Annotated in this window: 45 protein-coding genes, 3 tRNA genes and 3 pseudogenes (1 of these 51 running past the window's edge); 23 read left to right on the plus strand and 28 right to left on the minus strand. The window is 69.9% G+C overall.

The annotated features are described in order from the left end of the window. Nucleotides 1-81: 81 nt before the first annotated feature. The 7 genes from ACI2L1_RS28115 to ACI2L1_RS28145 all read right to left on the minus strand — a co-directional run bounded on the left by ACI2L1_RS28115 (nt 82) and on the right by ACI2L1_RS28145 (nt 8,420). The gene (locus ACI2L1_RS28115) at nt 82-816 is read right to left on the minus strand and encodes a transposase (RefSeq protein ID WP_404742167.1); all 735 of its coding nucleotides are present in this window, start codon (nt 814-816) and stop codon (nt 82-84) included. Between the two features lie 160 nt (nt 817-976). Further along, nucleotides 977-3,541: an FtsX-like permease family protein gene (locus ACI2L1_RS28120; RefSeq protein WP_404742168.1), complete on the minus strand. Its 2,565-nt coding sequence runs from the start codon at nt 3,539-3,541 to the stop codon at nt 977-979. After that, nucleotides 3,538-4,320 carry an ABC transporter ATP-binding protein gene (locus ACI2L1_RS28125; RefSeq protein WP_404742169.1) on the minus strand — a complete coding sequence of 261 codons (783 nt, stop codon included), beginning with the start codon at nt 4,318-4,320 and terminating at the stop codon, nt 3,538-3,540. The genes ACI2L1_RS28120 and ACI2L1_RS28125 overlap by 4 nt, the downstream gene beginning before the upstream one ends. A 54-nt stretch (nt 4,321-4,374) precedes the next feature. Continuing rightward, nucleotides 4,375-4,809: a hypothetical protein gene (locus ACI2L1_RS28130; RefSeq protein WP_404742170.1), complete on the minus strand. Its 435-nt coding sequence runs from the start codon at nt 4,807-4,809 to the stop codon at nt 4,375-4,377. A gap of 229 nt (nt 4,810-5,038) precedes the next feature. Beyond that, nucleotides 5,039-5,737, minus strand: coding sequence for a response regulator (locus ACI2L1_RS28135; RefSeq protein WP_404742171.1), 699 nt, complete (start codon nt 5,735-5,737; stop codon nt 5,039-5,041). Next, entirely contained in the window at nt 5,734-6,930 is a 1,197-nt protein-coding gene (locus ACI2L1_RS28140; protein ID WP_404742172.1) for a sensor histidine kinase, read from the minus strand. The genes ACI2L1_RS28135 and ACI2L1_RS28140 overlap by 4 nt, the downstream gene beginning before the upstream one ends. Before the next feature lie 554 nt (nt 6,931-7,484). Further along, the gene (locus tag ACI2L1_RS28145) at nt 7,485-8,420 is read right to left on the minus strand and encodes a LysR family transcriptional regulator (RefSeq protein WP_404742259.1); all 936 of its coding nucleotides are present in this window, start codon (nt 8,418-8,420) and stop codon (nt 7,485-7,487) included. 109 nt (nt 8,421-8,529) lie between these two features. Here ACI2L1_RS28145 and ACI2L1_RS28150 point away from each other — a divergent pair, with 109 nt between their 5' ends. The 3 genes from ACI2L1_RS28150 (at nt 8,530) to ACI2L1_RS28160 (ending at nt 11,056) form a co-directional block, all read left to right on the plus strand. Further along, nucleotides 8,530-9,510, plus strand: coding sequence for an FAD-dependent oxidoreductase (locus ACI2L1_RS28150; protein ID WP_404742173.1), 981 nt, complete (start codon nt 8,530-8,532; stop codon nt 9,508-9,510). Nucleotides 9,511-9,609: 99 nt separating this feature from the next. Then, complete coding sequence (locus ACI2L1_RS28155; protein ID WP_404742174.1) at nt 9,610-10,710, plus strand: WD40 repeat domain-containing protein; 1,101 nt, start codon at nt 9,610-9,612, stop codon at nt 10,708-10,710. 151 nt (nt 10,711-10,861) lie between these two features. Then, the gene (locus ACI2L1_RS28160; protein WP_404742175.1) at nt 10,862-11,056 is read left to right on the plus strand and encodes a hypothetical protein; all 195 of its coding nucleotides are present in this window, start codon (nt 10,862-10,864) and stop codon (nt 11,054-11,056) included. 816 nt (nt 11,057-11,872) lie between these two features. Here the strand turns inward: ACI2L1_RS28160 and ACI2L1_RS28165 are convergent. From ACI2L1_RS28165 to ACI2L1_RS28190, 6 genes are all read right to left on the minus strand, one after another. Further along, entirely contained in the window at nt 11,873-12,541 is a 669-nt protein-coding gene (locus ACI2L1_RS28165; protein ID WP_404742176.1) for a response regulator, read from the minus strand. Continuing rightward, a complete protein-coding gene (locus tag ACI2L1_RS28170) occupies nt 12,538-13,824 on the minus strand; it encodes a sensor histidine kinase (protein ID WP_404742177.1) in 1,287 nt (428 codons plus the stop codon). Before ACI2L1_RS28170 ends, ACI2L1_RS28165 begins: the two co-directional genes overlap by 4 nt. A 28-nt stretch (nt 13,825-13,852) precedes the next feature. After that, nucleotides 13,853-14,692 (minus strand): ABC transporter permease, encoded by an 840-nt coding sequence (locus ACI2L1_RS28175; RefSeq protein WP_404742178.1) that lies wholly within the window; start codon nt 14,690-14,692, stop codon nt 13,853-13,855. After that, nucleotides 14,689-15,630: an ATP-binding cassette domain-containing protein gene (locus tag ACI2L1_RS28180; RefSeq protein ID WP_404742179.1), complete on the minus strand. Its 942-nt coding sequence runs from the start codon at nt 15,628-15,630 to the stop codon at nt 14,689-14,691. Before ACI2L1_RS28180 ends, ACI2L1_RS28175 begins: the two co-directional genes overlap by 4 nt. A 135-nt stretch (nt 15,631-15,765) precedes the next feature. Continuing rightward, nucleotides 15,766-16,782, minus strand: a complete 1,017-nt coding sequence (locus ACI2L1_RS28185; RefSeq protein WP_404742180.1) for a M48 family metalloprotease — start codon at nt 16,780-16,782, stop codon at nt 15,766-15,768. Between the two features lie 4 nt (nt 16,783-16,786). Then, nucleotides 16,787-17,200, minus strand: coding sequence for a BlaI/MecI/CopY family transcriptional regulator (locus tag ACI2L1_RS28190; RefSeq protein ID WP_404742181.1), 414 nt, complete (start codon nt 17,198-17,200; stop codon nt 16,787-16,789). Nucleotides 17,201-17,377: 177 nt separating this feature from the next. Between ACI2L1_RS28190 and ACI2L1_RS28195 the strand changes: the two genes are divergently transcribed. The 7 genes and pseudogenes from ACI2L1_RS28195 to ACI2L1_RS28225 all read left to right on the plus strand — a co-directional run. After that, nucleotides 17,378-18,775, plus strand: a complete 1,398-nt coding sequence (locus ACI2L1_RS28195; RefSeq protein WP_404742182.1) for a glycosyltransferase — start codon at nt 17,378-17,380, stop codon at nt 18,773-18,775. Continuing rightward, complete coding sequence (locus tag ACI2L1_RS28200; protein WP_404742183.1) at nt 18,772-19,494, plus strand: polysaccharide deacetylase family protein; 723 nt, start codon at nt 18,772-18,774, stop codon at nt 19,492-19,494. The genes ACI2L1_RS28195 and ACI2L1_RS28200 overlap by 4 nt, the downstream gene beginning before the upstream one ends. Nucleotides 19,495-19,563: 69 nt before the next feature. Continuing rightward, nucleotides 19,564-20,178, plus strand: a pseudogene (locus tag ACI2L1_RS28205) (transposase family protein); the annotation flags it as partial. A gap of 44 nt (nt 20,179-20,222) precedes the next feature. Continuing rightward, nucleotides 20,223-21,176 carry a transposase gene (locus tag ACI2L1_RS28210; protein ID WP_404742184.1) on the plus strand — a complete coding sequence of 318 codons (954 nt, stop codon included), beginning with the start codon at nt 20,223-20,225 and terminating at the stop codon, nt 21,174-21,176. A gap of 114 nt (nt 21,177-21,290) precedes the next feature. Next, nucleotides 21,291-22,232, plus strand: a complete 942-nt coding sequence (locus ACI2L1_RS28215; protein WP_404742185.1) for a hypothetical protein — start codon at nt 21,291-21,293, stop codon at nt 22,230-22,232. A 518-nt stretch (nt 22,233-22,750) separates the two neighbouring features. Further along, entirely contained in the window at nt 22,751-24,733 is a 1,983-nt protein-coding gene (locus ACI2L1_RS28220) for an APC family permease (RefSeq protein WP_404742186.1), read from the plus strand. 127 nt (nt 24,734-24,860) lie between these two features. Then, a pseudogene (locus ACI2L1_RS28225) lies at nt 24,861-25,073 on the plus strand (DUF4118 domain-containing protein); the annotation flags it as partial. Between the two features lie 255 nt (nt 25,074-25,328). On the opposite strand, the gene ACI2L1_RS28230 reads toward ACI2L1_RS28225, so the two are convergent. Further along, on the minus strand, nt 25,329-25,523 hold the full coding sequence (locus tag ACI2L1_RS28230; RefSeq protein ID WP_404742262.1) for a hypothetical protein: 195 nt from the start codon (nt 25,521-25,523) through the stop codon (nt 25,329-25,331). Between the two features lie 24 nt (nt 25,524-25,547). On the opposite strand from ACI2L1_RS28230, the pseudogene ACI2L1_RS28235 reads away from it, so the two are divergent. From ACI2L1_RS28235 to ACI2L1_RS28245, 3 genes and pseudogenes are all read left to right on the plus strand, one after another. Then, a pseudogene (locus ACI2L1_RS28235) lies at nt 25,548-25,637 on the plus strand (hypothetical protein); the annotation flags it as partial. A 115-nt stretch (nt 25,638-25,752) separates the two neighbouring features. Beyond that, nucleotides 25,753-26,160 carry a sensor histidine kinase gene (locus ACI2L1_RS28240; protein ID WP_404742260.1) on the plus strand — a complete coding sequence of 136 codons (408 nt, stop codon included), beginning with the start codon at nt 25,753-25,755 and terminating at the stop codon, nt 26,158-26,160. After that, nucleotides 26,157-26,843: a response regulator gene (locus ACI2L1_RS28245; protein ID WP_404742261.1), complete on the plus strand. Its 687-nt coding sequence runs from the start codon at nt 26,157-26,159 to the stop codon at nt 26,841-26,843. The genes ACI2L1_RS28240 and ACI2L1_RS28245 overlap by 4 nt, the downstream gene beginning before the upstream one ends. 1,025 nt (nt 26,844-27,868) lie before the next feature. On the opposite strand, the gene ACI2L1_RS28250 is transcribed toward ACI2L1_RS28245, so the two are convergent. Both ACI2L1_RS28250 and ACI2L1_RS28255 read right to left on the minus strand, forming a co-directional pair. Continuing rightward, entirely contained in the window at nt 27,869-28,801 is a 933-nt protein-coding gene (locus ACI2L1_RS28250) for a M48 family metalloprotease (RefSeq protein ID WP_404742187.1), read from the minus strand. Continuing rightward, entirely contained in the window at nt 28,798-29,175 is a 378-nt protein-coding gene (locus ACI2L1_RS28255; protein WP_398431695.1) for a BlaI/MecI/CopY family transcriptional regulator, read from the minus strand. The genes ACI2L1_RS28250 and ACI2L1_RS28255 overlap by 4 nt, the downstream gene beginning before the upstream one ends. Before the next feature lie 117 nt (nt 29,176-29,292). Here ACI2L1_RS28255 and ACI2L1_RS28260 point away from each other — a divergent pair, with 117 nt between their 5' ends. From ACI2L1_RS28260 to ACI2L1_RS28280, 5 genes are read left to right on the plus strand one after another with little or no spacing between them, the layout of a single operon-like run. After that, complete coding sequence (locus ACI2L1_RS28260; RefSeq protein WP_404742188.1) at nt 29,293-29,961, plus strand: DedA family protein; 669 nt, start codon at nt 29,293-29,295, stop codon at nt 29,959-29,961. After that, a complete protein-coding gene (locus ACI2L1_RS28265; protein WP_404742189.1) occupies nt 29,958-30,563 on the plus strand; it encodes a phosphatase PAP2 family protein in 606 nt (201 codons plus the stop codon). Before ACI2L1_RS28260 ends, ACI2L1_RS28265 begins: the two co-directional genes overlap by 4 nt. After that, nucleotides 30,560-31,288, plus strand: a complete 729-nt coding sequence (locus tag ACI2L1_RS28270) for a phosphatase PAP2 family protein (protein ID WP_404742190.1) — start codon at nt 30,560-30,562, stop codon at nt 31,286-31,288. Before ACI2L1_RS28265 ends, ACI2L1_RS28270 begins: the two co-directional genes overlap by 4 nt. Continuing rightward, the gene (locus tag ACI2L1_RS28275) at nt 31,242-31,904 is read left to right on the plus strand and encodes a response regulator transcription factor (protein ID WP_404742191.1); all 663 of its coding nucleotides are present in this window, start codon (nt 31,242-31,244) and stop codon (nt 31,902-31,904) included. Before ACI2L1_RS28270 ends, ACI2L1_RS28275 begins: the two co-directional genes overlap by 47 nt. Beyond that, a complete protein-coding gene (locus ACI2L1_RS28280) occupies nt 31,901-33,277 on the plus strand; it encodes a sensor histidine kinase (protein ID WP_404742192.1) in 1,377 nt (458 codons plus the stop codon). The genes ACI2L1_RS28275 and ACI2L1_RS28280 overlap by 4 nt, the downstream gene beginning before the upstream one ends. Before the next feature lie 6 nt (nt 33,278-33,283). On the opposite strand, the gene ACI2L1_RS28285 is transcribed toward ACI2L1_RS28280, so the two are convergent. The 5 genes from ACI2L1_RS28285 to ACI2L1_RS28305 form a co-directional block, all read right to left on the minus strand. Beyond that, entirely contained in the window at nt 33,284-34,162 is an 879-nt protein-coding gene (locus ACI2L1_RS28285; protein ID WP_404742193.1) for a hypothetical protein, read from the minus strand. Nucleotides 34,163-34,313: 151 nt separating this feature from the next. Next, nucleotides 34,314-35,153 (minus strand): hypothetical protein, encoded by an 840-nt coding sequence (locus tag ACI2L1_RS28290; protein ID WP_404742194.1) that lies wholly within the window; start codon nt 35,151-35,153, stop codon nt 34,314-34,316. 107 nt (nt 35,154-35,260) lie between these two features. Then, the gene (locus ACI2L1_RS28295; protein ID WP_404742195.1) at nt 35,261-35,965 is read right to left on the minus strand and encodes a response regulator; all 705 of its coding nucleotides are present in this window, start codon (nt 35,963-35,965) and stop codon (nt 35,261-35,263) included. A 20-nt stretch (nt 35,966-35,985) separates the two neighbouring features. Then, nucleotides 35,986-37,380: an ATP-binding protein gene (locus ACI2L1_RS28300; RefSeq protein WP_404742196.1), complete on the minus strand. Its 1,395-nt coding sequence runs from the start codon at nt 37,378-37,380 to the stop codon at nt 35,986-35,988. Nucleotides 37,381-37,423: 43 nt separating this feature from the next. After that, the gene (locus tag ACI2L1_RS28305; RefSeq protein WP_404742197.1) at nt 37,424-38,131 is read right to left on the minus strand and encodes a response regulator transcription factor; all 708 of its coding nucleotides are present in this window, start codon (nt 38,129-38,131) and stop codon (nt 37,424-37,426) included. A gap of 394 nt (nt 38,132-38,525) precedes the next feature. Between ACI2L1_RS28305 and ACI2L1_RS28310 the strand changes: the two genes are divergently transcribed. After that, nucleotides 38,526-39,050, plus strand: a complete 525-nt coding sequence (locus ACI2L1_RS28310; protein ID WP_404742198.1) for a hypothetical protein — start codon at nt 38,526-38,528, stop codon at nt 39,048-39,050. Nucleotides 39,051-39,258: 208 nt separating this feature from the next. Here ACI2L1_RS28310 and ACI2L1_RS28315 read toward each other — a convergent pair whose 3' ends face one another. Continuing rightward, nucleotides 39,259-39,948, minus strand: coding sequence for a sensor histidine kinase (locus tag ACI2L1_RS28315; protein WP_404742199.1), 690 nt, complete (start codon nt 39,946-39,948; stop codon nt 39,259-39,261). Nucleotides 39,949-40,312: 364 nt separating this feature from the next. Here ACI2L1_RS28315 and ACI2L1_RS28320 point away from each other — a divergent pair, with 364 nt between their 5' ends. Continuing rightward, nucleotides 40,313-41,104 carry a hypothetical protein gene (locus ACI2L1_RS28320; protein ID WP_404742200.1) on the plus strand — a complete coding sequence of 264 codons (792 nt, stop codon included), beginning with the start codon at nt 40,313-40,315 and terminating at the stop codon, nt 41,102-41,104. A gap of 735 nt (nt 41,105-41,839) precedes the next feature. Here the strand turns inward: ACI2L1_RS28320 and ACI2L1_RS28325 are convergent. Genes ACI2L1_RS28325 through ACI2L1_RS28335 form a run of 3 tightly spaced genes read right to left on the minus strand, consistent with a single transcriptional unit; the run spans nt 41,840 to nt 49,126 of the window. Continuing rightward, complete coding sequence (locus ACI2L1_RS28325) at nt 41,840-42,145, minus strand: hypothetical protein (RefSeq protein ID WP_404742201.1); 306 nt, start codon at nt 42,143-42,145, stop codon at nt 41,840-41,842. Nucleotides 42,146-42,151: 6 nt separating this feature from the next. Further along, entirely contained in the window at nt 42,152-42,598 is a 447-nt protein-coding gene (locus ACI2L1_RS28330) for a hypothetical protein (protein WP_404742202.1), read from the minus strand. A gap of 3 nt (nt 42,599-42,601) precedes the next feature. Further along, a complete protein-coding gene (locus tag ACI2L1_RS28335) occupies nt 42,602-49,126 on the minus strand; it encodes an RHS repeat-associated core domain-containing protein (RefSeq protein WP_404742203.1) in 6,525 nt (2,174 codons plus the stop codon). A 311-nt stretch (nt 49,127-49,437) separates the two neighbouring features. Between ACI2L1_RS28335 and ACI2L1_RS28340 the strand changes: the two genes are divergently transcribed. Beyond that, the gene (locus tag ACI2L1_RS28340) at nt 49,438-54,513 is read left to right on the plus strand and encodes a beta strand repeat-containing protein (RefSeq protein ID WP_404742204.1); all 5,076 of its coding nucleotides are present in this window, start codon (nt 49,438-49,440) and stop codon (nt 54,511-54,513) included. 933 nt (nt 54,514-55,446) lie between these two features. Here ACI2L1_RS28340 and ACI2L1_RS28345 read toward each other — a convergent pair. The 3 genes from ACI2L1_RS28345 to ACI2L1_RS28355 form a co-directional block, all read right to left on the minus strand. Then, nucleotides 55,447-55,520: transfer RNA gene (locus ACI2L1_RS28345), tRNA-Ile, on the minus strand. Between the two features lie 168 nt (nt 55,521-55,688). After that, nucleotides 55,689-55,761, minus strand: a tRNA-Asn gene (locus tag ACI2L1_RS28350). Nucleotides 55,762-55,767: 6 nt separating this feature from the next. Then, a tRNA-Asn gene (locus ACI2L1_RS28355) sits at nt 55,768-55,840 on the minus strand. A gap of 158 nt (nt 55,841-55,998) precedes the next feature. Between ACI2L1_RS28355 and ACI2L1_RS28360 the strand changes: the two genes are divergently transcribed. Together ACI2L1_RS28360 and ACI2L1_RS28365 are read left to right on the plus strand one after the other, a co-directional pair. Continuing rightward, nucleotides 55,999-56,304 (plus strand): YtxH domain-containing protein, encoded by a 306-nt coding sequence (locus ACI2L1_RS28360; protein WP_404742205.1) that lies wholly within the window; start codon nt 55,999-56,001, stop codon nt 56,302-56,304. A gap of 98 nt (nt 56,305-56,402) precedes the next feature. Further along, nucleotides 56,403-57,671: the 5' portion of an FGGY-family carbohydrate kinase gene (locus tag ACI2L1_RS28365; RefSeq protein ID WP_404742206.1), read on the plus strand. Its footprint extends 168 nt past the window's final position; only the first 1,269 of its 1,437 coding nucleotides appear in the window; it begins with the start codon at nt 56,403-56,405; the stop codon falls past the right edge of the window.

Below are 57,671 nucleotides of genomic sequence, written 5' to 3' on the forward strand. Positions count from 1 at the left end.
CAGGTCTCTCGAGGTCTCCACGGACAGACCAACGAAGAATCCGCAATCAGGTCACTGAACTGGGAAAACACTTCGGGTAGTTCAGTCAACAGGTAACAGGTCGAATTCGGCCCGGCCATACAGCTGCCTCTTGATCTTCTTGATGCGGTTCACGGCGCCCTCGGTGCCGCCCGAACTCCAGCGGAGCGTGAGCCCGGCGGTGACGGCGTCCAGGTCGCCGGTCAGTCCGCGGGCGAAGCCGGCCAGGCCGGGCAGGTCCGCCACGAGGGCCTCGTCGATCCAGGCGGGCAGGAGGACGCCGGTCTGCTGGGTGAGCATGTCACCGAAGTCGCGGACGAGGCGGTGCGCGGCGGCCAGTTCGGGGCAGCCGTCCAGGAGCACTTCGAGCTGCTGGCGTTCATCCTCGGTGAGCGAACTCGGGCGGCGGGTGAGCCAGCCGGTGACCTGCCGTGTGCTGGGTGGTGCCGGGGGCGGCTGCGGGGTGCAGCAAGGCTGGTGCAGGCGGTGCCGCGCCCAATCGCGCAGCGTGGAGTAGCTGCCCTGCCAGCCGCGGTCGGCGAGTTCGCGGTGCGGGGCCGTGAGGGAGATGCGGCCGCGGGTCTCGGCGATGCGCCGGGGCAGGCAGGCGGGGTGGACGTCCAGGTTGCTGCCGAGCCGGTGGCGTCCCGGGGACACCTGGTGCCAGTGCTCGGCGCGGGCGTACCGCTGCACCGTGTGACGGCCCCGGCCCAGATGGCGGGCGATGGCCCGGATCGTCTTCTTAAACGGCTCCAGCCTGGGCGAATGCCGTCGCGTCGTCCGACGCGGAGCGGGCACGGTCGAACACTGTGCCTCGCGCACCAGTAGAGGATGAGCCCTCCACCGGGGCCCTCCGGGCCTCGCGTCGGTCGCATCCACCTTGAATTCGGCGAACTCGCCGATCAGGAGGCCGTCGCCCGGCGAGTGGGCGCGCCCGGTACGGCGCGCCCACCTCGGCTCACTCGGCGGTGCCCAGTGCCGCGACCGGGCTGACCCGGGCCGCGCGGCGGGCGGGCAGCAGGCCGGCGAGCGCGGTGATGCCCACCAGCCCCGCGAAGACCGCCAGCAGTTGCCCGACGGGCAGCAGCAGCGGCGCGCCGAGGTTCAGTACCCGGACCGTCAGCCAGGCGTAGGGCACGCCGAGGGCCAGTCCGAGGACGCCGCCGAGGACCCCGTACAGGCCGGCCTCGATGCCGATCATGAAGCGCAGCCTGGAGCGGCTGAGTCCCAGCGCCCGCAGTAGTCCCGACTCGCGGGTGCGTTCCAGCACGGTGAGACCGGTCGTGGTGCCGACGCCGACGACGGCGATGAGCACGGTGAGCCCGAGCAGACCGAGCGCCGAAGTGGCCGCCACCTCAAGATCGGCGCTGCTGTTGTCGCGTTCCTCCGCGAGGATGCTCAGCTGGGCGTCGGTGTTCGGGCCGACGGTCTTCTCGATCGCCCTCGCCGCCGCGTTGCGGGCCGTCTGCCCACCCTCGGCGGCGTTCGCCAGGATGCCGGTCGGCCGCGACGAGGCGCCGATTTTCTCCAGGTCGGCGGGGGTGGCGATCAGGTCGGCGTGCAGGGGCGCTTCGGTGGGCAGCGTGGCGGCGACGGTTTCGCGGATGGTGCCCTTCGTGGGCGTGGTGATCGTGAAGCTGTCGCCGGCCGTCACGCCGAGCAGCTGGGCGAGCCGGGCGTTGACGATCACTCGGCCCGGACCGAGATCGCTCAGCTTGCCGGTGTCCGTGTACAGCTGCCGTGAGGTGGGCAAGGCGGCCAGGTCCAGGTCGGTGGCACTCACGTCGGACCCGCCGATGGAGACGTCGGTCATGCGGTAGTCGATCACGTTGGCCAGCTGCGGCAGGGCCTTGGTCCGGCGTACGACGTCTGCGCCGAGGCCATCGCTGTCGCGCAGGTCGAAGTCCGCCGGGGCCGTGAGTGCGAGGCCCCGATCCGCCCAGCCCTGCAGGCTCGCGACGCCGACGAGGGTGCCGGAGACGAGTGTGACGCCGAGCGCGACGACGACCGACACGGCTGCGGCGCGGCGCGGGGTGCCGCCGACGCCGCCGACGGCGAGGGTGCCGGTGGGCCCGAGCCTGCGCAGTGGCAACCTGACGGCGGCCAGCACCAGGCGTACGAGCAGCGGGCCGAGGGCGATCAGCGCGAGGAAGGCCAGCGCACCGGACGCGACAGTCCCCATCAGGCTCGCGGACGCGTCGTAGTTCGCGTTGCCCGGTTCGGGCATGTCGATGAGGATCAGGCCGACCAGGAGGAGGGCGGCTGCGGCGAGGAACAGGCCGGAGCCGAGGCGGATCAGACCGATGCCGCGTTCCCCCGACACGGTGCCGGCGCTGCGCAACGCCTGCAGAGGGGAGACGCCGGCGGCGGACAACGCAGGGGTGAGCACCGCGCCCAGTGTCACCAGCACGGCGCCGAGTACCACCGCCAGGGCCGCGGGAACGGGCACCCCGGGAGCCTGGAGGGTCTGGCCTGCGGCGCCCGCGATCACCGGGGCGGCGTGTCCGGCGCCGAGCGCCAGCAGGACGCCGGCCGTACCGGAGGCCAGGCCCACCAGCGCGCCCTCGACGGCGAGTGCCCGGACGAGTTGGCCTCGTTGGGCCCCGATGGTGCGCAGGAGCGCCAGTTGGCCCAGCCGCTGCGCGAAGACGATGCGGAACGTCGACGTCGAGACGAGGGTGGCGGCGACCACGGCAATCGCCAGGAACATCGCGATGAGCTGGAAGATGTCCGCGTACTGCTTCGCCGCGTTCTTCGCCTCCATGGCCCGCACGGTGTCGCCGGGGGTGAACTCGACAGCCGCGCCGGCAGCCCGCTGGAGCACCGGAGACAGCCGCTCGGACAGAGCTCGGACGGACACCCCGGGTTCCGCGCGGATGTCCAGCTGCGGATATCCCTTTGTGCCGCCCAGCGAATTGATGGTGGCGGCGGGGGCGTAACCAGTGGTCCCCCGGTCGGAGTTCGCCTGTACAACGGCCGTGACGGTCACGGTGACCGTCTTCGTCCCGCCGTCCTCGCCCGCCGGGAAGAGCATGCCGACACGGTCGCCGGGCTCGATCTCGAACTGCTGCGAGGCCTGGCGGTTCACGGCCACCTCCCGGGGACCGTCCGGGTAACTGCCCGCCACTACCTGAACCCGTGACAGCCGCCCGGTGCCCGGGTCGCCCTGAAGGTTCAGATAGTGCCTTGAGACGTCGGCGAGCGATACCCCGATCTCCGTCCGGGCTGCGGCCTCGGCCACGCCGGACACTGCCCGGACGGCCTTGATCTGCGCGTCGGTGATGGCCGGCGCGTCCCCGCCCGCGTCCGCCGTGACGATCAGGCTGGTCGCCGCGGGGGTCCCGCTGAAGCGGTCGAGGGCGGTTCGTTCGGTGATCTGCTGGGCCATCACGGTGCCGAACACGACGAACGCGGCGACGACCACCGCCAGACCCGTCATGACGAGCCGGCCGGGCCGGACCAGCACGCCGGCAAGCTGGGTGCGCAGCACGGCGGCGTTGCCGATGCCCGGTCCGCGGCTCATCGGGTACCCGCCATGCTCCGCAGCGCGTCGGTTACCGACGTCAGGGTCGGGGAGTCCAGGTCGCCGACGATCCGGCCGTCGGCCAGGACGACGACGCGGTCGGCGTAGGCGGCGGCGCCCGCGTCGTGGGTCACCATGACGACCGTCTGCCCGAGGTCGCGTACCGAGTCGTGCAGGAAGCCGAGCACCTCTGCGCCGGAGCGCGAGTCCAGGCTGCCGGTGGGCTCGTCGGCGAAGACCACAGCGGGCCGCGACGCCAACGCCCGGGCCAGCGCTATCCGTTGCTGTTGGCCACCGGACAGCTCACTGGGCCGGTGGGCCAGCCGGTCGCCGATGCCCAGCACGCCGCAGAGGTGGTCGAGCAGCTCTTGGTCGACGGGCCGGCCGGCCAGGTCGAGCGGCAGCGTGATGTTTTGCAACGCGGTCAGTTGCGGAAGCAGGTTGAACGACTGGAAGACGAAGCCGATCTTGTCGCGCCGTACGGCGGTCAGTGCGCGGTCGGACAGGCCGGTGAGATCGGTACCGTCGAGCAGCACTTTCCCGGAGGTCGCGGTGTCGAGGCCGGCCAGGCAGTGCATGAGGGTGGACTTGCCGGAACCCGACGGGCCCATGATGGCGGTGAACTGCGCGCGGCCGAAGCCGACGGTGACCCCGTCCAGGGCTCGTACTCCGGTGTCGCCCTGGCCGAAGACCTTGACGAGGTCCTCCGCTCGGACGACGGCATTGCCGTCGTCCCGGGAAATGCTTTCATTGTCGTGCGCATCGGCACGGGCACTCATTGTCTGTTTCCCCTCAACGACTTTGCGGCTTACAGCTCTACGACGTGGAACGCGTCAGGCCGCGAGGGGCGGGAAAACGAGGGTGCGCTTGACCGCGGTGCAGTGCGAATTCGCCTGCGCCGACACATCGGCCAGGCCCGCCTTGGTCGGCGCCTCGCCCTTTCCCGTCAGGTGGGCGGCGATCGAGCTCTCGTACCGGGCGATCTGGTACCCGAGGTAGCCGTCCTTCATCTGCGCCTTGCGCAGGTCGTGCATCTTTTCCATCCACTTCATGACGGTGGACTTGTCCTGGGCCTGCGCCTCGTCGATGATCCTCTGGGCCAGCGCGCAGTCGGCAGCGGAAGCCTGGCTCGGCGCATTGCGCTGATGCCACCAGTAGGCACCGCCGGTTCCTACCGCCGCAAGAATCACGATCGCCACGATCCCGAATACCAGTGCCTTTACCCTCGGGCTTCCGATCTTGCCGGTCTGCGTTTCAGATGTAGCCATTTGAGGCCTCCAGAGAATTGTCAAGACACGTTCGTTCGTGTCATCAACGATTCTTGCCGGGCAGGCTTTTCGGCACATCGGATCGGGATACGACCTCCGGGGCCGGGCACGTACGACCCGGGTCGTACGCCGGGCGGGATCCGGGTCCTACGCCGGTATGGGACCGGGCCGCAGGCAGGGCAGGGAGGTGCGGGTAGGCGGTGCGGTAAGGGTCAGCCGGACGACGGGGTCAGCCGGACGACGGCCGGACCAGACCGACCTCGTACGCCAGCACGACGGCCTGCACCCGGTCGCGCAACTCCAGCTTGGTCAGAATCCGCCCGAGGTGCGTCTTCACGGTCGTTTCGGCGACGTAAAGGCGGGCGGCGACCTCGGAGTTGGACAGCCCCTGGGCGACCAGTTCCAGTACGTCCCGCTCCCGCTCGGTCAGGACGGCGAGCCGGTCGTCCTCGTGCTGCGGTGCGGAGTTGAGCTGTCCGGCGAACCGGTCGAGGAGCCGGCGGGTCACGCGGGGCGCCACGACGGAGTCGCCCGCCGCCACCACGCGGATCGCGGCGAGGAATTCCTCGGGCGGCACGTTCTTGATGAGGAAGCCACTCGCGCCGGCCTGCAGCGCGGCGAACGCGTCCTCGTCGGTGTCGAACGTGGTGAGCACAAGGATTTTGGGCGGGTCCGGGCGCGTGACGAGTTGCTGGGTGGCCTCCACCCCGTCCATGACCGGCATACGGATGTCCATGACGACGACATCGGCCGGAGTTCTGTCCAGCAGCGAGAGAGCCTCTGCCCCGTCCCCGGCCTCGCCGACGACGTCGATGTCGGACTGCGCGTCCAGCACCATGGCGAATCCGGCGCGCACCAGCGGCTGATCGTCCACGACGACCACCCGGATCGGCCTCTTCGTACCGCTCGAACCGTTCATGCCACTCATGCAGCTGTCCTCACCGGAAGCTCGACCCTGACCTGCCACCCCGGGCCGAGCCGGGGGCCGGCGGTGAACCGTCCGCCATGCACCTCGACCCGCTCCCGCATGCCCACGAGCCCGTTGCCGCCCGACCCGGGTACGACCGGAGTGGAGCCGGCCAGCTTGCCGGCCCCGTCGTCGACCACCTCCAGCACGGCGGTGCCGTCGTCGAACCGCAGCGTGACGGAGACCTGAGCCGAGGGGCCGGCGTGCCGCAGCGCGTTCGTCATGCCCTCCTGGGCGATCCTGAAAAGGGTCAACTCGTCGGCGGCCGAGAGCCCCTGGCGCTCGCCCTCGATACGCAGCTCCACCTGGAGTCCGGCGACGCGGGCCCGCTCCACCAGCGGTTCGAGATGGGCCAGGCCGACCCGGCGACGATCACTGTCGTCCTCGGCGTCGGACCCCTTGGTGCCCCGCAGCACCTCGACGATGCGGCGCATGTCCTCCAGCGCGTCCCGGCCGATGCCCGCGATCGTCTGCATCGCCGTGCGGGCCCTGTCCTGATCCGCCACGATCGCGTAACTGGCCCCGTCGGCCTGCACGATCATCACGGCCAGGCTGTGCGCCACCACGTCGTGCAACTCACGCGCGATCTCCGCGCGTTCCTCGGCGGCGGCGATCTGGGCGAGGTGGGCACGCTCCCGCTCCGCGGTGGCCGCGCGTTCCTCAAGGACACCGACGTACAGCCGGCGGGTCCGCAACACGTACGAGGTCATCCACACCGCCACGCATGCGCCCGCGGCCGCCAGGGCCTCGTTGAGACCGTCCCGGCCGGCCTCAGAGGTGACATCGGCCGTGCCACCGAACACCAGCATGATGCCCAGAACGGAGATGCCACCGGCGGCGTACGCCTTCCATATCTGCTCGGTATGGCTCACCACGGTCACCATCGCGATCAGGACGGCCATGTCGTACATGGCCCCTTCGCTTGCCAATGGCTCGGGTAGAACCGACAGCCGATACTGCACCAGCGCGAGGGCGGAAACGACCGCCATCACCGTCATGGGCCAGCGCCGGCGAAACGCCACGGCCGCCGCCATCGAGAAGCCTATGGGCATGTCGTAGGCCCCGTAGGACAGCGTCGAATAGGCCACCACCAGCGCGAGGACCAGATCGTAGACCGTGTGCACCCACGGCACTGACCACATCTGGCGCCTCATGGCGGTCAGCGTACACGTCCCGGTCATACGAACTGATGGAGCTCGCGCCGGGTGCGAGCGTGGTGGAAGTGGGCTGTGGGTACGGGGCTTCCGGGCCGTGCAGGGTTCTCATTCATGCTCGGGTCGGGCGTTGGATCGCATCAGCAGATGGTTGTGGCGTCCGCGCATACCCGGAGAGATCCGGGCCGCATCCGTACGCCGGCAGCCGCGGCGACCGCGGCGAAGCGGCTGCGGGAGTACGACGCCAGCACCGCTTTCATGGTCGTCCACATGGAGAACTGGAACGGCCGAATCCCGGAGGAGCGACGGTCGCACACGGCCCCATGCCCACACAACCGGCAGATGAGACGACGAACCAGCCCCGGGGACGGTCGGCGCGACGCCCCCCCTGTCCGTCCCCTGGATCTTGGTAGCGAGCGACACGAGACGCGCCGTACGAACCCCCGCGCAGCGGATTCCGTTTCCAATGCACGGAGGCTCCGCCCCACTTCGCCGGGCAAAAGCATCTATGGCTATTGGGGGTAAGGAGGTAGGGGGCCACGGCGTCGAACTGTCTACGCTGGGTCATGAACGTGCTGATCGGGCGGTCGCCGACGTCCGTCGGCCGACGGCCCGGCCAGGGCGTCGACGAGGCTGAGGAGCCCTCGCAGTGCTGGCGTGGCGCTTGCCGCCTGGTGGGCCAGGGCGAGGTCCACGGTGGGCATGGGTGCGGTCACGCGCTTGAGCCGCACCCCTGGTATACGCAGCGCACGGGCACGCCCCTCGGGCACCGGGGCGATGCCGACGCCCGCGGCGACGCTGAGGAGGAGTTGCTCGTCGTCGGGTTCTTCCCGCACGATGCGTGGCCCGCCGTCGGGCCACAGCTGCCGGGAGATCAGGTCGTGCATTCCGGGGGCGTTCTCGCGCGGCCAGAGAATCACGAGTTCGGCGGCGATGCGCCCGCGGGTGACCCTGCGTTCGCGGGCAAGAGGATGATCCGCGGGGACGGCCACGAGGAGTTCCTCGCGGGCGATGTGCCGGCACTCCAGGCCCACGTCGTCCAGCGGAGGCCGTACGAAGGCGGCATCCAGCCTCCCGGCCAGCAGCTCGGTGATGTTGTGCGCCGTCCATCCCGTCCGTACGACGAGATCCACGTCTGGATGGAGGGTACGGAACGCGGTGAGGAGGGCGTCGACGGGGCCGCCGCGGGCGGAGCGGGTGAGGGCCAGGCGCAGTTGCCCCTGCCGTCCGCCGACGGCCGCGCGGATCCGTTCCCGCGCCGCGTCCGCGCGGGCCAGCAGTTCGCCGGCTTCGCGGGCGACGACCTCACCGACGGCGGTCAACCGGCAGCCCCGGCTGTTGCGTTCGAGCAGCGGAGTGCCGATGTCCCGTTCCAGCGCCCTGATCTGCTGGCTCAGGGCAGGCTGGGCGATGTGCAACCGGTGCGCGGCCCGCGTGAAGTTCAACTCCTCGGCCAGCACGAGGAAATACCGCAGCCGCCGCAAGTCCATCCTCAACTATAAGCACTTCTTATGGCATTGCACATGACTGGTCTTGGACAGGTCGTCAACTCCCCGCCGACAGTGGGAAGCACACGGTTCGGCGATCAAGGGGGGAAGCATGGGCGACAGGTTCGACGCGGTCGTCGTCGGCGCCGGAGTCATCGGGCTCACCACCGCACTGCGCCTGCAGCAGGCCGGCGCCCGCGTCGCCGTGGTCGCGGCCGAGTCGTCGATCGTGACGACGTCCTCCGTCGCGGCGGCGGTCTGGTATCCGACCCGCACCCGGTTCGAGGCGCGCGTACTGGACTGGGCCACCCACACCTACGACGAGTTCGCCCGCCAGGCGGCGAAGGGGGTGCCCGGCGTGGTCATGCGCCCCACCCGGATGCTGCTGCGCGGCAAGGCCCACGACGTCCCCTGGTGGGCCGCGGCCGTCCCCGACCTCCGCGCCCTGCGAAGGGACGAGGTACGGGCCCCCTACACCGGGGGCTGGGCGTTCACCGTTCCGTCCGTGGAGATGTCCCGCTACCTGCCTTGGCTCCAGCAGAGCTTGGCCGCGGCGGGCGGCACGCTGATCCATCGCCGTATCGACGCCCTGGAACAGGCGGGCGTATGGGCTCCCACGGTGGTGAACGCCTCCGGCCTGGGCGCCCGCGCCCTGTGCGGCGACACCGAAGTGCGGCCGGTGCGGGGGCAGTTGGTTCTCGTGGCCAACCCCGGTCTGCACACGTCCGTGCGCGACGCGGACAACGCCGACGGCTACACCTACGTCCACCCCCGCAGCACGGACATCGTCCTCGGCGGCACCTTCGAGATCGGCGAGTGGGACACCACGCCGTCCCCGGCCACCGCGGCCGCGATCCTGCGCCGCTGCACCGAACTGCTGCCGGAACTGGCCGGCCTACCGGTCCTCGGTCACCGGGTGGGCCTGCGGCCGTATCGAGAAGGCGGCGTCCGCCTGGAGGCCGACCCGCACCCTCACGGCCGGGTGCGGCGGCTGGTGCACAACTACGGCCACGGAGGCGCCGGAGTCACCCTCGCCTGGGGCTGCGCGGACCACGCAACCGCCCTTGTCGGCGGGGCCGTTCGGCCGGGATGAGCCCCTGCCGCTCGCAACTCCCCTTCGTGCGGCTCCACACGTACCCCTGTACCGCTCCCGTTCGTACTGCTCCCGTTCTCGAGGATTGGGTGTGCGCTGATGGATTCCGTCGAACCCGCGGAGATCAACACTTCCACCACGGCGGCGGGTGGGACGCAACCGCAACCCGGCCGGCCGCCGGTGAAGCCCCCCGCCGAGGTGCGACGCCGCACGCTGCTGCTCGCCGCCCTCGGAGCGACCGCCGTAGCCGTCCCGCTCGCAGTGATCGAGTCCAGAGCTGACGACGCCGCCAACCCCCGCAAGGCCACGCTCACCGTCCCCGACGGCCACGCCGACAGCGTGGCGTTCAGTCCGGACGGCAAGACGCTGGCCGCAGGACTGTCCGGAGCCCGGGGCACCGGCAGCACGCTGCGGTTGTGGGACGTGGCGGAGGGCACCGCCACCACCCCCTGGGCCGACCACGTCGAAGACCTGACAAAGGTGGCCTTCAGCCCGGACGGCAAGACGCTGGCCATGACCGGCGCCCTCGCCGTGTACCTGTGGAACATGGCGGATCGCACCAGCATCGCCCTCCCCCATCCCCAGCCCACCCTGGACCTGGCGTGCGCCCCGGACGGCAGGACCCTGGCCACCGGCGGCCGCGACGGCGTGGCCCGGCTGTGGGACCTGCCCACCCGCGCCCTCACCCATGCTCTGACGGCCCCGGGCACGGCCGCTGTCAACGCGGTGGCGTTCAGCCCGGACGGCCTGACCCTGGTCACCGGCAGCGCGGACCTCACCGAAAGCCCGGTGCGGCTGTGGGACTTGCTCACTCGGACCGTCGACGCCACCCTCGAAGCCCCGCGCAGGCACGGCTTCACATCGGTCGCGTTCGGGCGGGTCGGCTACATCATGGCCACGGGCAGCGCCGACAACATCGTGCGGGTGTGGGACTACGGGACAGGCACCGTCACCGCCGCGCTCACCGGCCACACCGGCGCGGTGACGACAGTGGCGTTCAGCCCGGACGGAGACACCCTGGCCACCGGCAGCGAGGACAGGACCGTGCGGCTGTGGGACTCGAGCACACTCGACCTCGTCCCCATCGACACCCTCACCGGCCACACCGACAAGGTGACAACGGTGGCCTTCAGCCCGGACAGCAAGACCCTGGCCTCAGGGAGCCTCGACGGCACGGTGCGGCTGTGGCGGACCCGATGACCCCGACTTCGGTCACGCACAGCCGGTTCAACGCGGCGCGGGTGCCGTCCGGGCAGACTCTGCGATCGCTCGCGGCCTGACGCCGCGCTGCTCAGAAGTTGACTTCAACTCCCTCTGAAACAAACCCAGTTGACCATTGGCGGACGCAGTCATGGCTGTGAGAGATGCGAAGCCCGCGCCCGGAACCGTGTTGCGTGGCAGAGGCGGAAGCGCGCACCTGCTGAGCGAGGCCGTTGTGCTGGACCGGGCAGGGATCCGGCTGGTCATTCCCCTCGACGCGATCGAGACCGACCACTCCGGAACCGAACTCGCGGGCAGCGGATTCGGGCCGTTGAGCGGGAGTTGACACTCTCACACCTCAAGGAGAACGTTTCCGCAGGTCAGAGCATGTTTACGGTGGGGCGGGTGGGACTCGAACCCACGGCCGGCGGATTATGAGTCCTTTGAGGATCTTGGCGGCCCTTGTCGATCCTTGTGTCCAACCTGCGTCCAGAACGCGTCCCCCGATGGGCACGCACACCCGGTTCAAGGACCCTCTCCCCAGTCGAGGAGAGAGGTCTCAAGACCATGCGCAGCGGATTTCCTTTCCAACGCGCAGAGGCTCTGCTCCGCGCGCCGGGGCTGAGTCTCCACGGCAATGGTCACAGGTCAAAGGTTTACGCGCAGCGTGCCAAGTTCCACTGTTGCCAACCGCTAGGCCACCCGCTTCAGCCCTTGAGGGCCGGACAAAAAGTCAGTGCTGATCCGCCGTCAGAGGGTCCACACATCGAGGCGTCGCCGACACCCGTTCCAGGGTGTCGCGCTGGTCGGCGTACACGGACGGCACCATGGCCGGTCTGCGCTGGTGCCTCGCGCAGGCCTCCGAGGCTTCGACCCACCCCAAAAAATGTGCCCCCCGTCACCACCCTGCGAGGGCGCAGCTACCGCCTGGAACTCTGGCGGGCCCGCCACGCGTTCCCGCATGCCCACCAGGCGTGTCCCTGTCGTGGACACCCGCGGCAAACCCTCAGTGCACGATCCGGTAGCGGTGTTCGGGCCGGCCGGTGGTGCCGTAGCGAAGTTCGGCCTGTTCAGCGGCGTCCGAACACTGATACCAGGGATCTCCCGGCGGTGACTTCACGGCCGGGAACGCGGCCCGACCGGCCGATCACTGTTCCCCGGTTCAGTCCACGCTGGGCCGGGCGAGGCCGTGGTCGTAAGCGAAGATCACGGCCTGGATGCGGTCGCGGGCTCCGATCTTGGCCAGGACGCGGCCGACGTGGGTCTTGACGGTGGACTCGGACAGGACGAACCGGATGGCGATCTCGCCGTTGGTCCAGCCCTTGCCGACGGCGACGAGGATCTCGCGTTCGCGGTCGGTGAGGGAACTCAGCCGCGGATCCTCGGCGGAGTCGCTTCTGTGGGCGGGGACGTACTGGGCGTACTCGTCCAGGAGGCGGCGGGTGAGCGCGGGTGCGATGACCGCGTCGCCGTCGGCGACGGCGCGGATGCCGGCGAGGAGTTCCTCGGGGCGCGCGTCCTTGAGGAGAAAGCCGCTGGCGCCGGCGCGGAGAGCGGCGTGGACGTATTCGTCCAGGTCGAAGGTGGTGAGTACCAGGACGCGCGAGCGTCCGCCGGCGGCGGCGATACGGCGGGTGGCCTCGATGCCGTCCATGCCGGGCATGCGGACATCCATCAGGACGACGTCCGGGCGCAGTTCGGCTGTCTTGCGGACGGCATCGGCACCGTGGGCGGCCTCACCGACGACGTCGGTCTCGGGGACGGAGTCCAGGAGCAGGTGGAAGCCGTAGCGTTGCAGCGGTTGGTCGTCCACGATGAGGACGGTGGTCACCGGGCACCACCTTGGGGTGTGAGGTCGAGGACGGCTTCGACGCTCCATCCTCCGCCGCCCGTCGGCCCCGCGCTGACGGTTCCGCCGTACAGAGCCGCTCTCTCCCGCATGCCCACCAGGCCGTGTCCTTCCTCGTTCGGTGGTCCGGACGGTGTGGCCGGGCCGGTGTCCTGGACCCGGATGGTCAGCCGACTGTCCTCGACGAGGATCGCCAGGTGCACCCGGGTGCCGTTGTCTGCGTGCTTCAGTGTGTTGGTGAGTGCTTCCTGGACGATGCGGTACACCGTCAGCTGTACCCCGCCGTCCAGGGCGTCCGCGTCGCCGGAGGTCCGGTAGATGACCTCCAGTCCGGCGGCGCGCACCTTGGCGCACAGCGCGCCGATGTCCACGATGCCGGGCTGCGGGCTGAGCTCGGCCCCGCCCGGGGGACCCTCCACGGTCTCGCGCAGCACGCCGAGCACGCGCCGTAGCTCGCCGAGGGCCTGACGGCCGGTGTCGCCGATGAGCTGAAGAGCTTCCTTGCCCCGTGCGGGGGCGATGTCGGTGGCATACGCGCCGGCGTCGGCGAGCGTGATGATGACGGACAGGTTGTGGCCGACGATGTCGTGCATCTCGCGGGCGACCCGGGTGCGTTCGGTGGCCGTGGCCAGCCTGTTGCGCTGGTCGCGCTCGATCTCCAGCCGGGCGGCCCGTTCCCTCAGCCCGGCGAGCTGGGCCCGGCGGATCCTTACCATCAGGCCGAGCGCGACGGCCGCGGTCGCCGTGCTCAGCAGGAAGAACAGCGCGTCCCAGACGGACACCGCCGACGACACGCGTACAGCGACCAGCCCCATGGAGCCCGCCATGGCGGCACAGGCCCACGGCAGCTGCCGCAGCCTCCCGTGCAGGGCCAGGCTGTACAGCGCGACGAAGAGGGCTACATCCGCGCGCAGTGCGGCGCCCAGGGACCATTGGAGGACGAAGACCGCCGTGATGGCGGCGAAGGCCGCCCCGGGTCTGCGCCGCCGCCACAGCAGGGGCAGCACCAGGCCGGCCTGTACCGCCAGCATGCCCGCGACGGGCAGCTGGGTGAAGGCAAGCCGCAACCTGCGCGGACCGTCACCGTCACCGTCGCCCGCACCGTCGTGGAACAGGTCGGGCACGCAGAACATCAGGAAGACCAGGACCACGACCGCGGTGTCCAGCACCCACGGATGTGTCCGGTCGGCCTGCCGCAGCCGCTGGCCGCCTCGGGTCAGACGGGCGACCAGCGGTCCCATCCCGCTGATGTCATCGGTGGTCACGGCTGTCACGCTGCCATGGTGCGGCCGGTCAGACGTCGCTGCGCGCGAGCCGGTAGGCCGCACCCGCCAGCGCCAGTGCCGTCCAGCCGAGGAAGACCAGCAGCCCGGCACCCGGTGACAGGGTCGTGGAGTCGTGGGTCAGGGCGAACATCGCCTCCCCCGCGTTGGAGGGCAGGTAGGGGCTGATGTCGTGCTGCCAGGAGCTCGGCAGCAGGGAGATCAGCCCCGGGATCAGCATCAGGGTGGCCACCAGCACCGAGATCCCGCCGGCCACCGACCGCAGCAGTGCGCCCAGGGCGGTGCCGATCACCCCGACCAGGCCGAGGTAGAGCCCGGCGCCCAGCAGGCTTCGTACGACTCCGGCGTGCGTCAGGCTCATCGCGGCGGGTGTTCCGGAGACGATGCCGCTGCCGAAGCCGAAAGCGACGAACGCGCCGAGCGTGCCGACCACCAGCGCGACCAGCCCGAACACCGCCGCCTTGGACCACAGCACGGGCAGCCGGCGGGGGACCGCCGCGAGCGTCGAGCGGATCATGCCGGTCGAGTACTCACCCGCCGTGACCAGCACGCCGAGCACACCCAGGGCCAGCTGGGCGAAGTTCGTACCGAACAGGGACAGGCTGACAGCCGTCGCATCGGCGAAGTCCCGGTCTGTGTGGCCGGAGTTGATCCCCGACTTGTAGTGGCTCGCGGAGATCAGGCCAAAGGCCACCAGGAACAGCAGACCGAGGCCCAGGGTGATCCACGTCGAGCGCAGGGACCACAGCTTGGCCCACTCCGAGGACAGCACGCGCCGTCCGGTCACCCGGTAGACAGGGCGAGCGGGGGCGGTCCGGGGTTCCTCGGCAGTTGCGGTGAGGGTGCTCATGCGGACGACCTCTCAATGGTCTCGATCCCGGTCGTGGAGCCGTGGTACTCCACGGCGTCCCTGGTCAGGTCCATGAACGCCTCCTCCAGCGACACCGTCCGTGCGCTCAACTCGAACAGCGGGATCCCGTGCTCGGCCGCTTTCAGCCCGATCTGGCGGGCGGTCACTCCGGTCACCTGCAGTTCCTCGGAACCGACGCGCCCGGTGATGTCGACGCCCGGCCCCGCCAGTACGTCCCGAAGCCGCGCCGGGTCCTGCGTCGCGACGTTCACCGAGTCCCCTCCCGCCTCGCGGATCAGGTCGGCCACGGTCGTGTCGGCCAGCAGCCGCCCGCGCCCCACGATGATCAGGTGGTCCGCGACCAGGGCCATCTCGCTCATCAGGTGGGAGGACACGAACACCGTCCGTCCCTCGTCAGCGAGCGTCTTCAGCAGGTTGCGGATCCAGAGCACACCCTCGGGATCCAGGCCGTTGACCGGCTCGTCCAGCATCACCGTCTGCGGATCGCCCAGCAGCGCCGCCGCGATGCCCAGCCGCTGGCCCATGCCGAGAGAGAAGGCGCCGGCTCGCTTCTTCGCCACGCTGCCGAGTCCGGCGAGGTCGATGACCTCGTCGACCCGGCGGCGCGGAATGCCGTGGGTCAGTGCGAGGGCCCTGAGGTGGTTGTACGCCGAGCGGCCCGGGTGGATCGACTTCGCCTCCAGAAGGGCGCCGACCTCCTGGAGCGGTGCCTGGTGGCGGGCGTAGTGGTGGCCGTTCACGGTGACGGAGCCGCTCGTCGGGGCGTCGAGGCCGACGATCATGCGCATGGTCGTGGACTTGCCCGCGCCGTTGGGCCCCAGGAAGCCGGTCACCGTGCCGGGCTTCACCAGGAAGTCCAGCCCGTCGACGGCCGTCTTCTCCCCGTATTTCTTGGTCAACTGCCGTGCGTCGATCATTCGCGTTCTTTCTGTCGGCTGCGGCGTCCGTCGCTTCCGACGCCTCACCGGCAACGCTAAGCGCCGAATTACCCCGATCCGGTGGTACCGGGAGGCTGAACCGCGCCGCGGGCGTAGTACCGCGGTACTACGCGTCTACCTGCGGTGCCTTCCGTGTTCGCCGGCGCCCCGGCGGTCGCAGCAGGCGTCCGGCCGCTGCGGGGAGCGGGCCGCCCGCTCCGCGCCCGGCGCCTCGGCGTCCGCCGCGCACTGGGCCCGTTCCGCGCTGTAGACCAGGCTCTCGCTGTCCGACGCGGCGTTGGCCAAACTCGCACAGCACAGGGCGAGCAGGAGGGCGCCCGCCGCGAAGGGCAGGGTGCGGCGCGGGGGAGGCGGGGCCAGCAGGGCCCGCACCCGCTGGGGCACCGCCCCGCCGGTCGCGGCCAGGGCGGCGGGACCTGGCATGCCGGCCGAGGCGAGAGCCGCCCGCCCGACGGCGCGGGCCACGACCGTACGGCTGCCGATCCGGGCCGCGGCCTCCTCGTCGGCCCATCGCTCCAGTAGGAACCCGCCGGCCTCGGCCAGCGGTCGCAGCAGCGGGTTGACGGCTGCCGTGAGTCGCCACACGGTCTGGAAGAGGTGGTGGCGGCCTCGGAGATGGGCCCGTTCGTGCGCCAGGAGGGCCTCGCGCTCCGCGTCACCGAGGCAGCGCAGCATCCCCCGGGACACCACGATCCGTCCCGGGGCACCGGGCAGCGCGAACGCCTGCGGGGCCTCGTCGTCGAGCACCACCAGTTCGGTGTCTCCGGGCATCCGGCCGCATTCCCGCCGGGCCCACAGGACGTGGCCGCCCTGCCGTACGGCCGCCACCCCCAGCGATACGAGCCCCGCCACCAGGGTCAGGGCGCTGACGGCCGCGACGGCCAGGGAGACCGGGTCCTGCGTACGCAGCGCGGCCACCGACCAGTGGCCCTCCTCCGCGACCTCGGGGATCTGCGCGAACCCGGTGAACGCCAGCAGTGCCAGTGAACCGAGCCAGCCGGCCGCCGTCATGAGCGCCGCGCACGCCAGGGACCAGGCCGCGGGCCGCGGCGCCGGCCGCCGGGCCGCCCGGGGCGCGAGCACCGCGACGACCACGGTCACCAGGAGGGGGATGTAGACACTGATCCGCACCGGCTCACTGCCCGTCGTCGTGGCGCCCGGCGTCCTGCTCGCCCAACAGGCGGTGCAGCAACTGCTCCTCCTCCTGCGACAGTTCGGACACGAAGCGGGACAGCACCGCCTCCCGGTCCGAGCCGCGCTCCAGCAGGCTGTGCATCCGTACGGCGGTGTCGGACGCCTCGTCCCGGACGGGCGCGTAGGCGTACCCGCGGCCCGCGGGGTGCCGCACGAGCATGCCCTTGTCGTGCAGGCGCGACAGGATCGTCAGCACCGTCGTGTAGGCGAGGTCCCCGGGCAGTCGCTCCAGGACCTGCCGCGCGGTCAGCGGCTCGTCCACCGCCCACAGCGCGGCGAGGACGCCGCTCTCCAGCTCCCCACGGGCTCTCCTGCCGGTCGCCCCACCGCTTTCGTCGCTCTTACGGTCGCGCACCGTTCACCAACCTTCCCGCTCGGCATGCCAGCCTACCGGCGGATCTACTACGGCTCGTAGGACGCCGACTGGATCGCCATCACAGGAGCTCAGAGGGATCTACTACATCTCGTACGAGCTTACCTACTACATGTTGTAGAGTTCGGCCGCCACGCCACCTGCGGAGGAACGAGCCCCATGCCCTACCTCGGAAGTCCGGTGCATCTGCGCGCCCTGGCGGCCGCCACCCAGCGCCCTGAGCCGGTGCCGGCCACGGCCCGGGCCGAGCGTGTCGCGATCGTCTCGGCGAGCATCGGCGCCGGCCACGACGGCGCCGCCGCCGAACTGGCCCGCCGGCTCACGGCCCACGGTCTCACCGTCGACCGGTTCGACCTGCTGGACCTGCTGCCCGCCCGGCTGGGCCGGCTCGTCCGGGACGGATACCACCGCATGCTCGTCCGGGCCCCCTGGGCCTACCAGCGGGTCTACCGCAGCACCGAACGCGCCGGTGGCGGCGGGCCGTTGGCGAGAGCTCTGCTGCGCACCGCCGAGGAGCGCATGCTGCGTGCGCTGCACCCCGGCACCGGCGCGGTCGTCTCCACCTACCCGGGAGCCAGCCGCGTCCTAGGCGGCCTGCGGCTCCGCGGGCGGCTGGCCGTGCCCGTGCTCACGTACCTCACCGACTTCTCCGTGCATCCGCTGTGGGTGGCGGACGGTGTCGACGTCCATCTCGCCGCACACGCCGTACCCGCCGGACAGGCGCGCGCCGCTGGCGCACGGGACGTCCGAGTGTGCGGTCCGGTGGTGGATCCGCGATTCAGTCCCGGCAGTGCACGGGAGCGCGTCGCGGCCCGGGCCCGCTTCGGGTTGCCGGAGCAGGCACCGCTGGCGCTCCTGGTCGCCGGTTCCTGGGGCGTCGGACCGGTCCGGCAGGTCGCCCTGGAGCTGCGCGACTGCGGTGTGGCCGTCCCCGTGGTCGTGTGCGGCCGCAACGAGGCGCTGGCCGAGCAGTTGCGCGCGGACGGCATCGAGCACGCCTACGGCTGGGTCGACGACATGCCCGCTCTGATGCACGCCGCCGACGTCCTGGTCCAGAACGCGGGCGGGCTCAGCTCCCTGGAGGCGTTCGCCGTCGGCCTGCCCGTCGCGAGCTACCGGTGCATACCGGGCCACGGGCTGACCAACGCTTCCGCTCTGGAGGAGGCCGGTGCGGCGGTCTGGATCCGTGACTCCGCCCGTCTCAAGGCCGTGCTGTGCGACCTGATCGACGGCCCGCTCGGACTGCGCCAACGCGCGACCGGCCTCGCACTCTTCGCCACCGAGCCCGACGACGGACCCGCCGCGGAGACAGCGCGCGTCCACCGCGCGGGACTGCCGCCGTCGCCTTCCCAGCCCGCCGCGCGACGACTCCGTCCGGCGGCACGCCGGCTCGTCGCCACCACCGCCGCGGCATGCGGGGTGTGGGCCTGCGCCGTCGGCACGGGAATCGCCACCACATACGACAGTCCGGGCCTGATTCACACCATCGGGCACAGCCTCGACCTGGACGACTCCCTCCCGGGCCACACCCCCCGCCCGGAAGGCCACCACTCGTGACCGCCGCCCGGCTGGTCCGCACCGCCGCTCTCGCCGCCCTGCCCGCCCTCGTAGCCGCCCATGCCGCACCCGCCGTCTCGACCTTCGGGCCACTCCGCAACCGCGTCATGCCCCGCCTCACGGGCCGGGGCCGCCCGGACCACATCGCGCTCACCTTCGACGACGGACCCGACCCGCTGTCCACCCCGCACTTCCTGTGCCTCCTCGCCGAACGCCAGGTACGGGCAACCTTCTTCCTGCTCGGGCGCGAGGCGCACCGCTCGCCCGGCCTGGTCCGCGAGATCGCCGCGGCGGGACACGAAATCGGCGTCCACGGCTGGCTGCACCGCCCACTGCTGCTGCGCGGCCCGCGCGCGACGTACGACGACTTCGCCCGCGCCCGCGACACCATCGCCGACATCACAGGACGCCGACCCACGCTCTTTCGGCCCCCGTACGGCGTCATGTCGACCGCTGCCCATCTGGCCGCCCACCGGCTCGGGCTCACTCCGGTGCTGTGGACCTGCTGGGGCGAGGACTGGACCGCCCGCGCCACACCCGAGTCCGTCCACCGCACCGTTACCTCAGACCTGGACGCAGGCGGCACGATCCTGCTCCACGACTCCGACTGCACCTCGGCTCCAGGTGCGTGGCGCTCGGCTCTCGGCGCCCTTCCCCTTGTCCTCGACTCCTGCGAGCGACGCGGCTACAAGGTCGGCCCGCTGCGCGACCACGGATGACCCCCACCTCGTGCCACACCGAGGCCGCCGATGCCATGTCTGCCGGTTGCCCCTTACCGACTGCGGGACATGGGCCCCACACCCAAGATCCCCCTACCCCGTCGACAGCCGATCGGGTCCCCAGCGCCGGTCACGGCCAGAGTGTTCGGCGTGCACCGCCTTGGTAGCCGACGAGACCGACCGCACCTGCCGGCGAAGGTGGCCGCGGCCTTCGGCACGGTCGACATCGCGGCCAGAGGCCGGGCGGCCCGCGCGGTGTGTCCGGACTGCGGCCGGTTCTCGGATCGGGTGCACGACTCCTACCAGCGCGGACTCAAGGATCTGCCGCTCGCCGGGCAGAGCGTTGTGATCCGTCTGACGGTCCGTCGTTTCATCTGCGGCACAGCCGACTGCCCGCGCCGGACGTTCGCCGAACCGTTCGCACGGCTGACCGCCCCGTATGCACGCTTCACCACGCGGCTCGGTCACGTTCTGGAGCACGTCGGGCTCGCACTCGCTGGACGAGCCGGCGCCAGGCTGTCCGCCCAACTGGGTTTCCCAGTCGGACGGATGACCTTGCTGCACAGGGTCATGGGGTTGCCTGACCCGCGGCCCAGCACACCGCGCGTGCTCGGCGTGGACGACTTCGCGACCCGGCGCGGGCAGACCTACTCCACCGTCTTGACCTGCGGAGAGACCCACCGTGTGGTCGACGTGCTCCCGACGCGCGACTCTGGTCCGCTGGCCGCATGGCTGGCCACTCACCCGGGCGTAGAGATCATCTGGGCGCCTATGCCGAAGGCGCACGGCTCGGCGCTCCCACCGCGATCCAGGTCGCCGACCGGTTTCATTTGTGGCAGGGCATCGGCCGGGCCGTGGAGACCTGCGTCGCCGCCCACCGCGAGTGCCTGAGTGCACCACCGCCGCCTACACAAGAGGGCGTTGAAACGTCGAATGGCAATTCGGAGCGCATCGAACCGGCCCCTGACGGCCGACGGGCCCAGCGCAAGAAGGCCGCGCACGCCATGGTCCACGAACTGCTCGCCCAGGGCTGCTCGCGCAGGGCGACCGCCCGGCATCTGGGCTGGAGCCTCAACACCGTGCTGCGCTACGCACGCGCCGCCAACTGGCAGGACGCCCTCCGAGGGAACCGCCCCCGACCCAGCCGGCTGGACCCCTACAAGCCGTACCTGGAGCGGCGGTTCGCCGCAGGCTGCACGAACGTCACCCGCCTGCACCGCGAACTCATCGCCGAGAACGCCCCCGTCACCTACCAGATGGTCCGCGCCTACATCGCCACCCTGCGCGCCGCACCGCCGCAGGCGCCGCCTCCTCCACCGACCGTGCGGCGGGTTACCGGCTGGCTCACCCGCCACCCCGCGACCCTGAAGGACATACTGGCCCGCTGCCCCGAACTGGAAGCCGCCGCCGCACACGTCCGTGACTTCGGCGAGATCCTCACCCACCGGCTCGGCTCCACGCTCCCCGCCTGGATCGACGCCGTCGACGCCAGCCAACTGCCCGGCCTCACAGGTTTTGCCCTCCACCTGCTCCGAGACCTCGACGCGGTGACCGCCGGCCTCACCCTGCACTGGAGCTCCGGCGGCACGGAAGGCGCCGTGAACCGCATCAAGAAGATCAAAAGGCAACTCTACGGACGAGCCGGATTCGAGCTACTCCGCAAGTTGATCCTGCTTCAGTAGCTATGCGTGACCGCTCCTCCATGTGTCAAATCGAGTTTCTAACGTCACTCCGGGACGACTGCTTCTGCAGGGCACTGTCTTGCCATGGAAAATTGAAAATGCAAGGGTCCGTGCATGACACTTGCATTCAGCGGTTCGTCCCCTTACTGCTATTCCAACTCGCTGGCGATGGTCCTGGGGACCGACGCGCCTGCGCCTTCGGCAATTGAGGTATTGACCGGATCTCCGTTCGGCGCTCAGTTCACCGAGGGCGGACTGCCCCACTTCGATCCGTTCGGGTGGGATCCTGACCTCGGCCTGGACCAAGCCCTCGATCTGCTCGGCTGGACATGTCGGCGCACGAGCGGCGGCGAGGCGACGGAGGCCATCGACCGTCTGCGGCAAGCCAGCAGGTCGGGGCCAGTGCTGGCTGGCCCTGTCGATAGCGGGTTGCTCCTGCATCAGCCATGGTCCGCGGGGGAGGCCAATGGCAGTGACCACTGGGTCGTGGTGCTCGCCGTGGACGATGAGCAGGTGCTCTTCCACGATCCCGACGGCTTTCCTTTCGCCACGTTGCCCATTGGTGCCTTTGCTGGTGCGTGGAACAGCCAGCTGGTGGAGTGTGCGGGCCCCTTCACCATGCGCAGCGATTTCCGGCGCGTGCGTCAGGTTGATGTCCTTGCCGCGCTGCGGAATTCGCTCCCGGCAGCGCAACGATGGCTTGCTGGTGACCGACAAGACGAATGCCAGACCCCGCCCGGTGTCCTGGGCCAAGGTGCCGCGGTGGAACGTCTCGCTTCCCAGATACTGGCTGGGTTGGATGACCGTACTCATGATCATCTGGCTGGCTTCGCCGTCCGGGTCGGCACCCGTCGTCTTTCCGATGCGTCACTGTGGCTGGGCCAGGCGGGTGCGCGTAATGCCGCTGAGACCGCCGGTTTCCAGGCCCGGCTGCTGGGAAGCGTGCAATACAACCTTGTTGCGGGTGAGACGCAAGCGGCGGCAGCCACGCTCCGGCAACTCGTAAACATCTACGGTCACTTACGCAATGAGCTTGGGGCGGCTATCGGGAATTGATGCCTGCACAGCTGGCATCAGCGGAACCACTCCCCAAACTGGTCCTGCCTCAGTGACCCTCCGCAACCGCTCCCCAAGATCTGTGCCAGAGCCGAGTTCTGGCAACACCCGGGGCCTTGCGGTGGGAGCCTGGGATGCTCTGCGAGATGAGGGTGCGATGGCGCCATCGGCTCGCCAGCACCAAGGCTCGGGCCGCCGCCGGACAGGCTGCCGCCACCGGCTGAACGACTGCCGCCCGGACCGAGGCGTCGGGTGCTGTTCTGGACCCATGTGAACTCCTGCCGGTTCGAGCTGGGCATGAGCAGCCGCCTCGACCTGGGCTCGGCAGCCTCCATACCCGGCCTGCGGGCCTCCGCTGAGTCGGACGAGGCCGCGCCCCCCGGGGGGACGCGAGGATAACCATGCAGGACCCCGGCGTGGACGACGGTGCGCCAAGAGGGCGTGAAGATCGCAGGTGGCGGCGTTAAGAGGGCGCAAAGATTCGGGTGCCGTCAGGGCGGAGGCGTTTGGCTGCCGGTGTGTCGATATCGTTCAAGCGGTTGATCGTGGGCCGCCCGCTGAGTAGTGACCGTCTGGGTGAGCAGATGCTGCCCAAGCGGATCGCTTTGCCGGTTTTTGCCAGTGACCCGTTGTCATCGGTGGCGTATGCGACGCAGGAGATCCTGCTCGTGCTGACGCTGGGCGGGCTGGCGTATCTGCATTTGGCGCCGTGGGTGGCTGCGGCGGTGGTGGTGCTGCTGGCTGTGGTGGTGCTGTCGTACCGGCAGGTGGTGCAGGCCTACCCCTCCGGGGGAGGCTCCTACGAGGTGGCATCGCGCAACCTCGGCCCGTGGGCGGGGCTCGTGGTGGCCTCGGCCCTGATGGTGGACTACGTCATGACCGTGGCCGTGTCGGTGGCGGCCGGAGTGGACAACATCATCTCCGCGGTGCCCGCGCTGGACTCCTACCGGGTCCTGGTGAACCTGGGCTTCGTCGCACTGCTGACCGCGATGAACCTGCGCGGTGTCCGCGAGTCGGGCCGACTGTTCGCAGTGCCGACGTACCTGTTCGTCCTGGGCGTGGTGGCGATGATCGTCATCGGACTGCTGCAGACAGCGTTCGGTCACGCGCCGGTGGCCGAGAGCGCGGGCTGGCAGGTCCGGGCCGAGTCGGGACACGTCGGGCTGACCGGGATGGCACTGATGCTGCTGGCGCTGAGGGCGTTCTCCTCCGGCTGCACGGCACTGACCGGAGCGGAGGCCATCTCCAACGGAGTGCCGGCGTTCAGGCCCCCCAAGGCACGCAACGCGGCCACCACCATGGTGGTGATGGGCGGACTGTCGATCACCATGTTCGCCGGTATCACCGCACTGGCCATGATCGGCCACGTGCACTACGTGGACGACGCCTGCCAGCTGGTCGGCTTCCCCGGGAACTGCGCGACGGGAACGCAGCGCACGGTGATCGCACAGATCGCCGCGGCGGTGTTCGGCGGCACGCATTCGGTGATGTTCTTCTACATCCAGGCCGCCACCGCGCTGATCCTGATACTGGCGGCCAACACCGCCTTCAACGGCTTCCCGCTGCTGGCGGCGATCCTGGCCGAGCACCGCTACCTGCCCCGGCAACTGCATACCCGGGGGGACCGGCTGGCGTTCTCCAACGGCATCGTCATCCTGGCCGTGGTCGCCGGAACCCTGATCTATGCCTTCCAGGGGTCGGTGACCCGTCTGATCCAGCTCTACATCCTGGGCGTGTTTACCTCCTTCACCCTCTCCCAGGCCGGCATGGTCCGGCACTGGAACCGGGAACTGGCCCACGTGACCGACCCGGTACAGCGCCGGCGCATCCACCGCTCGCGGGCGATCAACGCGGTCGGCGCCTGCCTGACCGCGCTGGTGCTGATCGTGGTCCTGGTCACCAAATTCAGCCACGGCGCGTACCTGGTGGTGATCGCCATGCCGGTGCTCTTCGCGATGATGCGCGGCATCCGCCGCCACTACGACCGGGTGGCCCGCGAGCTGCGCCCGGAGCCGGGCGGCATCGTGCTGCCCAGCCGCACCCACGCCGTGGTGCTGGTCTCCCAGCTGCACCAGCCGACTCTGCGCGCGCTGGGCTACGCCAAGGCCACCCGCCCGGACACCCTCACCGCGCTGACGGTCGAGATCAGCGAGGAGGAGATGAGAGCGCTGCGCGCCGAGTGGGAGGAGCGGGGGATCTCGGTTCCACTGACGGTGATGGCGTCCCCGTATCGCGACATCACCGGATCGGTGCTGGAGTACATCGCCCGCCTTCACCGCGAGCACCCCGAGGACTTGATCGCCGTGTACATCCCCGAGTACGTGGTCGGCCACTGGTGGGAGAATCTGCTGCACAACCAGTCCGCGTTGCGGCTCAAGGCCCGACTGCTGTTCCAGCGCGGGGTGATGGTCACCAGCGTGCCGTGGCAGCTGGACTCCAGCGACCGTGTGGCCGCGCAGCAGGCGTACGGCTCATCTGGCGCCGGGTCCAAGGTCGGCTAGCGTTTCGATCGTGAAGGGCTTGGATCTGCTGCGAGACGGCGGTGGGTGGCGCCGCGGGGGCGCGGGCCGTCGGCTGGCCGTGGCCGGCGGGGCCGCGGCGGGCCTGGTGATCCTCACCGTCGTCCTCGTGCCTGCGAGGGGCTCGCTGTCGCTGGCCAGCATCGTGCTGATCTACCTCACCGCAGTGGTCATCGTCGCCGCCACCGGTGGCCTGCCTTTGGCGCTGGCGGCGGCGGTGGCTTCCGATGTCCTGGTCAACTTCTTCTTCGTACCGCCCTTCCACACCCTGACCGTCGAAAACCGGGACCTGGTCATCACCCTGGTCGTCTACGTGGTTGTCGCCACCACCGTGAGTGTTGCGGTCGATCTGGCCGCCCGCCAGCGCGCCGCCGCGGCCCGCAGCGGCGTCGAAGCCGCGTTGCTGGCCCGGATCACCGAGGCGCCGCTGGAGGAACGGCCACTGAAAGCGGTGCTGGAACACGTTCGGGACACCTTCGGGATGACCGGCGCCGCTCTGCTGGAAAGCGCCGACGACGGCGAGCACCCGGTCGCCGTCGTCGGCGAACCGCCGTCGACCGATCCCGCGTTGTCCGCATCAGCAGGCGAGCACCTGCGGCTGGTGGCCGACGGCCGGGAGGTCTTCGCCGCCGACCAGCGCTTCCTCACCCTGCTGGCCACCGCGGCCGCCCGCGCGCTGCAGGCCGAGCGCCTGGCCACCCAGGCCGCCCGCGCGCGGGAACTGACCGAGATCGACAAGCTGCGGGCCGCCCTGCTGGCCGCCGTCGGCCACGACCTGCGCACCCCGCTCGCCGGGATCAAAGCATCCATCTCCGTCCTTGGCGAACCCGACCTACAGCTCACCGAAGCGCAGCAGACCGAGCTCCTGACCAGCGTGGACGCCTCTGCGGACAAGATGAGCGACCTGGTGGAAAACCTCCTCGCGCTCAGCCGCCTGCAGGCCGGGGCCCTGAGCGTCCCCCCCCCGCGCCACCGCGCTCGACGAGATCACGGCCGCCGCTTTGCTGCACACCCCAGTGCCTCCCGGCCGAGTCCTCGATGTCGATGTCCCGGACGATCTGCCACCCGCATGGGCCGACCCCGGCCTGCTGGAACGAGTAGTCGCCAACCTCGTCGCCAACGCGCTCCAGGCCGGACCGCCCGACCGGCCGGTCCACCTGCACGCCCATACCGCAGGCGACCTGGTCCATCTGAAGGTCATCGACCACGGACCAGGAATCCCCGCCGAGGAGCGGGAACGCACCTTCGCTCCATTCCAGCGCCTGGACGACCACACCACCCATCAGGGCCTCGGCCTGGGCCTGGCCATCGCCCGCGGCTTCACCGAAGCCATGAACGGCACCCTCACCCCCACCGACACCCCCGGCGGCGGACTGACCATGACCCTCACCCTCCCCACAGCACCATGACCCGCATCCTCATCGTCGACGACGACCCACACCTGCTGCGCGCCCTGACCATCGCCCTGGGCGCCCGCGGCTACCAGACCACCCCCGCTTCCGACGCCACCACCGCCCTCCAGGCCGCCGCCACCGCCACACCGGACCTGGCCGTCATCGACCTCGGCCTGCCCGACCTCGACGGCATCAACATCATCGAGAGCCTGCGCGGCTGGTCCACCGCCCCGATCATCGTGCTGTCCGCCCGCCACGACGAGACCGCCAAAATCAACGCTCTGGACGTCGGCGCCGACGACTACGTCACCAAACCCTTCGGCATGGGCGAACTCCTCGCCCGCATCCGCGCCGCCCTACGCCGCGCCACCCCCGCCGAGGAACAACCCCTGATCACCACCGCGGCCTTCACCATCGACCTGGCCGCCAAGCGCGTCACCACCCCCAGCGGCGAGATCCGGCTCACCCCCACCGAGTGGCACCTGCTGGAAACCCTCGTCCGCAACCCCGGACGCCTGGTCACCCAACGCCAACTCCTCCACGAGGTATGGGGATCACGCTACGAAAAGGAGACCAACTACCTGCGCGTCCACCTCGCCAACCTCCGCCGAAAACTGGAACCCGTCCCCTCCAACCCGCGCTACCTCATCACCGAGCCTGGCATCGGCTACCGCTTCACCCCCGACACCTCAGCCTGACTCGACAGTCGGCGCAGCCCGACATCCGACGACCATCCAGCCAGCCCTTCGCGACGGGCCCCTGAGCGTTGCCAGTTCTCATCGACATTTCCGGACCCCAAGATCGCTTAGTGCTGCCCAAAACCGTCGACAAGTCCACCGCACCGTTACCTCAGACCTGGACGCAGGCGGCACGATCCTGCTCCACGACTCCGACTGCACCTCGGCTCCAGGTGCGTGGCGCTCGGCTCTCGGCGCCCTTCCCCTTGTCCTCGACTCCTGCGAGCGACGCGGCTACAAGGTCGGCCCGCTGCGCGACCACGGATGACCCCCACCTCGTGCCACACCGAGGCCGCCGATGCCATGTCTGCCGGTTGCCCCTTACCGACTGCGGGACATGGGCCCCACACCCAAGATCCCCCTACCCCGTCGACAGCCGATCGGGTCCCCAGCGCCGGTCACGGCCAGAGTGTTCGGCGTGCACCGCCTTGGTAGCCGACGAGACCGACCGCACCTGCCGGCGAAGGTGGCCGCGGCCGACGCCGGGGTACCGATGCCCGCATGGTGTGCGTGCCGTGGAAAGACACCTTGCCCGCGCTGCTCGTCTCCGCGGTCTGCGCCGTGACCGTACCGCTCTGGCTCAGCTCGAATCCGCCGCCGACCAGCGCGGCGCCCGCGACCCCGGCGCCCAGAGCCGTTCTTCAAGAAGGAGCACCGGCCTGCGCCGACGGGGCAGCCACGCTGCGGGGCGGGCGTACCGCCGGAAACGGTGACGACGAGGTCTCGGGTGTGCGCCAGGGCCAGGCCCTCGATCTCGCCGTAGACCGCGTTGGTGGCCGGGGCGACGAGGTAGACCTCGGAGGTGTTGTACGTCTGCAAGGTCTGCCGGCCCGGCCTGGGTGCGGTGAAGCCGTTGCCGCACTCCGTCTCGGAGAGGACGACCGCCTGGCGTCGGCGGGCTTGGAGTCGCAGAAGGCGACCACGAATGCGGCGAGGACCGCGGGTGGGGCGACCAAGACCGCGCGGCAGCCGGGTACGGGAAGCGATCAGCGGGGCTCTTCACCCTGAGCGACCTCGACGTCATGGTGGAAGGCGAGGGCGCCGGTCGTCGCGGCGGTGGCTGACAGGACCGCACAGGCGGCGAGGAGGAGGGCGGCCCAGCACACCGACCGCCGAGCGTGTCCCGCGGGAGCGGCGAGGAGCGCCGCGACGCGCCGGGGAACAGGACCGGTGGTCGCGGCGGGGGCGAAGTCCGGGCGGGTGGAGCGCGCGGTCTGGCCGGCGAGGGCGGCGCGGGCGATGGCGCGGGCCAGCAGGCGGCGATCACCCACGGCGGTGGCGGCGGCTTCGTCGGCGGCGCGTTCCGCGGCCAGCCTGATGGCGGCGCGCGCCGGACGCAGTGCGGGGTGGCAGTGGGCGGCGAGTTCGGCGGCGGCCAGGAAGTAGTGGTGGCCGCCCTGGTTGTGGGCTCGCTCGTGGGCGAAGAGGGCCTCGCGCTCGTCCGGACCGAGGCTGCGCAGCATGGCGGTGGTGACGACGATGCGGTGCGGGCGGCCGGGCAGGGCGTACGCGTCCGGCTCGGGCGAGTCGACCACGCACAGGTCGCCCGCGGCGGGCCGCCGGCCGGCCTCGGCACGGGCGGTGCGGAAGGCGCGCGTCTGGCGCAGGGCCGAGCGGGCGAGGGTCCAGACACCGATGGTGAGCAGGCCGGTGGCGATGGCGGCCACGGGCAGGACCAGGTGGTCCGACGGCGTGCGCAGGGGGTGGACGAGTTCACCGAGCGCCGCGAACGCCGGCAGCTTGAGCAGTCCGGTCAGCACGAGGGAGCCCAGGGCGGCCACACAGGCACCCGCCAGCACCAGGGCAGCGGCGGTGAGCGCCCACAGAGCGGTGAGGGGGGCCAGCCGGTCGAGGGCTCGCCCGGCGAGCAGCGGCATCACGAAGGGCAGCAGGAGCGGGATCAGCAGCAGGGTCGTCATCGATCCTCAGCCTCCAGCAGTTGGCGCAGCAACTGTTCGTCGTCCGGATTGAGCTGGGCGACGAAGCGGGCCAGGACGGTCTCGCGGTCGCTGGCGCGGTCGCGGTCGAGTTCGGTGTGCATGCGCCGGGCGGTGAGGCCCGGGGCATCCTGCACGGGGTGGTAGGCGTAGCCGCGCCCCCGCTGACGGCGGTCGACGACACCCTTGTCGTACAGACGGGACAGGATCGTCGTCACCGTCGTGCGGGCCAGGTCGGAGGCGAGTTCGGCCTGCACCTCACCTGGAGTGAGAGCCGCGTCGGCTGCCCACAGGGCGGCCATGACGGCAGCCTCCAGTTCGCCGGCCGGTCGGCGTTCGTCCTTCGCGTCGGTCATGGGAACGATCCTCACCCCATCTTCGTCTACAGTTCAGTAGACCGTCTACAGAATTGTAGTCACGCGGGTGGCGTCTTCGCGTGCCCCCGCACATCCAGTATGGGAGGGCCGGCGTTCATGACCGCGCACTTGTTCGCAGCCTCACAGCTCGCGGTGAATGTCCTGAGCGCGCAGTCCCTGCTGGCCGCCTTCGGTGTGCTGGGGGTCGGCGCGGTGATGTTCGCGGAAACCGGGCTGCTGATCGGTTTCTTCCTGCCCGGCGACTCGCTGCTGTTCACCGCGGGGCTGCTGTGCACGGGGAGCGGCCAGCACGGTGTGAAACTGTCGCTCGCCCCGCTGCTCGTGGCCGCGGCCGCGGGCGCCCTTGCCGGTGCGCAGTGCGGCTATCTGCTCGGCCGGAAAGCGGGCGGGGCCCTCCTCGCACGCAGCCGCTCGCCGCGCCTGCATGACGGTGCGCACCGGGCCGGGGAGTTGTTGGAGCGGTACGGGCATGCGAGGGCGATCGTGCTCGCGCGGTTCGTGCCAGTGGTACGCACGGTCCTGAATCCGATGGCGGGTGCTCTGGGTGTTCCGGCGCGGACCTTCACCGTGTGGCAGGTCGTCGGCGGTCTCGTGTGGAGTCTGGGGCTGACGCTGGGCGGATACGCGCTGGGCTCCTCCGTCCCGAATGTGGATCGCTATCTGCTGCCCATGGTCGCCGTGATCGTGGCCGTGTCATTGATTCCGCTTGCCGCCGAGCTGTACCGCTCCCGCCGCGCGGCCAGGGCGAAGGGGGCACGCGGATGATCCTCGCCTTCGACGGCTCGTCGATCGACGGCTCCGCCTACACCGACCTGGTGGACCTCGCTCACCGCTCCCCCGACTGGCTGGACGACGTCGCTGCGGCCTGGTCGACGTACGGACTGGCGGTGTTCGCGGCGCTGATGGCCATGGCCTGGTGGCGGGCTCGGCGGGTGAGCGCCACGGCCGCGCTCATCGCACTGGCCGTTCCCGTGGTCGTCGTCGCGGCGTACGGGGTGGATGCGGTCCTGAAACTGGTGGTGCGCGAGGACCGGCCCTGTCAGAACCTGCACGTGGCCACCCTGGAGGCGTGTCCGGCACCAGGTGACTGGTCCTTCCCCAGCAACCACGCGGCCATCGCCGCCGCAGCCGCGGTGGCCCTGTGGTTCGTCTCGCGCCGGCTCGGTGCCGTCACGGCCGTGGCCGCCTGCGCGATGGCGGTCTCGCGGGTCTGGGTCGGCGCGCACTATCCGCACGACGTCGCGGCCGGAGTTGTCGTGGGAGCCCTCTTCGCGGCGCTCGCGATGACCGCGGTGCGCCGCCGTCCGGATCCCCTGGTCCGGCGGATCACCGGCTCACGGCTGCGTCCGCTGGTACGGGCGTCATGAAGCGCGGCGATCTCGGCGAGCTGGCCGGCAGCGTCGGCCTGGGCGCGTGGACGGCGTTCGGCGTACTGGCCATGACCGTGATCGGCGACGGCAGGCCACTGTACGCGGACGAGGACCTGCTCTCCTGGTCCGCAGGCCACCGCCCGGACGTGGCGGTGGCGCTGGCCCGCGGGCTGACCGCCACCGGAACCGGCGCCATCCCGTACGTCCTCTGCGCGCTGGCGGGGATCATCGCCGGGCGCACCTTGCGCCGACGGGTCGTCGCCGCCGCGCTCTGCCTCGCCTGCCTCGGCGCCGGGCAGGCGGCGCGGTACGGCGTGATGGCGCTCGTATCCCGGCCCCGTCCCGCCCACATGGAGTGGGCCACGCACGCCTCGGGGTGGGCGTTCCCCTCCGGCCATACCACCACGGCCGCCCTCACCGCAGGACTGCTCGTCATCGCCGTGTACATCCGCGCCCTGCGCGGCGGGACCCTGCTCGCTCTCGTCTTCGGCTGCTGGGGCGCGCTGGTCGGGCTCACCCGTGTCTACCTCGGGGTGCACTGGTTCACCGACGTCGTCGGCGGCTGGCTCTTCGCCATCGGCTGGCTGGGACTGTGCCTGTGCGCCGCCGCCTGGTGGCTGCCCGAGGGGTTCATCTCAGGTACGAGGGACACAGACCAAGAGGCTACGGAGGGCCATGCGCCGCAAGATCCTGGTCGTCGAGGACGATCACGCCCTGCGTGATGTGCTGCGTCGCGGCCTGTCGGACGAGGACTTCGACCCCGTGCCCGCTGCCGACGGCGCCACCGCCCTGCGGCTGGCCACCGACGACATCGCGGCCATCGTCCTGGACGTCGGGCTGCCCGACGCGGACGGCCGGGACGTCTGCCAGGCGCTGCGCGCGGGCGGGTTCGCCGCCCCGATCATCTTCCTGACGGCCCGCCGTCACCTCACCGACCGGCTGTCCGGGTTCTCCGCCGGAGCCGACGACTACCTGCCCAAGCCGTTCCATCTCGCCGAACTCGTCGCCCGGCTGCGGGCCGCGATCAAACGCACCGCACCCGCGGCCGTGGCCACCGCCGGAGACCTGGTCCTGGACGCGACCCGGCACAGCGCGCACGCCGGCGACGTCCACATCGACCTCTCCCCCACGGAGTTCCGTCTGCTGGCCACGCTCATGGCCGCGGGCGGGACCCTCGTGTCCCGCCGCGACCTGGTCAGGGCCGCCTGGCCGGACGGCGCCCAGGTCAGCGACAACACCCTCGACCAGTATCTGAGCCGACTGCGCCGCAAGCTGCGCGAAGCGGGCAGCGGCCTCGGCCTCACCACGACACGCGGGATCGGGCACCGGCTGTCATGAACCGGCTCGCGCGTCGTCTGGCGCCCCGCACGCTGCGCGGTCGGCTCTCGCTCGTGGCGCTGACCACCGCCGCGCTCCTGATGACCGTGCTGACCGTCGTGTTCAACACCGCGATGGACCGACACCTCCAGCACCAGGCTGACGACGAACTACGCAACCGCGCCGCCGCCGTCGCCACCACCGTCGACACCAGCGGGCCCCGAGTGCGAGTCCTGGAGACCGTCAACGACAGCCTGCTCGACGCGAACGTGTGGATCTACACCGGGACACGACTGCTGGAGAAACCACCGTCCGCCACGGCCGACAGTGCGCTGACCCGGGCCGCCGACCGGCTCGCCGCGCGGGGCAGGCCGGTCTGCGCGATCGTGCACACCGACAACCCCCGTTTCGTCCGCCTGTGCTCCCAGCCCGTGTCCGGCCGTCGCAGCACCGCCACCGTCATCACGGCCGTGGACCTCGCCCCTTACCGCAACTCCGCCGCCACCCTGCTGTCGGGCTCGCTGATCCTGGACGCCGTCATGCTCGCGTGCACCTACGCGCTGACGCGGCTGGCCGTCGGACGGGCGCTGCGCCCCGTGCGCACCATGACAGACCAGGCCACCCAGTGGAGCGCCGTCGGTTCCGACCAGCGTTTCGGCGCCGAGAACCAGCCGGCCGAACTGGCCCGCCTGGGCACCTCGTTGGACGCACTGCTGGACCGCATCCGCACCGTGCTGCGTCACGAGCAGCAGCTGACCGGGGAGTTGTCCCACGAACTGCGCACCCCGCTCACCCGGATCGTCGTCGAGCTCGACTGGTGGCGGGCCCGCCCGCGCTCGGCCGCCGAGACCCACGCCACCCACGAGGTGATCGCGGAGGCCGCCCAGTCCATGCGCACCATCTGCGACACGCTGTTGAACGACGCCCGCGAAGGCGCGCAGAACACCACCACGGCCGTCGGTGCCACCGCTGTCGCTCCCGTGCTGCGTCGGCTGGTCGAGGACCTCGACGCACGGGAGCAACTGAAGACCGTCGTCGACGTACCGGACCAGCAGCTTGAGGCGGGCATCGCCTCCGCTCTTCTCGAACGCATCGTCAGCCCTCTGCTGGCCAATGCCGTTCGCCATGCCGGCTCCACGGTGACCGTGTCCGCAAGGCAGTTGCCCGGCGGCGTCCGCATCGACGTCACCGACGACGGTCCTGGCGTACCGGAGGAGTTCCTCGACGATCTCTTCCAGCCCGGCCGGCGCGCGGACCCCGGCGACGGGCACGACGGGGCGGGCCTGGGACTGCCGCTTGCGCGGCGCCTGGCCCGCGCCGTCGGCGGCGAGGTCTCCCACGACCCCGAGCACAGTCCCGGAGCACGTTTCCTGGTCGACCTGCCCGCCGGATGACGTGATTCAGCCGGCCCGCCGGGCGACCGGCTCCGTCATCTGCGGTGTTCTGCGCTCCTGCGCCTGCGCGTACGCCATCAGCCCGACCAGAACGGCCAGCAGCACGGCGGAAGATCCCGCGGTGCCGAGGTCCAGGCCGCCCTTGGTGACCGGCTTGGTCAGGAGGTCACCGGCGGTGGCTCCCAGGGGGCGGGTGAGGACGAAGGCGATCCAGAACAGCAGCACGTTCGGCACGACCGGCACCTTCATCAGCAGGACGAGGACGGCCAGTGCGCCCGTCACGAGCAGTGCGCCGCCGGCGTAACCGAGGCCGGAGCTGTCGGAGAGGAAGTCGCCCATGGATGTGCCGAGGGTGTTGGAGACGAGGATCGCCGACCAGAACAGGGCTTCGCCGCGGAAGGTGACGATGTCCCGGATCTGGAAGGTCATCCCGGTCGTCTTCCAGACGGCGAAGATGACCAGCAGGATCGAGATGAGGATCGCGGCACCGGTCGGGTAGCCCATGCCAAGGCCCTGCGGACCCCAGCCGAGTGAAGTGGCGCCTTGCGAGAGGTACTTGGCGCCGACGTCCCGGTTCATGAAGTCGGACATCGTGGTGCCGGCCATGCTGGTCGACAGGATCACGGTCCAGTAGAAGAACGGGTTGTAGCGGCTGGACCTGAGCTGGACGACCAGGGTCACCACGAAGAGCGTGAACAGGGCGATCGTGGTGAGGAAGTAGCCGAGTTTCAGGGTCTGCGCGAAGAGGTCGCCGGCCGTCTCGCCGAGGGTGGTCGCGGCGATCTTCATGATCCAGAACGCAAGGGTGACCTCGGGGAGTTTCTTCATGACCGACTTGGTCGTGCTCGCGACGTCGAGGTCGGTGAGCATTTCCGGATTCTGCAAGGTGGGGGCTCCCATGCGGTCGAACAGCAGGGCGCCCGCCCGCGACGCGAGCAGGCACCCTGCGCGATCAGGAAACTCCGTGGAGCGATCGCCGGAACGGACCTTGACAGCGTCACCCTGAACGCATCCTGAACGACTGCCGCGTGGCTGCTCAGGCCGCGTGTCGGGCGGCATGCTGCGGCTGCGCCACGTCCCTTCGGGTCACCGAGAGGTAGATGACCAGGCCGAGGATGACCGTGAGGAACAGCGCGCTGGTGATGACGGTGCCCAGGCCCAGGCCGCCGTCTCCGCTGGGCTGAGAGAGGTAGTCGCCGATGGACGCGCCGAGCGGACGGGTGAGGATGTAGGCGGTCCAGAAGCTCCACACCGCGTCCAGACCGAGCTTGAAGTGCGCGAGGGCGACCGCGGCGATGGCCAGGCCGAACAAGACCGCGGAGAGCCAGTAGCCCAGGTCCATGCGCTCCGAGACCAGGTCACCGGCCGCGGTGCCGAGCGCGAAGGTGAACAGCACGGCGAGCCAGTAGTAGGACTCGCGGCTCGTGGTGTCGATGTGGTGGATGGACAGTGTCCGCTCGCGCCGGTACCAGACCACGAAGACGACCGCCAGGATGACCGCGAAGACGGTGGTGCTGGTCTCCAGCGGTACGCCCATGTTGTCGGTGAGGTTGTCGCTGATCAGCGTGCCGACGACGCTGATCAGGGCGACGGCGAGCCAGTACACCCCCGCACGGTAGGCGGTGGTACGGAACTGCACCACCAGGACGACCGCCAGCAGGGCGCTCATCAGCACCGACACACCGGTCAGGCCGAGACCGGCCTTCTCGTTGAGCAGGTCGGCCGCGGTCTCGCCGACCGTCGTGCACAGCACCTTGATGACCCAGAAATAGACGGTGACTTCAGGCACCTTGTTCCATCCCAGTCGGCGACCGGAGGGCGACACCTGGGGGTCGGCCGCCGAGGGCGTGGGCGTCTGAGAGGTCTCGTATGTCATGAGGCCCGACCGTGCCACGGGATACCTGAACGCATCCTGACTGCCGTGCGTCACCCGCTGCCCCGGCCGCCTCACCCGAGCACTATGAGTGCCATGACGACTCGTGATCACGGCTCCCGCATAGCGGCGTTCCGCCCCGTCCCCTCCGCCGCCATGGAAGAAGGCCGCCTTGAACCGTCCGACTGCCTCCCGACCGCCTGCCGACCCGGTGACGGCCTGGCTGCGCCGTCGGCTCGGCCGGGCCGTCGTGCTGTCCTACGTCGCCGCCCTCCTCCTGCCCGGTCCCGGCCTGTGGCTGCGCCACGCCGGTGCGTTCGGCGGCCTCCGCAGCCGACAGAGCGTCGTGCGCGCCGCGCAGGTCTGGTGCAGCAGGGCAGGCGTCGGCGCGGAGTGGCCCTTCGCAGGGACGCACGGCACGGCCGGCGGCCGGTCGGCGCTGAACAGAGCGTCCACGTCAGCCTGGTCGGTCTCGGGGACCGTACCCAGGGCGTCCATAGGTGCTGGAGCTCCCGGTAGGCGGTGAGCCGCTCGGCGAGGTCGGGCGCGCCGAAGGGCTTGACCAGGTAGCCGACGGCGCCGAGCTTCATCGCGATCCGTACCGAGGTGATGTCCCGGTCGGCGGTGATCATGATGGCGTCGGGGCGGTCGCCGCCCTCGTCGCCGCTGAGCCGGCGCAGCACGTCCAGTCCGCTGCCGTCCGGCAGGAAGATGTCGAGCAGCAGCAGGTCGGGGTGGAGGTCGCGCACCGCGGCCGGTGCCTCGGCCACCGTCGCCGCCTGGCCGACCGCCTCGAAGCCCTTGACGCGGGACACGTGGTCGCAGTGGATGCGGCTTACTCGGCCTCGGCCGGTTCCGCGCACGAGCCGACCGCAGCACTGGGGCACTCGGCACCGCTTGTCTGCACTGGCGCGGCGATCAGGCACACGGTGATGAGAGCCCCGCCCGATGGCCGGTTGGCCAGGCTCAACCGGCCGCCGTGTGCCGCGGCGATCATCGCGACGATGGCGAGGCCGAGCCCACCGGCACTCCTGTCGGCCGACGGGCCCGGCGGTGGCCCGGCGAGCATGGCGGGCGGGAAGCCCTGGCCCTCGTCACCTACGCACAACTTCACGGCACTGTCCGCTCGTTCGGTACTCAGGACGATGTGGCCAGGCCCCGACGAGCCGGAGTGGCGCAGGGCGTTGTCGAGGAGGTTGTGCAGAACTTGGCGCAGCCGTACCGGATCGGCGTCGGCGGTTGCTTCGGGGGCTCCGGACGTCTCCACGGTGATCGTCGCACCGTCGGCGGTCGCGCGGGCACGGAACGCCTCGGCCGCGTCGGTGAGCAGTCGTGGCGGGGGCACTGGCTCGCGGCGCAGCGGGAGTCGGCCCACTCGCGTGCGGGCGAGGACGAGGATGTCCTCGGCGAGTCCAACGAGCCGGTCGGTCTCGGCGGCGGCGGAACGTAGAGCGGCCTCGAGTTCGACGCGGTCGCGCGGGCGCGCCGTGGCCAGTTCGAGCTCGGCCCGCAGCAGGGTCAGCGGGGTGCGCAGCTCGTGTCCGGCGGTGTCGACGAAGCGGTGCTCGCGCTCCAGTGCTTCCTGGAGGCGCGCGAGCATGGCATTGAGGGTGAGCGCGAGACGGGCCAGTTCGTCCCCGGTCGGTGGGACGGTCAGGCGCCGTTCAGGCTCGGTCTCGGAGATCGCGGCGGCCTCCCGGCGGATCCGCTCGACCGGTCGCAGAGCCGCGCCCGCCAGCAGCCAGCCCGCGTACGAGGACGCCGCCAGGGCGAGCGGCCCGCCGATGAGCAGCAGGAGCAGCAGCCGGTCCAGTGCCTCCGCACGGTCGCCCAGCGGTGCGCCGACGACGAGGACGGCGGGCTGTTCGACCGTCCCCGGCAGACGAACGGGCAGGGCGAGCAGCCGGGCGGGGTCGTTGCTGCCCACGACATGGCGGCTGAGGAAGACCGGCTTGCTGACGGTTCGTGCGGTGCCCGGCGGCAGCATGGGCGCCGCTGCGACGGCCGGAGTCGTCTCGACGACGTCACCCTGCTGCGTGAGGATCTGGCCGAACGACTCGTCGGGGTCGATGAGTCCACTGCCCGCGTCCAGCGGAGCCCGTTCACGCTGGGCCAGCGAGCCGACGGTGGCCGCGGCCCGTGCGCGCAGGTCGAGGTCGACGGCACGGGTCAGTTCGGTGCCCATCCGGGTGTAGAGGAAGGCGCCCAGCGCGGTGAGTACCATCGCCATCGCCAGACAGAAGGCGAGGGTCAGGCGGAGCCGGACGGGGAGCCTAGCCAACCGAGTGCGCATGATCCGCATCGTCCTTGCGGTCGTCTCTCAGCCAGTAGCCGGCGCCCCGGCTGGTACGCAGTGACCGCCGCCCGAAGGGCCGGTCGATCTTCTGCCGCAGGTAGCCCACGTACACCTCCACGACGTTCGAGTCCGCGTCGAAGGTGAAGTCCCAGACGTGTTCGATGAGTTCGGCCTTGGAGAGCACCTGGCCGGGCCGTCGCATCAGGCACTCAAGCAGCGCGAACTCCTTGGCCGTCAAGGTGATCGGCGCACCCCCGCGGGCCACGGAGCGGGTCGCCGGATCGAGGGTGAGGTCGCCGACGGTGAGCACTGCGGGCCGTTCGCGGGCGCCCCGGCGCATCAGCGCGCGTAGCCGGGACAATAGTTCGGCGAGTGCGAACGGCTTGACGAGGTAGTCGTCCGCGCCCAGGTCCAGACCGCGCACCCGGTCCTCGACGGCGTCCCGTGCGGTGAGCAGCAGGACGGGCGCCCACCGGCCGGCGGCGCGGATCTCACGCAGCACAGCGAACCCGTCGCTGCCCGGCAGCATCACGTCCAGGACGACCACGTCGTAGTCGGACTCCCCGGCGTACCAGAGACCGTCCTCCCCGGTGGCGGCCACGTCGACCGCGAAGCCGTTCTCCGTCAGGCAGCGCCGCAGCAGCTCGGCCATGGGCGCTTCGTCCTCGACCACGAGAATCCGCATGGCGCCTCCTCCCGCAGGCCGTGCTGGTGTCCAGCGTAGTGGGGGGTGGCTAAGCAGACGCTGAGTCGATCCGAGCGGACCTCTCGGGGGCTCGTGGGGACCGTTTCAGGGCCCTTAGCCACTCGCGAGCAGGCTCGAAGCCACAGTTCGACGAGGGAGTCCCGATGATCAGCAAAGGCATGAAACGCAGCGCACTGGTCCTCACCGTCGCTGCCGGCTGCACGGCCACGGTCGTGCTGACGGCCTGTTCCTCGGGTTCGGGAAGCTCGAGCCACCAGTCCGCGGCACCGACGACGACCAGCCCGCTCCCCGCAGCTTCTCGGCGGCCGTCGACAATCCGTGGTTCCCGCTGCCGCCCGGCCGGACACTGGTCTACAGCGGCATCAAGGACGGTGTGAAGACCACGGAGTACCTCACCGCCACCCGCGAGACCGAGAAAATCACCGGCATCCCCTGCCGTGTCGTCTCGGACCGCCCCTACACCGGACGCACCCTCCAGGAGGCCACCCGTGACTACTACTCCCAGGACGCCGCCGGAAACGTCTGGTACTTCGGCGAGGACACCGCCGAACTCGACGCCCACGGCAACATGCTCTCCACCGAGGGCACCTGGCGCGCCGGCCGTGACGGCGCCCGTCCCGGCATCTTCCTGCCCGCGCATCCCGTGCCCGGCGCCGCCGGACAGCAGGAGTACTACCCCGGCCAGGCCGAGGACCGCTTCCAGGTCCTGGACCTGACCTCCCGCGTGTCCGTCCCGTACAACACCTTCACCGGGGCCCTGCGCACGAAGGAGTGGACGCCGCTGGAACCCGGGGTCGTGGACAACAAGTACTACGTGAAGGGCATCGGCACGGTGAAGGAGGTCACGGTCAAGGGCGGCCCCTTCGAGGAGAACGTGTTGACGGCGGTCAGGGGCTAGGAGGCGCTGGACCAGGCCAGGCACGGGTGGGTCGGCACGGTCTACGGCTGGTTCTGGCGGCACGACGCGTGCGGATCTGCGTGACCACGTACAGAAGGATCAGCGGCTGACCGGGACGCGGCCGGACGCCCGTCCCAAGGACCGTGTCCGAGTTGAACGCCAACGACGGCTTCACGTGGCGCCGGCACGTGACCTCCAGGCACCCCTCTCACTCAGGCGCTCCCTGTGCCTCGTCCTCATCGACAGGAATGAGCAACGTGAAAGTGGCCGGATGAGCACTGCTCAGGGCGAGCCTGCCGCCGAGCGAGACGGCCAGGTCCCGGGCGAGAGCCAGACCGATGCCCGCTCCCTGTCCGCCCCCGGTGTGCCCCCGGTCGAACAGCTGGGCCGGCTCGCCCGCCACGGCACCCTCGTCGCTCACGTCGAAGGCGAGGGCGTCCTCCAGGTCCCGCACGGCGACCCGGACGGTGCCGCGCCCATGCACGCGGGCGTTGTCCAGCAGGATGCCGAGCACCTCCGACACTGGCGCGCCTGGGACCAGGACATCGGTCGGTGTGTCCCGTGCGGCGCACTCCAGGCGTCTGCCGTCCCGGGCGAACAGGCCGTGCCAGCGTTCCTCGGCCTCCCGCAGCAGCTGCCCTACCGCGATCTTCCCGGCGGCGGAGCGGGACGCCTCCCTGGCATGCGACAGGAGCAGCGCCTCCTCCACCGTGTGGTGCAGGCGGTGCGTGGTGGCCAGTGCTTCGGTCAGGACGGGTCGCAGCCCGGCGTCATCGTCCTGGGCGAGGCCCCCCTCCAGGGCGAGTTGCAGACCGGTGAGCGGGGTGCGCAGCTGGTGGGAGGCGTTGGCGGTGAAGCCGCGTTCGTGGCGCAGCAGTTCGGAGAGGCTGTGGAGCATCTCGTTGTGGGTGCGGGCGACCTGGTCGATCTCGGCGATGCTGCTGGTGGCGGCGGGCGTTCAGGTCGCCCTCGGTCACGGCCCCGCAGTGGCGAGACGGGTGAGAAGAAGTCGTCTCCCTCACCCCTGTCCAAGGTGAGGGGATGGCGGGCTGCAGCCCACGCGAGAGGCCCGAACGGCGTAGTGCCGACGAGCTCGGGTGACCTCCGCCGCCCGCTCACCCCGTACCCGGACGAGCGAGCCCCAAGTCATAGGCGAGGATCAACCGGGTACGGATCCATCACCGCCGGGTCGTGGTACTGCATGCCGCCGCCCCGCGCACCGTTCAGGTTGCGTTCATGCTCGAAGTGCGATCGTGCGGATCATGACCGCAGAGCCTGTCCTCGATGAACGCCCCCTCCTCCCCGTACGCCAACTGGCGAACAAGGTGCCGGAGGTGACAGTCTATTTCTGGATCATCAAGGTGCTGACCACCGGCATGGGCGAGACTGCGTCGGACCTCCTGGCCCGCACGCTCGGCCCGATCCCTGCGGTGGCGCTCGGCGGCCTCGCCCTGGTGGCGTCCCTGGCCGTGCAGTTCGCACTCCGCCGGTATGTCGCGTGGGCCTACTGGACCGCCGTCGTCATGGTCAGCGTTTTCGGCACGATGGCCGCCGATGTCCTGCACGTCGGCCTCGGCGTGCCGTACCCGGTCTCGACCCCGGCGTTCCTCGTCGTACTGGCCGCGGTCTTCGCCCTCTGGTACGTGAGCGAGCAGACCCTCTCCATCCACACGATCCGGACCCGGCGCCGCGAGGCGTTCTACTGGGCGGCCGTCCTCGCCACCTTCGCCCTCGGCACCGCCACGGGCGACCTCACAGCCACCGTCGGCTTCGGCTACCTGGGCTCGGTCGCCCTCTTCGCAGCCGCCATCTGCGCTCCAGCCCTGGCCCACCGCTTCGGGGCCCTCGGCGCGGTCACCGCCTTCTGGACCGCGTACGTCATCACCCGCCCCCTCGGAGCCTCCCTCGCCGACTGGATGGCCCTCCCCCACACCCGCGGCGGCCTCGCCCTCGGCCTGGCACCCGTCACCCTCGCCTGGACGGTGGCGATCATCGGATTCGTCGGCTACCTGGCGGTGTCACAACGCGACAGGGGCGCGCACGCTGCGGCATGAGACAAGGACGCGCTGGGCCGTTTCCTCTACAGGCCGTTATCCCAGTACACACCTCGGCCACAGTCCCCTCGCAGGGAGCGCCGCGCCCACACGCCGCCCCGGACAGAAGGCCGACTCGAAGATCACCAGGCGGCACTTGCGATTCCTCGCGTCCAGCCAGCGTCCAGAATTGAGCGTCCCACCCCTCGAAAACGTCGGCGTCACGAGCAGCGGATTCCGTCCGTCGAAACAAACTCCTGAATCCGCACCCCCGATGAGACGTTTCCGCAGGTCAAAGACCTACACAGGTGGGGCGGGTGGGACTCGAACCCACGGCCGGCGGATTATGAGTCCTTTGGGGATCTTGGCGACCCTTGTCGATCCATGCTCATCTTGGCCGTTTGGCCAGGTCAGACGTGGTCTGGCGCCTTAGACCTTCTCGGCTCTTGCCAGTCTTTTCCGATCCTTGTGTCCAACCTGCGTCCAGAACGCGTCCTGGAAGGACAAGACCAACCAGCTTCCGAGACGATCACCCCTGCTCGGGAGTGCGCCTCAAACTCGCCCGCAGCGGATACCCCTTCCCATGCGCGGTCGGGCGGACTGTAGCTCCGGGCGCACGACATGGAGAACGCCCCCTACCCATCCACTTCGTGCGAGACAGCCTAGTTCGGCGCACAGGCGGCACATGAGTACGGCGCGGGCCCGGAGTTCATGGCACCGGGCACAGCAAGGTCCCAGCCCCCGGACGGAACGACCTCACGCCTTGCGCAGGGTGAGGAGGTCGTGTCGACGGATGAACACCGCCATGGGATCCGATTCCACTCCTGGGACCGCCCTGCACACCAGTTCCTGTCGCTCGCCCTCGGACACTGCTACCGAAAGAGGCGGGCTTGAGCACCACGAGATCTTGACCTGAACGGTGTGCGTGCCGGGGGAGACCGCCCTCAGGCAGGTCTCGCCCCGCCGTAGGTCCCCCACGCGTTCGCCGTCCACGTACACCTTGTACCGGCGCAATTGCGCGTAGCTGTCGGCCTTGTCTCGGCGTACCGCAATCTCCGTCATACCGGATCACCGTTTCTCCCAGTTCGGGAAGACTCCGATTACCCAGGAGTCCACATCGGGGCTCCGCCTGTAGAAGACGTTCGATTGGACCGGATCGCACAACGCGACCAAGATCTCGCCTTCCTTCAGGTCCACCATCTGAAGAAACGACGTACTCCTACTGGCCTTCATGCGTGTCACCCTGAAATCCAGCCGGTGAGGGCCGGGGGGCAGCTCGATAAATCGGGGCGTCTTCGCGCCACGGCCACGGGAGCAGAGTTCCACACCCTCCTCCCGGACAGACACGATGCCCGCCTTGTAGGTCAGGCTCCGAACAGGTTCCCTTATCTCGGCGAACACCAGAACGCCCGTTCGCCTCCTTCTCCGTGCCCTCCGCAGGCGCCATCCGACGAGCAAGGGCAGTCGCTTCGACCCATCGAGCGGTTTCACGGATGGGCGACCGGGATCCGTCATGAGCTAGTCATCCTCCGAATGGCTGGAGTCACCCAGACTGCCCCCCGTAGCGGTTCCGATAATTGCATAACCCACAGAACTCGTATTGGCGACACCGGCAATGGTTCGCCCCAGCATCGCACCTCCTTTGAGAAGCGTCCGCGAGAAAATGCCGGCGCCCGCCGCCTCTCGAAGCGCTGAACTCGCCATACGACTGGCGCCGACCCCTGCTCCCGCCATTCCCAGGCTCGCCGCGCCCATCGTGCAGCTCCCCCACTGCTTGGAGACGCACGCGTCCGCGGTAGTGGCACCCCCCAACACGAACCCGCCGACCAAAGCCGCGTCAGCGACCCACCCCAGAGGGGTGATCATGGAAGCCACGGCAAGTCCAACGCCGATCCAGCCCAGGGCTTCGCTGTGCTTCTGCATGAACCCGTGTGCCGCTTGCCAGGTCGAATTCCATGCCTTCGACCACCAGGAGCGGTGCGGCTGGGGCTTGGGCGCGGGCGGGGTGTAGCCGCTGTCGGTAACGGGGTTGCTGTAGTGGTTGCTGATGGAGGCCGCCGTGCCCTTGGAAACCACCGTGCCCCGGCGGTAGTCGGCAAGGCCGCTCTTCGGGTCGTAGCCGACTTCCTTCTGGACCTTCTTCGAGCAGTTCGCCAGGTCGTACTGGCAGGAGTTGGGGCGCGAGCCGATCTCCTGGCCGGTTGGGTCGGAGAAGGTGACGGGGTTGTTCGAGGCGTAGGCGTAGCCTCCGAGTTCCTGTGGACTGTCGTCCTCGAAGACGGGATCGAGGCTCGTGAAACGGCCCAGGGTGGGGTCGTATTCGCGGGCTCCTACATCCGTGAGACCGGTGGTGGCGTCGGTGGTCTTGTCGAGGAAGGTGCGGTTGTCGGGCCAGCTCGCGGTGGTGCCGCGGGGGTTGCCATAGGGGTCGAACTGGCGCCAGGTGGGAGTCTGGGCGGTGTTGTCGAGGTAGAGGCTGTTGGTGCCGTGCTGGTCGGCGGCGAGTTCGAAGCCGTAGGCGGTGCCGGTTCCAGTGCGGAGGATGGTGGCGCCGCCGGGGGCGGTGTAGTAGCGGACTCCGGTGGCGGTGCCGGCGGAGTTGTCGAGGGTGATCTGTTCGCTGCCGAGGTAGAGGGTGGTGGTGGTCGGGTCGGTCTGGAGGAGCAGGTTGCCGTCGGCGTCGTAGATGTAGCTGGTGGAGGTGCCGGCGGTGGCGTCGGTGATCTTGGTCAGCTGGTCGTCGCTGTTCCAGGTGAGGGTCTGGTCGGCGGTGCCGGTGCGACGGGTGGTGGTGTTGCCGTCGCTGTCGTAGCCGTAGCTGGTGGACCCGGTCGTGCCGCCGGTGGTGGTCGTGGCGGTCAGGGTGTTGGACTGGCCGCTGGAGAAGCCGCTCGTGGTGACGGTGTCGCTGCCGGCGCCGGAGACGGTGTGCTGGGTCTGGGTGAGGCGGTTGCCGACGGCGTCGAAGGTCCAGCTGGTCCAGTAGGCGCCGCCGGTGATGCCGTCGCCGACGGTGCTGTGGTCACTGCTGGTGGGGGTGGCGGCGCAGTTGTCGGTGGCGGTCCAAGCGGTGGTGAGCCGGTCGAGGGTGTCGTAGGCGTAGCACTGGGTCTCGGCCGTCGTGCTGGAGCCGTTGCGGGTCTCGGTCTGGTGGGTGATGTTGCCGGAGAGGTCGTAGGTGTAGGCGGTCTCGTCGACGCTGGAGGGAGTGGCGGTGGAGCGGGTGACGAGTTGGTCGGTCAGGTCGCCGGTGTGGCTGTCGTAGGCGTCGGTGACGGTGGCGTAGGACGTGGAGGAGCCCAACTGAACCTGCGCGACCTGGTCATTGGCGCTGTACGTGGTGCTCTGTAGGTAACCGTAGGCACCGGCCAGGGCGTTGGGTTCGTCGTCGTTGTTGTAGCCGTGGGTGACGGTCTCGGCGGGCAGTCCGCCGCCGAGGGCGTAACCGTCGGTCCACAGCAGGCCTTTGACGCTGGTGTACGAGTGCGTGATCTTCCAGGTCTTGCCGAGGACCGAACCCTGTGCGGCGGAGGGGACGATGGTCTCCTCGCCCAGGGACTCGCCGAAGACGTTGAAGCCCAAGGCTTGTTGGACGTAGGCGTAGCCGCCGCTGTAGGAGGTCGCGGTGGTGACGTGGCCGACCGGGTAGGTCATGCCGGAGACGGCGGTGTTGGCGTTGTCATAGACCCAGGACGCGGTCTGGTTGCCGGGCGAGCTGGTCGACGTGTAGGCGGCCTGGTCGGTCGTGGCGGCCGCGTACCTGCCGGTCTTGCGGTCGAGGGCGTCGTAGGTGAAAGAGACGTAGTCGCCGCGGGAGTCCTTGGTCTGGAGCAGGTTGCTGTCGGCGTCGTAGGTCATGGTGGAGGTGCCCGCGGTGGGGTCGGTCTTGGAGGTCACCTCACCGGCCAGGTCGTACATGCTTGTCCACGTGTCGCCCTTGGCGTCGGTGGTGGTGGCCTGCCGGCCATGGCCGTCGTAGCCGTAGGTGGTGGCGCTGGTGGTACCGCCGGTCAGGTAGAAGACGCCGGTGGTGGTGTTCAGCGGGGTGACCAGCGTGGGCGCCGCCGAGTACTCGTCCAGCTCGCTGTCGCGGCCCAGGGCGTCGGTACGGGTGGTCTTGGTGACGCCGCCGGTGGGCGGGATGACGGTGGTGGCGTCACCGTTGTAGACCGTGGTGGTCGTCGAGACGATCGAACCGTTCTTCTCGGAGGTGTCGTAGACCTGCCGGCCGAGCCCGTCGTAGGTGAACACATCCTGGTCGGCGACCTGATTGTCGGCCACCGCCTTCAGCGACAGGGTCGGTGTGGTGGCGGAGTCCCAGTAGTCGTTGTTCTGCTTGGCCTTCCAGCCGCGTGAGTCATACAGGGTGTCGTCGATGAGACGTCCCCCCTGGGGGGTGTACGCCTGCGTCTGCCGCGTGCGGCCCAGGGAGTCGTCGATGGTTACAGAGGTGAGGTAACCGCTGTTGTCGTTCAGCGTGTTGGTCACCACGCCGGACACCGAGGTGTTCGACAGCGTGTAGGTGTAGGTCTCGTTGGCCAGGGAGCTGGTCGCGCGGGAGTTCTTCCACACCGAGGTCGTCCGCCCCAGCGCGTCGTAGTGCGTGGTGGTCACCACGTGGTCGGCGTCGGTGCTGGTCAGAGTCAGCCCGCGCTCGGGGTCGTACGTCTCGCTGGTGGTGTGGGCGACCCCGCTCACCGTGGGCTGGGCGACGCTCTGCCCGGTGGTCAGGTAGGCGGAGTCGACCGTGTAGGTGGTCGTGGTGGTGTTGCCGTTGCCGTTGGTGGTGCTCGTCAGCCGGTGGTAGGTGCTGTCGTAGGTGTACTGCGCGGTGGTCCGCCAACTGAAGGCCCCTGCACCGTAGTCGGTTGCGATGCGGGTCATGGTGACCAGACCCATCGTCGGGGCGGTGGGCTGCGGAAAGGCGGTGGCGAAGGTGGTGTCGTCGTAGAACGTCCGGGTCGCGGAGACCACCTGGTCCGGGCGGTTGACACTGGTGGGCGCGCCGAGGGTGTTAAGCCCGTCGGGGACGGACGTGACGGGGCCTTCGGTGAACCCGGAGCAGGCCACCGAGTCCTCCTCGGTTCCGGAGACCAGGCCCACGAGGTTGGCGCCGGTGTTGGCGGGCGCGTAGCTGGTAGCGGTGCACTGGTCGTAGTGAGAGTCGACCGGCACGGTGTGCTCGTAGCTGTAGGTCGGCAGCGCGAAGTCGTCGTCGGAGCGGATCGTGTCGTAGGTGGTGTCGGTCTCGGTGTCACGCCAGCTGGTGGTGCCGCCGTCGGTCAGGTGTTGGCGGGTCCACTCCTCCGCGGTGCCGGTCGCGTTCGCGGTCAGGTCCGGCAGTCCGGAGCGGGTGCGGGTGGCGGTCGCCGCGGAGATCCAGTACGAGGTGATCGTGGAGTGGTCGACCCCGCCGCCGTCACCGAGATACGACGTGGACTCCAGTACGCGCCCGGCGAGTTGGGGCGAGTCGGTGTGGTGGCCACCTTGCGAGTCGGTCAGCGAGATGCTGCGGGTCGAGGTGGAGGAGAGCCAGTCGCCGTCCATGCCTTGGTAGTAGGAGTCGACCTGCTTGGTCTTGGCGTCTCCTGAGCCGTTGCCGGTGGTGGTCGTCACCTGCTGGTAGCCGCGCCACTGCCCGTAGGTGCGGTACTTGGCCTTGGTGTTCTCGTCGTCGTCGTAGTGCCAGGCCGCGCCGCTGTAGGCGTAGTCGGTCTCCTTGGTCGCCGAGCCGCCGGTGGTGTCGGTCTCCAACACCTCCTGCACCGCGTACTTGTTGAACCAGTCCAGCATCGGGCTGATGTAGCCGCTGGGTGTCCAGTACTGCGGGGAGCAGGACGCCGTGTTGGAGGACGGTGTGGCGGAGGTCGAGCACGCTGTCGGCAGGGTGTAGGAGACGCCGGTCACCCCGCCCATCTCGTTGGTGATCGCCGTGATCCGGTAGCGGAACAGGCCCGGGTAGGTGGCCGTACTCACCCGGTTCTCCAGCGCCGAGCCGGTGAACTGTACCGGCGGCATGGTGATCGACGAGGTGGAGCCGCCCGCGCTGGTGTCCGAGCCGGTGCGCTGCACAGAAGACAGCCACAGCGTCGCGCTGGTCGCGTCCCCGGTCGACGGCTCGGTCTGGGTCAGCGCATAGGAGTCCACGGTCGTGTACGCGCCGGCCGATGTGGAGTACTGCTGGGTAGTGATCGAGGTCAGACGCACGGTGGAGAAGTACGACGGCGCATGCGCACTGCACGTCGCCCCGGACGCGCAGACCAAGTCGTAGGGGACGTCCGGGTAGTACGAGGCGTTGGAGGTGGTCTCCGCGCTCCCGCAGTTGGTGCTGGCGGAGGTGCAGCGCACCGACGTGGCGTATACGATCCTGTCGGGGACGGTGCCGTAGGGGCCGGTGGCCGTCGTGAAGCCGTAGTCGACGTGCGCGAGGTAGGAGTCGCGCACGTACTTGACCTCGGAATCCCCGTTGTGGGCGCCGTAGTAGTTAGTGTCCTGCTTGTAGTAGTACGCCATCGCCGCACCCGTCGCGGTGGTCACGTAGTCCAGGTGCCACTTGTAGGCCATCGTGCAGTAACTGCTGGTGGCCGTGGAGTTGTAGCAGGGGTCACCGGAGTGGGCGGCGTACACCCGCTGGGAGTCCACCGAATTCGTCGTGGCGTCGCCCGAGGCCCAGCCGGGCAGCTGATTGCGGCCGAAGTAGTACTTGGTGCCGTCCCGCTCCGTGATCACCCAGTACGACGTGTCGTACGTACCGGAGCCGTTCGACGAGCCGGTCACCTTGCTCACCGTCGCGCCGTTGTCGTCGGCCAGCTTGTAGGTGGAGGTGTCCTTGTCGTAGACGATCGCGTTCGATGACCCGTTCAGGGACAGGGTCAGGATCGGGCCGTCATAGCACTCGTCGGTGGTGGTCACCGAGCCCGCGCTGCCTTCCGGGGAGTCGTCGCACGGAGTGAACTCCTGTGTCACGAAGGAGTCTTGAGTGCTCCAACCGTCGCCCACCCACGGCGCCTGCGCCTGGGTGTTCGCGGTCTTCGCGTCCACGCTGCCCGAGTCGTACAACAGCGACGCGTCCGGTGCCAGCGACGTCGAGGCGCCGGGCACCTGCACCTTGTAGGTGTACGTGAAGTCGCCCGACGAGCCGGACTGGGCCCAGGATCCGGCCGAGGACAGGGTCGAGGCGTAGGTGCCGCCCGCCCCGCCCTCCTGGCCGGTGGAGTCGGTGGCCGCGATGACGGTCGCCGCACCAGAGGTCGACGCCGTCTGCGCCGAGACGGCCGTGGAGGCCGGGCCATTGTAGACGGCCGACACAGCCGCCCCCGCAGCAGGGCGGGCGGCTCCGGCCGAGGCGGGCTTCACCGAGGATGTGGCGGGAAAGGTGACGGCCGCCGACACAGCCGCGTCCTTGGTGTCATTCCGGGAGGTCAGTGGGGTCTGCTTGCGACACTTGGCAAGTTGAGGGGTCGTCAGTGCACAGGCGGGTAGTTCCACGAGACGCAGGCGTGAGGCGTAGTTGCCGCCGACGGCCTGGCTGAACGCGCCGTAGTTCAGGCCCACGTTCACCCGGCCCGAGCCGACCGCGGTCGTTCCGGAGCTGGTGAGGGACCAGACGGGGCCAGAGACGCCCAAGCGCGTGGACAGCGACCTGGGCCGGACCTGGACGCCCAGCGTCCTCGGACCGCTGTAGTCGCCCCTGCTGGGCGCGACAGCCTGCGCCCACACGGGTGTTCCCGACACGGTGGCCTTGGAGCCGGTGATCGCCGAGTGCTTCGGCGCCCCGAGTTCCAGGGTCACGGTCCTGGCGACCGGCCACGCGGTCCGGGTCGGCACGGCCGTGTGCCGGGTGGCGTCCGAGGTGCGCACGTCCTTGCGCGGAACGGACTTCAGGCCCGTGACGGAGCGGCCGACGTCCGGTTTCGGTTTCGCGGCCGGTTTGAGGGTGGCAGGGGGTGTGCTCGTCGACCCGAAGGCCGGCCCTACACACAGGGACCAGGCCAACAGCGCCGTCCATCCCACCGCCACGAGCCGCGTGCGTCTACCGGACACCGGATCCCCCTAGTCACGACCTTCAAGCCGAACTGAAGAAATACCCGAAAGTTCAATCGCGGAGAATATAGGGTTGGAAAAAACCAACCCATGAAGAATCCGCAGACGGCGACAGATTCAGACATCCACGACACTTATTACGCGTGATCTGAATCACATCGCCTCGCATGCGGCCTCAACTCCCCATACGGTGACGCGGCCTTGGATACACGCGATGCGGGCCCATTGACGGGCCGATCACCAAGGGTTCCTCAACCGGATTTTACAGAACGCTTGGACTTCTTTAGCAGCCCAGGAATTGGGGGAAAGAAATGCAAAAGAATGGGTCGGCTTCTCCGCCCCGCTCATGGGCGCGCCGCGCGGTCGTCGGTGCCGCCGTTCTCGCGGTCGCCGGCACGCTCGGCAGCCCCACTCCCGCCGGCGCCGCCGTCCCGGCGCACTCCCCCACCGCCACCCGGGCGCCGGCCGGCTCCTCCCCGGGCCTGACCCAGGACCAGGCGCTCGCGCAGGCCCGGTCCACCGGAAAGTCCGTCCAGGCGACGGCCGCCACGACGGACTCCTCCACGCTCACCGCCAACCCGAACGGCACGCTGACGCTCAGACAGACGATCGCGCCCGTACGCAAGTTGGTGGACGGAAGATGGAAGGACCTGGACGCGACGCTGGTCCGGCACCCGAACGGCACGATCTCCCCCAAGGTGGCGACCGGTTCCCTGACCCTCTCCGGCGGTGGCGCGGACGACCCCCTGGCCACCATGCGGGCCGGCAGCGGATCCCTCGCCGTGTCGCTGCCCTCCGCGTTCGCCCTCGGCACTCCCACCCTGTCCGGCCCCACCGCGACGTACCACGACGTGCTTCCCGACGTGGATCTCGCGGTCACCGCACAGGACTCCGGCGGGTTCAGCGAGGTCCTGGTCGTCAAGAACGCCACGGCCGCCGCGAACCCCGCCCTCACCGCCCTGACCCTCGCCACGAAGGCCACCGGAGTCACCCTGACCGGCGACAAGGCCGGTGACATCACCGCCAGGGACCACAGCGGCCGGACCCTGTTCTCGGCCACCGCCCCCACCATGTGGGACTCCACCCGGTTCGCCGCGACCACCCCGAAGGCGACCGACCCGAACACCGGCCAGGCCGTGGACCGGCACAACGGCGCCCCCCTCGCCTCCAGTCCGGCCGCTCCGGGCGACGCGGCCCGCAAGGCGAGCCTGAAGGCCACCTACCGCCCGGGCCGCATCGGCCTGTCACCCGACCGCGGCCTGCTGACCGGCGAGCACACCACCTACCCGGTCTACATCGACCCCACCTTCACCGCATCCGGCCAGACCGACACCGTCCAGGCCTGGGCGTTCGTCGACAACGAGTGGCCCGACACCGCATTCTGGAAGCCCGGCTCCTCCAACCCCGGTCCCCTGCACGTCGGTTACACCGACTGGACCTCCGACGTCTCCACCAACCGCTCGTTCTTCCAGACCAGCGTCCACAGCGCCCTGTGGAACTCGACGGTGATCTCCTCCGACATCTCCTTCTACGAGAACTGGTCGGCCTCCTGCACCGCCAAGGCCCTCGACCTGTACTGGACCGGCTCGATCTCCTCGTCCACCACCTGGAACAACCAGCCCTCCCGGCTCAGCAAGATCGGCTCCCAGTCCGTCGCCCACGGCTGGTCCACCTCCTGCGGACCCGCGGACGTCACGTACTCCCTCACCTCGCTGATGCAGCGGGCCGCCGACAACCACTGGTCGAAGGCCACCTTCGGACTCCTCGCCGCCGACGAGGGCGACGACCTGGCGTGGAAGCAGTTCAGCAAGCAGGCCACCATCACCACGACCTACGACCACACCCCCACCACCCCGACCTCGCTGACCACCAGCCCGGTCACCAACTGCACGGCCACCACGCCGACTTCACTGGGGCTGGGTGACGTCACCCTGCGCGCCGCGGTCTCCGACCCGGACGGCACCACCAGCCCGCTCACCGCGAACTTCACGCTGAAGAACATGGCGAGCGGCACGACCTACACCCGGGCGATCAACGCCACCAGCGGCACCACGGCGAGCACCCTCTACTCCCACACGGCCTCCGGACCCTTCAACGCGCTCACCGCGAAAACCGAGTTCGCCTGGTATCTCACCGTTACCGACCAGCACCTGACGAGCAGTCAGTCCAAGACCTGCCACTTCTACTACGACCCCACCGCCCCCGGCGCCCCCACCATCACCCCCGTCACCTCCACCACCAGCCAGTGCCCCGAACTCACCGACAGCCCCTCGGGCGACAGCCTGTGCACCGTGGGCACATCGGCGAGCTTCACGCTCACGGATACCAACACCACGTCCGCGCCCGGCAGTTACCGCTACCAGCTCAACGGCGGCAACCCCGTCAGCGTCAACGCCTCAAGCTCTAGCCCCTACACCGCCACCATCTCGCTCAAGCCCACCACCCAGACCGACGTCCTGACCGTCACCGCCGTCGGCGCCAGCGGCAACGTCGGCGACACCTACGACTACCGCTTCATCGCCCGGGCCCCCGCCACCGCCACCGCCGACGACCTCAACGGCGACGGCAACGCCGACCTGCTGACCGTCGGCGGCAAGAACTCCCTGCCGGCCGGGCTCTGGCAGGCCACCGGCAACGGCGGCGGCAAGCTCAACCCCGTCGCCCGCAACGTCGGCATCGACGGCAACGGCGTCTCCACCACCCAGACCGCCACCTCCTTCACCGGCACCCAGGCCGTCACCGGCCACTTCTTCACCGGCAACGGCTTCAACGACGTCCTCGACTACGGCTACGACACCTCAACCGGCGCCGTCAGCGGCGAGATCCTGCGCGGCCAGGGCGACGGCACCGACCTCCAGCCCGTCGACTCCCTTCCCATCACCAACGCCACCGGCGTCTTCGCCCTGACGACGACGACCTTCAACGACGACGGCACCACCACCGACACCACCACCCCGGCCACCTCCGTCGCCACCGGCGGTGGCCTCTACAACACCGTCAACGGCAACACCGCCACGGGCTATCCGGACCTCCTCCTAGTGATCAACGGCTCGCTCTACGACGAGAACTCCGTGCCCGCCGCGGGTCTGTACCCCGGTGCCGACCAGGCCACCGACCTCGCCGACTACAACCCCTACTGCCTGGCCCAGAACACCGGCACCACCCCCAACTGCACGACCGGCTGGGCCGGTTGGACCCTCACCAGCACCCTCGACGCAAACGGCATGCCGGAGCTGTTCGCCCGCGACACCAGCACCGACACCAACGACCCCTCCCACGGCCAACTCTGGTACCTCAGCCCCACCAACCTCCAGAACCTGACCTACGACGCCCTCTCCAACGGCGCCACCGACACCACCCTCACCTCCGTCGAGGCCGCCGCCTCCGGCTGGGACTCCGCCGGCCAGCCCACCCTCCAGGCCGCCGACATCAACAACGACCACACCCCCGACCTGTGGACCCTCGGCAGCACCGGCACCGCCACCGCCCACGAGATGACCCTCTCCGGCACCACCGCCACCTTCACCACCCCCACCGGCCAGGCCCTGAGCACCGACACCCACGACTGGCCCCTCAACGACTACGACACCACCGCCCTCACCGCCGACGACGCGGCCACCAGCGCCATCACCCTCACCGGCACCAGCGGCGTCACCGCCCCCGAAGGCGGCCTCTTCGACCCCGACGTCGCTCTCGACGCGAGCGACCACGACTACCTCCAGGGCAGCAAAGCACTGGACCTGACCGAGTCGTTCACCGTGTCCGTCTGGGCCGATCCCACCGCGTACGGCGGCGCCGTCCTCTCCCAGAGCGGCAGTGCCGACTCCGGAATCCTGCTCATCCCCACCACCACCGGCTGGCAGTTCAGCCTCAACACCGGTGCGGGCACCGCCTGGAGCTTCGACACCGTCACCGGCGGCACCGTCCACCTCGGCACCTGGGCCCACCTGACCGCGACCTACGACAAAACCACCGGCGTGATGAACCTCTACGTCGACGACGTCTTCGTCAACAGCGGAAACCACACCGCCCCCACCACCGGTGCCAGCGGCACCTTCCAGCTCGGCGACGCCCTCAACGCCTCCGCCCGCACGAACTACTACAGCGGCGAACTCGCCCGCGTCCGCACCTGGACCGGCTCCGTCGTACCTCCGGCACAGCCATACACCCCGGCCGGATACCACCAGGCCGTCACACCCACCCGCATCCTCGACACCCGCAGCAGCAGCGGTCTCACCTACACCAGCGGCATCACCGCCGGCGCCAGCACCATCACTTCCGACTCCGTCACCCAACTGAAGATCGCAGGAGACAGCGTCACCTCACCCGTCAGCAGCTCCCCCACCACCATCCCCGCCTCGGTCACCGCGGTCGCCGTCGACGTCACTACGACGGCTCAGACCGACCACGGCTACGTCACCACCTATGCCGACGGCACCCAACGCCCCCTCACCTCATCCACCAACTTCACCGCCGGCACGAGCAGGACCGGCTACCAGATCGTCCCCGTCGGCAACGACGGCAAGATCGACCTCTACACCCATCTCGACACCACCAGCGCCACCACCGCCCTGATCGTCGACGTCACCGGCTACTTCACCAGCGACGCCACCTTGACGGGAAATCAGACCTATACCCCGCTCACCAACGCCGTCCGCGCCCTGGACACCCGCTCCAGCATCGCCCACACCACCCTGACCAGCACCGGCACCGTGGCCGCCGGCACCAACTTCACCCTCCAGATCACCGGCCTCAACGGCGTCCCCGCCAACGCGACGGCCGTCGCCGTCAACCTCGCCGCCGCCAACGCCGCCGACACCGGCTTCCTCCAGGCATACGCCACCGGATACGCCCCCACCGCCGACACCAGCCTCAGCTACAACCCCGGCAACGCCATCGCCTCACTCTCCGGCGACGTTCCCATCGGCACCAACGGAACCATCACCATCTCCGTCCACAGCAGCGCCGCCGCTGTCATCGCCGACATCAGCGGCTACTACACCACCAGCACCACCGGTCAGAAATTCCACACCCTCAACCCCACCCGCCTCGTGGACACCCGCAGCGGCATCGGCGGAAGCTCCAGTGCCGTCGCCTCACTCGGCACCTACACGCTCACCACCAGCACCACCCAGCAAGTCACCATGGCCACCACCCCCACCCTCGCCGCCATGCTCACCGTCACCAACCCCACCGGCAGCGGCTACGCCATCGCCTACCCCACCGCCACCGGCAAACCCGCCACCAGCAGCCTCAACTGGGGCACGAACGACACCCTCGCCAACCTCACCCTCACCCCCACCGACACCAACGGACAGATAAGCATCTACAACAACAGCGACGGCACCGCCGACTTCATCTTCGACACCAGCGGCTACCTCAGCTGACCGGCGTATTTCCGTGAAATACCGAGGCCGGGCACTCCACCAGTGCCCGGCCTCCCTCACCTCATCCCTGAGGGACAGCGTCAGCATGCAGCGCGAACACTGATCCACGCTTGAGGTCCGCCACCGACGCCTGCGCACACCGCCGCGGGGCAGGGCAAGCGCCCCTCTGAGGCCAGCGCACCTGCGTTCCGGGCCGTTTCCTCTTCGGTCCGTTTCTCAGGCCATCGCCAGACACTCGCGCACCAGCCACCCGCTGCCGCTGACACCAGGTTCACCACCGGACACCGTCCTCAGGAACGGTCGAGCCGTCCCTGGTCTGTACGGCCCATGGATCTTGATACCGAGCCTCCAGGGCAACGCGACCGGGGGGTCCCTTCTCAACCTATTGCAGAACAACGTCCTCGCCCCGGAGCCGGACCACCCGCGAGGAACTCTGGATCGCGCTTGTGATCCAGATCAAAACGGACCTCAGACCGTCATGATCTCCCCGGCCTTCCAGCCGCGTGATCGCGTCGCACCCGGAACACACCTCCCGCGGGGAGTGAGCGGGCGTCGAAACAAGATCAGCTCCCCGGCTGGCCGTGGTCCGAGCCCCGAGGGGGACGTCCGGAACCTGTGGCACCCCCGCCGAAACCGTGCAGAGGGCGACTCCGTAGTGCAACGGCAACCCATTGAGCATCACCGGAGCAACGCCTTCCGCTTTCCTCGCGTCCAGCCAGCGTCCAGAATCCAGTGCCCAACCAGCCACAGGAGCCACATAACGAAAGGTTCAACCGCGCCGAACCGGCACATTCGTGCAGGTCAGAGGGCTTTCGAGCCGCCAGGACCAGCACCGAGGCCGAACCCACGCGCAGCGGATTCATTCCGTTCAGGCAAAGTTGACGATCCGACAGGACAAATTGAATGTTTCCGCAGGTCACAGGCCTGCACAAGTGGGGCGGGTGGGACTCGAACCCACGGCCGGCGGATTATGAGTCCGCTGCTCTAACCGGCTGAGCTACCGCCCCATAGCGGCGTGTCGCGTACATGTGTGCGCGCCGTCTGCCGCAGCATAGCCGCTCATACGATCTCCTGCTCCGCAGGGGCGACTTCGCATGCCCTTGAGGACACCGCCCGCGACCTGCACGGTTCCTCCGCACATGAAAAAGGACCCCGACGGGGTCCTCGATCATCTGCTCTCCCGACTGGACTCGAACCAGTAACCTGCCGGTTAACAGCCGGCTGCTCTGCCAATTGAGCTACGGAAGATCGAAGCTCCCCCGACTGGACTCGAACCAGTAACCTGCCGGTTAACAGCCGGCTGCTCTGCCAATTGAGCTACGGAGGAATGCCTCGTTGCATCGAACGTACCTCCCTGGGTATTCGCCAGGGGGCGGGCGCTCGCTGCGACACATACATTAGCGCAAGCAGGGGGGTGCTCCGCCAATCGGTTCCCCTGGCACCGACCGTCGCACCGGAGACCTACGCAAGGGAAGGGTGGGCGCCATGCGCTACAAGCTCACGTTCGTGGTCGGACTGACTCTGGGGTACGTGCTGGGCACCCGTGCCGGGCGCGAGCGCTACGAACAGTTGAAGAAATCCGCCCGTCAGGTCGCCCAGAACCCCGCCGTCCGCAACACCGCGGAGACAGCCGCTCAGCAGAGCCGCCAGTTCGCGGGCAAGGCGTACCACGCGGTCAGTGACAAGGTCGGCGACCGCGTCCCGGAGTCGGTGACCCAGCGGGTCCGCTCGCTCCGCGACCGCAACACCAACGGCGCACCGGAGGACGACTGGGGCACCAGCGACACCTGACTCCCGGGTGGCGAAAACTGGGCGCGGCCGGCCGCAGCCGTTCCGCGCCCGCGGCCGCCGCGCAGCCCCATCGACGCTACGCCCATAGAATTTGCGCCATGGGGATAGTCGCCGGGTTGGACAGCTCGCCCGAATTCACTCGCATCGTCGTCTGCGACGCGGACACGGGTGCCGTGCTCAAACAGGGGTACGCGCCCCACCCGGTCGAGGGTCGCCCGTCCGACGTCGACCCCCAGGCCTGGCTGCTCTCCCTCGGCGAGGCCGCCGGTGGCGGTCTCCTCGAAGGCGTGCAGGCCATCGGTGTGTCCTCCCAGCAGAACGCCGTCGTGCCTCTCGACGCCCAGGGCAACACCGTCCGCCCCGCCATGGTCGGCGGCGACAAGCGCGCCCAGGTCGCGGCGGCCGACCTCGTCGACGCGCTCGGCGGACGGGAGGCGTGGGCCCAGGCGGTGGGGTGTGTGCCGCAGGCCGCGCAGCCCATCACCAAGCTGCGCTGGATGAACAAGACCGAGCCCGAGGCCGCCCTGCGCACCGCCGTGCTCCTGCAGGCGCACGACTGGCTGGTGTGGCAGCTCCTCGGCCGACCGGTCCGCAGGACCACCGACCGCGGTGGTGCCTCGGGAACCGGGTACTGGTCCGCCGCCACCGGCGCCTACCGGGGCGACCTCGTCGAACTCGCGCTGGGCCACCAGGCGATGCTCCCCGAGGTGATCGGCCCCGCGGACGCGGCCGGTACGACCCCGGAGGGGCTGTTGATCTCCGCCGGGACCGGGGAGACGATGGCCGCCGCCTTCGGGCTCGGTATCGGGCTCGGGGACGCCGTCGTCTCGCTGGGCGCGTCCGGGTCCGTGATGGCCGTCCATTCCGAGGCGCTCGTCGACAGCACCGGGATGATCACTTCCCTGGCCGACGCGACCGGCATGCACCTGCCCGTCGTCACCACCCTGAACGCCGTACGGACCCTGCGCGGCGCCTCCGAGTTGCTCGGCCTGAGCGACCTGGAGAGCCTGTCCGAGCTGGCGATGAAGTCCACGCCGGGCGCCCACGGGCTCGTACTGCTGCCCTATCTGGAAGGCGAGCGGACGCCGAACCTGCCGCACACGGCGGGGACGCTGAGCGGGCTGCGGCGGGAGTCGATGAAGCCGGAGCACCTGGCGCGGGCCGCGTTCGAGGGCATGCTGTGCGGGCTCGCGGACGCGCTCGACGTGTTGCGCGGCCGGGGGGTCGAGGTGCGGCGGGTCTTCCTGCTGGGGGCCGCGGCCGAGCTGTCCGCCGTACAGGCCGCCGCGCCCGCGCTGTTCGGCGCGCAGGTCGTCGTACCGCAGCCGGCGGACTACGCGGCGATCGGGGCCGCCCGGCAGGCGGCC

The sequence above is a fragment of the Streptomyces sp. NPDC019531 genome, from assembly GCF_044903305.1.
GTDB lineage: Bacteria > Actinomycetota > Actinomycetes > Streptomycetales > Streptomycetaceae > Streptomyces.

Coding starts and splice junctions, on each gene's coding strand:
- ACI2L1_RS28320 (WP_404742200.1), top strand. CDS start 40,313: ATGACCGCAGAGCCTGTCCTCGATGAACGCCCCCTCCTCCCCGTACGC.
- ACI2L1_RS28215 (WP_404742185.1), top strand. CDS start 21,291: ATGACACTTGCATTCAGCGGTTCGTCCCCTTACTGCTATTCCAACTCG.
- ACI2L1_RS28250 (WP_404742187.1), bottom strand. CDS start 28,801: ATGACGACCCTGCTGCTGATCCCGCTCCTGCTGCCCTTCGTGATGCCG.
- ACI2L1_RS28330 (WP_404742202.1), bottom strand. CDS start 42,598: ATGACGGATCCCGGTCGCCCATCCGTGAAACCGCTCGATGGGTCGAAG.
- ACI2L1_RS28255 (WP_398431695.1), bottom strand. CDS start 29,175: ATGACCGACGCGAAGGACGAACGCCGACCGGCCGGCGAACTGGAGGCT.
- ACI2L1_RS28155 (WP_404742174.1), top strand. CDS start 9,610: ATGGATTCCGTCGAACCCGCGGAGATCAACACTTCCACCACGGCGGCG.
- ACI2L1_RS28265 (WP_404742189.1), top strand. CDS start 29,958: ATGATCCTCGCCTTCGACGGCTCGTCGATCGACGGCTCCGCCTACACC.
- ACI2L1_RS28145 (WP_404742259.1), bottom strand. CDS start 8,420: ATGGACTTGCGGCGGCTGCGGTATTTCCTCGTGCTGGCCGAGGAGTTG.
- ACI2L1_RS28160 (WP_404742175.1), top strand. CDS start 10,862: ATGGCTGTGAGAGATGCGAAGCCCGCGCCCGGAACCGTGTTGCGTGGC.
- ACI2L1_RS28260 (WP_404742188.1), top strand. CDS start 29,293: ATGACCGCGCACTTGTTCGCAGCCTCACAGCTCGCGGTGAATGTCCTG.
- ACI2L1_RS28280 (WP_404742192.1), top strand. CDS start 31,901: ATGAACCGGCTCGCGCGTCGTCTGGCGCCCCGCACGCTGCGCGGTCGG.
- ACI2L1_RS28340 (WP_404742204.1), top strand. CDS start 49,438: ATGCAAAAGAATGGGTCGGCTTCTCCGCCCCGCTCATGGGCGCGCCGC.
- ACI2L1_RS28150 (WP_404742173.1), top strand. CDS start 8,530: ATGGGCGACAGGTTCGACGCGGTCGTCGTCGGCGCCGGAGTCATCGGG.
- ACI2L1_RS28130 (WP_404742170.1), bottom strand. CDS start 4,809: ATGGCTACATCTGAAACGCAGACCGGCAAGATCGGAAGCCCGAGGGTA.
- ACI2L1_RS28175 (WP_404742178.1), bottom strand. CDS start 14,692: ATGAGCACCCTCACCGCAACTGCCGAGGAACCCCGGACCGCCCCCGCT.
- ACI2L1_RS28270 (WP_404742190.1), top strand. CDS start 30,560: ATGAAGCGCGGCGATCTCGGCGAGCTGGCCGGCAGCGTCGGCCTGGGC.
- ACI2L1_RS28195 (WP_404742182.1), top strand. CDS start 17,378: ATGCCCTACCTCGGAAGTCCGGTGCATCTGCGCGCCCTGGCGGCCGCC.
- ACI2L1_RS28305 (WP_404742197.1), bottom strand. CDS start 38,131: ATGCGGATTCTCGTGGTCGAGGACGAAGCGCCCATGGCCGAGCTGCTG.
- ACI2L1_RS28210 (WP_404742184.1), top strand. CDS start 20,223: ATGGCTGGCCACTCACCCGGGCGTAGAGATCATCTGGGCGCCTATGCC.
- ACI2L1_RS28245 (WP_404742261.1), top strand. CDS start 26,157: ATGACCCGCATCCTCATCGTCGACGACGACCCACACCTGCTGCGCGCC.
- ACI2L1_RS28325 (WP_404742201.1), bottom strand. CDS start 42,145: ATGACGGAGATTGCGGTACGCCGAGACAAGGCCGACAGCTACGCGCAA.
- ACI2L1_RS28360 (WP_404742205.1), top strand. CDS start 55,999: ATGCGCTACAAGCTCACGTTCGTGGTCGGACTGACTCTGGGGTACGTG.
- ACI2L1_RS28180 (WP_404742179.1), bottom strand. CDS start 15,630: ATGATCGACGCACGGCAGTTGACCAAGAAATACGGGGAGAAGACGGCC.
- ACI2L1_RS28275 (WP_404742191.1), top strand. CDS start 31,242: ATGCGCCGCAAGATCCTGGTCGTCGAGGACGATCACGCCCTGCGTGAT.
- ACI2L1_RS28315 (WP_404742199.1), bottom strand. CDS start 39,948: ATGCTCCACAGCCTCTCCGAACTGCTGCGCCACGAACGCGGCTTCACC.
- ACI2L1_RS28290 (WP_404742194.1), bottom strand. CDS start 35,153: ATGACATACGAGACCTCTCAGACGCCCACGCCCTCGGCGGCCGACCCC.
- ACI2L1_RS28300 (WP_404742196.1), bottom strand. CDS start 37,380: ATGGCGATGGTACTCACCGCGCTGGGCGCCTTCCTCTACACCCGGATG.
- ACI2L1_RS28140 (WP_404742172.1), bottom strand. CDS start 6,930: ATGAGGCGCCAGATGTGGTCAGTGCCGTGGGTGCACACGGTCTACGAT.
- ACI2L1_RS28135 (WP_404742171.1), bottom strand. CDS start 5,737: ATGAGTGGCATGAACGGTTCGAGCGGTACGAAGAGGCCGATCCGGGTG.
- ACI2L1_RS28120 (WP_404742168.1), bottom strand. CDS start 3,541: ATGAGCCGCGGACCGGGCATCGGCAACGCCGCCGTGCTGCGCACCCAG.
- ACI2L1_RS28125 (WP_404742169.1), bottom strand. CDS start 4,320: ATGAGTGCCCGTGCCGATGCGCACGACAATGAAAGCATTTCCCGGGAC.